Origin of the sequence: Priestia sp. AB (assembly GCF_028369225.1) — a bacterium.
Taxonomy (GTDB): Bacteria; Bacillota; Bacilli; order Bacillales; family Bacillaceae_H; genus Priestia; species Priestia megaterium.
Window position 1 is genome coordinate 227,412 of sequence record NZ_JAQMYN010000004.1, and the last position, 55,232, is coordinate 282,643.

Here is a 55,232-nt window from a genome sequence, read left to right on the forward strand (position 1 = left end):
ACAGCCGATTTCGTTAAAAGTAACCTTGACACACGAAGGCGTTCGTCAGTGTAAAGGCGTTCCGTGGCTTGAAAATCATGTGAGGGTGGCGCGTGATGGGAATGGCTATATCGATACAATAACTGATGGAAATGAAATAAACTACATGGCTTCTTTTTTCTATACCTTAGGGGCTCATGCTTTTATTGAAGAACCTCAGGAGCTAATTGAAAAAATCTGCTGTCACGCAGAAGAAACGTTAAGGCGCTATAAAAATGAAGTGGGGACAAAAGACGAATAAATGGGAGAAATGAACTCGTATAAATCGCTATAGGCACCGGGGTTGATCGGAGTGCAAGACTTCGCCTTGCACTCCGATCAACCGCTACAAGTCACTAAATAAATGAAATCTACGTTCACTCTACCAATAAAAAGATCCGAACGATTCATCGTTCGGATCTTCCTTCAACCAACTAAACTACTTTTATCCTAGCCTGTTTTAATTTACCCAGCCCACACGTCTTTTGCGTATCGGCCTTTTTCTTCTAGCTGCTGCAGCCATAAGCGAGCGTCTGCTTCACTCACTTGGTGAACGGCAGCATAGCTTTTCATAAGCGTTGCTTCAACGTCAGGTGCCATTTGGCTTCCGTCTCCGCAAATATAGAAGTGCGCTCCTTGATCAAGAAGTTCAATCAATTTCTTACCGTCTTGTTCCATCACGTGCTGAACGTATGTTTTCGGCTGATTTGGCACGCGAGAAAAAGCGGTATGAAGCGTAATGATGCCTTCATTTTGGGCGTTTTCAAGCTCTTCTTGATACAGATAGTCTTCATGAGGTGAACGGCAGCCGAAGTATAAATGCGCTTCTCCAAGCGACTGTCCTTTTTCTTTTAGCTGCTTGCGAGCCTGCACGAAGCCTCTAAACGGCGCGACGCCTGTTCCCGGTCCGACCATGATAAGCGGCGTTGCAGGGTCTTTTGGCAGCGTAAATCCTGACTGCGGTGTGGAAATAAAGCACGTAATCGTATCTCCTTCTTGCAGCTCGGCAAGATAGTTCGACGCAATTCCTTTATATTCTCCATATCCGCTCCACGCTTCTCCTGAGACAACGCTGACCGTGATGCTTGCTTGTTTTTCATCGACACGAGGTGATGAAGAAATTGAGTAATAGCGCGGGCGTATGCTTGGCAGAAGGGCGATAAATTCGCTGAATTCCATTTCACACGCCGGGTATTTTTCAAGCAGTTCAAGCATTGTTAAACGTTTTGCCAGCACTTGTTCTTTGTAGGCTTGCTTTTCAAGCAAGGCTTCAAGCTCTACTTTATGCGGCGGGCAGACCGTTTTAGCAGCCATTGCGCGAAGCTGCGTGCGCGTAACAGGATCTTGAAGCTCCACGTATTGCAGAAGCTCTTCTACGGATACTGTTTTAGCGAGTGGCAAATGAGCTAATTTTTCTTCTTCTGCTTCCAGACGGATTTGCTGTGATGCATCTAGTCCGAACCTTGCTGTTACACGGTTTACTATTCCTTCATAGTTGCGAGGAATAACACCTAAATGATCTCCTTCTTGATAAGAAGCTTCTTTTGGAAGTTCAATTTCAAGGTGTCGCGTGCTTCGTGCACTGCCTGGCTGTTGAAGTTCTTTGCTTGCTACGACGTTTGCTGAAAACGCACCGTGCATTTTCGCAAGCGGCATATCCGCGGCGCTGTCGACAAATTGAAGTGAAAGAGTAGATTTATTATCTTCACTGTTTTCAATGTCGAGGTTAAAGTAGGCTGCTACGTCACTCCACATATGTTCACGCCATTCTTCATATGTGCCTTCAAAGTCGTCGCTTGCATCTGCTTCACCGCGGTCAGCGATGTTTTTTGCCCCTTTAGCGGCAAGCGTTTCATCGATAAAAGCAGGCACTTTTTGATACGTAGTAGCCCAGTTTTTATCGCCGCATCCAAATACGGAGTAGCGAACGCCTTTTACTTCATCAGCAGACGCTTGGTCTAACCAGTCGACAAATTGCTTTGCGTTATCAGGCGGATGTCCGTTATAAGACGCCGTTACAATTAATACAGCTCCTTCGCGCGGAAGATTTCCGGCGTGTGAATCAAGGGTAGCGACCTGCGGTGCGAATCCTTTGCTCATTGCAATATCTGCTAAATCACGCGCCGTTCCTTCAGCTGTTCCCATATTTGAACCGTATAGCACAAGCAGCGGCGTATTATGAGCGTTTTCTGCCTTTTTGCGTACTTTTTTAGCAGACTGTTCAGTGCTAGGTGAAGGAATACCGCCAAGCGGAATTTTTTTCGATTTTGCTTTTACCACAAAGCCTTCAGGTTTTAACGTTAAAGTTTCTTTAATATCCAGCTCGTAGTTTGTATGATCTTCAAAGTCAAAGTGTTTTAGCATCATACCAAGTACCAGCGTTGCTTCATGAAGAGCGAACTGCTGACCGATACACGCACGCTGACCGTTTCCAAACGGTTTAAACGCATGCTGCGGAATCGCACTTGGATTTTCAAAACGCTCTGGACGGAACTCTTCCACATCGTCTCCCCAAATTGTTTTATCACGGTGAAGCTGAGGAATCAGGACCATTAGTTCGTCGCCTTTTTCTAAAGGATACTCTCCTCCAAGCACCGTATCTTCTTTTGCATATAGGGAAAACGCAGGAGCTGTTGGCCATAAGCGCAGCGCTTCGTTTAAGACCATGCCCACATATTTAAGCTGTTTGACTTGTTTGTAGCTTGGAACAGGATCTACTAGAACTCGTGCTGCTTCTTCTGCTGCTTTTTGTAATACATGTGGATTTTTCACTAAGAAATACAGCGCAAATGATAAAAGACCGCTTGTTGTTTCGTGTCCGGCAATTAAGAACGTAATAATTTGATAGCGAATGTTCTCGTCATCAAGCGGCTCACCTGTTTCTGGATCTTTTCCGTTTAGCATATGCGTTAATAGATCATCGCTTTGTTCACCGCTTGCTTTGCGATCTGCAATAATTTTATCTACTAGGTTGTTCATCACCTTAACATCTTCTTGAAACTGGCGCTTATTTTCATCATAAGCTGGGTCATCTGGATTTGCTCGCTGCAGCTTTTTCATCGATTCGTCCAATGCACGGACCATACTTGTAATAAACGGGTGCGGCTGATCTCGGTAAAAGCTGTTAAAGCGATAGTTAAAGCCGCAAAGACCAATGGTATCAAGCGTTAATCGCGTCATATCTTCGGGCACTTCAATGTGCTCATCTGCATTTAGACGCTCCCACTTTTGAATAAGCTGTACGGCGATATCGACCATCATCGCATGATAGCCTTTCATTGCCTGCTGACTGAAGCTTGGAAGTAAGATATTATGCGCTTTTTTCCAATTTTTTTCGTGCGTCCAGCTTGTAAATAACCCGTCTCCTGCAAAATCACGTACAAATTTAAGCGCTTGACTTAAGTTTTTATCAAAGCGTGATTCATCGCATGCTTCTTTAATTAGACGCTGACTTGATAAGTAGCGCGTTACACGACCAGGCGCTTCAAATTTAAAGATTTCCCCTAATTCATCCGCAATTTTCATCAGCGTTTGAAGTGGTTTGTCTGTGTTTAATAACGGTAAGTTTTTAAGCTCTCCAAACGTTTTTGGCTGAGGCATTTCTTTAATTGTCATGTTATCCCTCTTTCATTTGTTAAGTTTCATGATTGTCTGCTAAGTGCTGCCCACAGACTCTCTTCTACACCTGTAAGAAGTTCATCAGTTAAAGATAAGTAGTCATTTTCAATCATTTCATATACTTCCATGAAACTTCCAAATAAAATAGCAATTAGCGCATTTTCAGGAAGATTTCTAATCACACCTTGCTTTTGTCCTTCTCTGAAGAACGTGCAAACAAATTCCACCAGCTTTTGATATGCTAAGCGGCTCTCTTCCGTTAAAAAAGTTCGTTGGCTATGAGTTTTAATAAATCCAAGAGCACGAGGATGGTTTTTAGTAAATGTCACCATACCTTCAAAGATATGATGAAACCCATCTCGGTATCCATCTCTCTCGTTTGCCAGACCGCTTTCAATGCACTGTAAAAACTCGTTTACGTGCTGTTGGAATAATTCATTTACAAGGCTTTCTTTATTTTTAAAGTAGCGATAAATTGTTCCTGCTCCTACTTTGGCATTCTCTGCAATCATTGGCATCGTGGTTGCATCAAATCCTCTTTCTGCAAACAGCAGAAGCGAAGCAGAAAAAATCGCTTTTTGTTTTGTTGGAGTAGATTCCACTTTATCACCTCTTTTCAAAAACGGAATGAACGTTCATTCCGCTACAATTACAAGTATAAAAAATTGCATCTTAATAGTAAAAAGATAACTAGAAAAGTGGACAGAAAAGGTTCTTTCATTCTAATTTTATACCATTTAAAGGTAATTAACAGAGTCTTTCAGAATCTTTAGTGCTTACAGAAAATTAGTCCACTTATCCCCTCTATTAACATAATTTAGTATGACTTATTAAGGAAAGAAGTTTAAAGGAAAAGCAACGTGGAAATAGAAAAGAGTTACACAAGGCGTAAAGGAGGATTAAAAATGAATCAAGCAAGAGTTATAGAATACGAAGAAATGCTTCGCTCAGCCATGCTTTCTAATAACATAGAGCTATTAGAAGAATTACTTTCAGATGAGCTTATTTTTGTGAATCACCTTGGGCAATGGTTGTCAAAAGAAGAAGATATAAATGTTCATCGTTCAAAAAGTCTTGATATAGCGGGCATGGAAGTGTTGGAACAAGAAGTTACACTGTTTCAAGAACTTGCCGTTACCGTTACAAAAGTAGCGTTAAATGGGGCACTGGCAACCGGTGAATCTATTGGAGGTGAATACAGCTATACGCGAGTTTGGAAAGATGTTGAAGGGAAATTAAAGGTTGTTTCTTGTCACTGCAGTTCTAGCGCATAATCAACGTAGTCACAACAAAAAACATCCCTCCTTTCGTTTGCATTCGCCAAGGGGGATGTTTTTTAACTAGTTAAAAGATTTTCTTCCTGTCTCTGTCATCTTTTAAAATCTCCACGGCTTCACGGAACCGCTGTGAGTGAACAATCTCTCTTTCTCGTAAAAATCGTAAGCTGTCGTTTAAATCGGGATCATCTGATATATCAATTAACCATTGATATGTAGCTCTTGCTTTTTCTTCTGCGGCTATGTCTTCATAAAGATCTGCAATCGGATCTCCTTTTGCCTGTATATAAGTAGCTGTAAACGGAACCCCAGCAGCATTATTGTAATAAAGTGCACTATCATGGTTCACATAGTGTTCTGCTAATCCCGCTGCCTTCAGCTGCTCTGGCGTTGCATCTTTTGTTAGCTTATAAATCATCGTAGCAATCATTTCAAGATGAGCAAACTCTTCTGTCCCGATATCGTTTAGCAGTCCAACCACTTTATCGGGAATCGTATAGCGCTGATTCAAATACCGAAGTGCTGCCGCAAGCTCTCCGTCCGCTCCCCCGTATTGTTCCATTAAATATTTGGCAAGCGTTGGATTACACGTGCTTACTTTCACTGGATACTGCAATTTCTTTTCATACACCCACATATAGCTCCCACCTTTATCTGCTTATATTTGCCATGGCCAAGGGCTTGTTCCCCAGCTCCACTTTCCGTCGGTATAGCTGTTTCCATACTGCTGGAGCGGCCCGTACTTTGTTTCAAAATTTCTTTTTAACTGCATAGCCTGCTGCGCGTATTCGTTAAACTGCTGCATAGCCTGCTGGTCATTTGGATGGGTATCTAAATACAGCGTTAATTCTACTAGTGCAAAATCAATCGCCTGTATTTCTTCTAAATCCTGATAGTACTCCGGAGGTAGATTTTTCATTCTTCATCCCTCTTCTTATCTTTGTATGGATTTTCATAGTAGTCCCAAAAAGCCGGCCACAGCGTTCCTTTTTTTAGCGCTTCTTTCGGTGAAAACTGCTGCAGATTCGGCGGCTGAAATCCCATGTATAATTGAGGCGGCGTAGAATAATATTTAACTCCTATCGGCCGGCAAGGATCATAGATACTGTGGAAAGGTTGATAGGTCTTAACCGGTGTAAACATCTTTTTTGGATTGTTATCCATGAAAAGTCCTCCTCTAAAAACACACTCTGTTTTATCCTATTCAGCTTTTATCGAGTTCATGAAGGAATTTATTTCCGACTTAGGAACCAAACTTTTCTTCATAAAAAAGACCTATGTAAAAAACGCTGTAATTGCCCAATCCCTTTAGGCAGCTTTCTCATACTTTATAAAATATTGATTAAAAAACAGAGGTGATTAAAAAATGGACATTAACTACATGGATTTTTATTTGTACCCGACAAGATTTCCTGGACCTCAACTCCCGCCCGGTCCACCTAGACCACCAGGCGGTTTACCTACACCTAGCCCCCAGCAAGCCCCAACTTCCCCTCCGCCGGCATTTATTCCGGCTCAACAAACGGCAACTCCATTTGCCGTTGATCCAGAAGCCATTTCTCTATGTCTATTCCGCAACACGTTCATATGGCTTAGAAACGGCTCTAGCTTCTGGTATTTTCCTATTTTTGTAGGCCCGCGATCGGTTGCAGGATTTAGATGGAATGGACGTTTCTGGACCATTTTCGGTGTGGATACACGACAAATTGTTTCGTTTACGTGTTTTTAAACGTAAAAAAAGCCTTATTTTTCAATAAGGCTTTTTTACTTACTAACTGCGATTACACTATTGTTTTTATCCCAAAACCAATCAGCAGCACTCCGCTGCATCGTTGAAAGGCTTTTTGAAACACCGGTTTTTTAAGCCACCTTTTCACGTAATCTATTACATACACCAAGATTAAAAACCACCCTACTGCTATAAGCGTCAGAATAAAACCGAGTATCAGCAGCTGTTGGTTTGTGTGTGCATCCAAGTTAATAAACTGTGGCATAAACGTAATATAAACTAATACCGTTTTAGGATTAAGAAAATTACTAAGAGCCCCTTGCATATATGATTCTCTATAGCAGCGATTAGATGAAGACTTTACAGTTTTTGTTTCTTCTGAAATGGCCTCTAATGAGAGCGTATTTTTGGTCAGAAATATTCTGATACCTAAGTAAAATAAGTACGCTGCCCCTATGTATTTAATCGTGTTAAACAGATACACCGACTGCGCAATAGCAACAGACAAGCCAAGCACAGCAATTAACGTCCAAAACGTGAGGCCTGTAGCCATGCCGAGTATGGTAAAACGTCCTGCTTTTGCTCCGTGATGAAGCGTATTTTTCATGATAAGAATTGTATCAGCACCAGGTATCATGGACATGACCAATGCCATCAGCATGTAAGCAGCTAAATGATCCACAGCTCTTCTCTCCCTTTTAAGCTATTACTAGCATCCTGTTTTCTTTTCACTTTCAAAGATTTTCATGTATTGTTTTGGTGTTAGCCCAACCTGACTTTTAAAAAATCGAGTCAAATGACTTTGATCACTGAATCCAGTTAAAAAAGATACGTCAATCGGTTTTTTTCCTTGTTCTAGCAGCTTTTTAGCCTGATTGATTCGAATTGTTTCCAAGTAGCTATATGGAGAAATTCCTTTTTGCTTTGTAAAAGAGCGCAGCAGCCGGTATTTGCTCCATCCAATTAGCTGACTTAACTCATCCAGCGTGATCTTGTTTGTATAGCTGTCTTCCAAATAGCTGCAGATTGTTGTGATTTCATGGGACGTGTCAACGGCTGACGAAAGAAAAGAAAGATTTGAATGATCCTGCATGAGTTCTTCTAGCAAATATAAAAATAACTCTTCTTTCTTAAACTCACGTTCACCATTTAAAATTTGCAAATGAAGCTCTTTTAAACTAGAGACAGCATCACTTCTTTGCACCACGCTGCTGTTAAAACGCGGAAGACTTTCACTGCCGTTAATGTCAAAAACAGCTTTTTTCATCACTTCTGGCACCACATTAATACAGCGATAATCAAGCGTTTTGCCGTCTATTTGTTCACAGCTATGGACATCATACGGATTAAACAGCAGCAAATCTCCTGGATTAATGATGTATTCTTTGCCTTGGCAAATTAAATGACGCTGACCTTCTTCAATAAATCCAATCACATAATACTCGTGAAAATGAGCAGGAAACTTTTGCATAATACCTTTAAAACGATAAGCTTCAATATGTAAATCGGCGTCAATGTGCGCCGTGCGAATTTCTTTTACCATCAAAGACCCCTCCTTGTCACATACTAAGCTTTTTAACCATACCATTCACTCAAAAATTTTTCTTGTATGATATTGCAGATGAGACTTTTTTCCATTACTTTTATCCGTTCAGCTAGGGGTGGTACTAATCACTCTTAAGAGTGATTTCTCTTCTTTCCTCTAGTAATTTTCCGCTCAAATGATAAAATATAGACACATTTTATGGACGAAAGAAGGGATACCGTGAAATATAGACAAATTAAATGGCTGATTTTGCTTCTTCCAACTCTGACCATCGCGCTTTGGGAGTATGTTCGTCATGCCTTTTTGCTCCCTTACATCTCAATGGATATGGGAAATGTGCTTTCTCCGCTCCTTGTCTTTTTTGTAACGCTTGTGTTTGTCCGCTATTTATTTTCTATTTTAGAAAAAATGCAAGAGGAACTAAGACAAGAAAAAGAAAAGAAAGCAGCACTTATTGAACGTGAAAAATTAGCTCGTGAACTGCATGACGGCATTGCACAGTCGCTGTTTCTCCTATCTGTTAAAATGAACAAGTTCGGAAGAAAAAATAAATTAGAACAGGATCCTGACTTTATCCGGATGAAACAAACCCTTCAGCATGTCCATGACGATACGCGTCAAGCGATTACGAATTTAAAGCACTCTCCGTCTGACTCTTCCGAAAGCTGGACCGAAAGCATTCATCAATACGTCGATGATTTAACACATACTCATTTACTAGATGTAAACCTAGATTGGAGACTGTCAGAAACAACGCTGTCGAGGAAAGAAAAAAACGAGCTGTTTGCTTGTGTAAAGGAAGCGGCTATGAATGTAATCAAACATGCAAAAACGAATAAAATCTGGATTACAGCCACTGAAACGGCCGGGGGATGGATTTGTGAAATTACAGATTTCGGTACAGGTTTTACGTCCGACTCTCTCAAGTCCGGTCTTGGTTTGCAAATTATGAAAGACCGTGCGAAGGACATGAACTGGGACTTTTCCATTGAGCGAAAACAGAACCAAACCATTGTTAGCATTAAAAAGGGGGTTATGTAAATGCAGCCGTTTCGTATTTTGATTGTAGATGATCATGCTCATGCGAGAGAAGGCATTCGCGATATTTTAGAAGAATATGAAGATTTTACTATTGTTGGCGAAGGAACCAACGGGCAAGAAGCCATTGAACTGACTGAAAAGTTAATGCCTGATATCGTCCTAATGGACATTGGAATGCCTGTGATGGACGGGTTGGAAGCGACAAAACAAATTAAGCTTCAGTTTCCGTACGTTAAAATTGTGGTCATCACGGTTTCAGACGATATTACGGATTTATTTGATGCGCTGAAAAAAGGCGCACAGGGCTATTTGTTAAAAAACCTGCAGTCTGAAGTGTGGTACGACTATTTGCGTGCGTTCGCTTTAGATGAAGTTCCTATGTCAAAAGAAATTGCGTTTCAAATTTTAAAAGAGTTTCCGCAAGAAACATCGATAAAAAAAACCGACACTCCCCTTTCTGCACGAGAGCTTGAAGTACTTCAATTAGTGGCTAAAGGACTGTCGAACCGCGATATCTCCGCGCAGTTATTTATTTCTGAACACACGGTAAAAAGCCATTTGAAAAATATTTTAAGCAAGCTTCATTTAGAAAATCGCGTGCAGCTGACAAGCTATGCGTTTCAAAACGGCTTAATGAACTAACAGCTTTCACGAGCTGTTTTTTTATTAGCAGCTTCCTCTTATAAGTCCCAACAATCACTCTCAGGAGTGATGGCTAATTCTCCCTTTCCTTCTATAATGAAAGCACGTTCGTTAGTAAAAAGGAGGAAAAAATGATGCAGGAAAAGCACGAAGAAACAACAAGTACAACTAAAAAAAGCACGGCGCGTTCTCAAGGCCTATACAAAGCCATATGGCGCTGGCACTTTTATGCGGGCTTAGTGTTTACTCCGTTTCTTCTTATATTAGCTGTTACGGGAGGCGTGTATTTGTTCAAGCCTCAAATTGAAGAAAGACTGTACCACGACTTGTATCATGTTCAAGCTCAATCACAGTCTACATCCCCTTCAGCACAAGTGCAGGCTGTAAAGGAAAAGTATCCAGGGGCTGACGTGTTGACGTATAAGCCCAGTGAGCGCTCCACTCGTTCTTCAGAAGTAGGAATCTCATTAAAAGACCATACATATACGATTTTTGTTAATCCTCACAATGGTCACATTGTAGGAAAACTGGATGATTCGAGTCGCTTAATGAATCAAATTGAAGAATTTCACGGAGAGCTAATGGCAGGAACAGCGGGTGATCGTATCGTAGAACTTGCGGCCTGCTGGGCGATTGTCTTAATTGTAACCGGTGCTTTTTTATGGTGGCCGCGCAAAAAAGACAAAATAAAAGGCGTGCTGATTCCTCGTTTTTCAAAAGGTAAAAACGCGCTTGCACGAGACCTTCATGCGGTACCGGCCTTTTGGATTTCAGCTGCTATGCTTTTTCTCGTACTAACGGGCCTTCCGTGGTCAGGACTGTGGGGCAATGCGTTTCAGCAAATCGCCACAAACGCAGGCGTGGGGTACCCTCCGTCTATTTGGGTAGGCAGTGCCCCTACTTCAACCATACAAACAAAAGATGTAGCGGACGTGCCTTGGGGAGCTGAAATGTTAGAAGTTCCAAGCTCCACAGCTTCGCAATATACAAAAGTATCGCTTGATGACATTGTAGATATTGCAAAAGAACAGCATATGCACGACGGTTATACCATTTCTATTCCGCAAGAACCTCAAGGCGTGTATACGCTCTCTGTTTTTTCACCAAGAGCTCAGGATGAGGCAACCATTCACCTTGATCAATACACCGGCGTTGTGTTAGCTGATTATCGGTACGGCAACTATGGATTTATGGGAAAATTGATTGCACTTGGTATTACGCTTCATAAAGGTACACAGTTTGGATTTATAAATCAGCTTATGGGCCTGATTATTTGTATCGGAATTGCTGGTATCGCCATCAGCGGAGCCTTACTGTGGTGGAAACGAAAACCAGCTAAAAACATAGGCGCTCCTAAAGTTCCTGAAGAAAATGCAATGCGAATTGTGACGTGTATAATCGTGGTGTTTGGTCTCGTCTTTCCTTTAGTCGGACTGTCCTTAGTTATCGTGTGGCTTTTAGATTTCTTTATCATCAAACGAATTCCAGCATTGAAGCGGTTTTTAAACGCATGATGCATGAAACGATGTGAGGTGCAGTAACAATGAACAAATGGAAAATACCCGGATTGGTCATACTCAGTACACTTGTACTTTCCGCGTGCTCTGTAAACGGTAACGCAGACCAGCTCTACAAGCAGCCAAAGCCTCTGTCTGCGCATGTGATGCTTCCTGAAAATATAGAGCCACAGAGCACACAGATGTTAGAAGTGCACGTAATGCAAGAAAATAAAACGGTGGATGATGCCAAAATCGTTCAGTTTAAAGTGTGGAAAAAAGATGCTCCCGGTAAAGTTGAAACAGCAAAGGCACATTATGACGGCAGTATGTATAAAGCAAAAGCAACTTTTAAACAGGATGGTATTTACTATATTAAAACGGATATTAACGCGCGCGGTGAGCACATCCTTCCTACTCAGCAAGTCGCAGTAGGCAAATTATCGAAAGAAGAGTTACGTTCACTGCAGCCAGCTGAAAACGAAACGCACCATCATCACTCTCATCATTAGACATAAGCTCACGTTCAGCAGCTGTACGTGAGCTTATGTTTTCCTTATGAATTCTAGCTATTTCCATTATATGTTTTTACATTTTTTTCTTATTACTTTAATATAAAAGTGATAAACGTTTTATAAAGGAGTTTTACAGATTGAAAAAAATTGTTTCTGGTATTTTAATTTTAGTATTAGCCGTTATTGTTATGATTGAAGGAAATCCGTTAGAGCAGAACTCTTCAACGAATACCTCCTACGATGAAGTAATTACCTTCCCTGCTGATCGTTACCCTGAAACTGCAGCGCACATTCAACATGCAATCGATAAAGGAAAATCGGCTGTTTGTACAATCGACCGAGACGGTGCTGAAGAAAACCGCCGTGAATCTTTAAAAGGCATTCCGACTAAAAGCGGCTACGATCGAGATGAGTTTCCGATGGCCTTTTGTGAAGAAGGCGGAAACGGTGCAGACATTGAATATGTAAAGCCTTCAGACAACCGAGGCGCCGGATCTTGGATCTCACATCAAGTAGACGAGTTTCCAGACGGCACGAAGGTTTTAATTGAAGTGAAGTAAAAAGAATGGTCATCGCGACCGTTCTTTTTTTATGTTGAGAGCCTGTATAAGAAAAAGAATAAAAAAAGAAAAATTGTTCTTGCCTAAAGATACTCTTCACTTTTAAAATAAAAACGTGTGTGTTACATATATGCATCATTGTTTTATAGGAGGAATGAGTTTCTTGGACAATCTATGGCAGCAGCTACTTCCTGCCTCATGGCAATTAACTTTATTTATTTTCTTTTTTGTCTATATCTTGCGCTACAAACAAGAGAATAAATTCAGCATGCAGCTTCACATGCTGCTTAAGTTTCTTTATGCCGTTATTTTGATTTTAAATGCGGTGTTGTTTTTAGTGGAAAGTCAGCGCGATTTTCTTTTTTATGCAACGCTTTTCATGAGTATCCTGACGATTATTTTGATGGAGTTCACGCTTTCTGCAAAAAAACAGAACGAGCTTGATTTTATTTCAGCCGTTTCTTGCTGTGTTCTTCCGATTTTTATTTCTTTACTTGAACTTAGTTAATGAACCAAAGGCCTCTAGTGATCCAGAGGCCTTTTTGATGTTATTGATCTTTGTTGTTACGGTCCATCATATCTTTTGGATCTTCTACAATATCTTCTGGATCACGGTTGTTGTCTTTTTCATCATCTCGATACATCTTGTCATTTTTATCTACGCCAGGTACGTTATTGTTGTTGTTCATATTGTCTAAGCCCGTGTTTACAAACGCCACGTATACTTTGTCGATTTTACTATCTGCTTCTCTTACACGGTCCGCAATTTTTTGTTCAAAATCAGTTGAAACTTCATGATAAGTATCGCCGTTATACGTTACAGTGTTCACCTTGCCATTATCGTTGTTGTCCGCTGCGTCATTTCCAGCTAGGTCTACCGTTACATAGGCATTATTATTATCGCGAAGCACATATGCATCGTCAACTTCCTTCATATCTTCTACATTTTGCGCTGCTTCAACTGACTTGGTCGGCTGATCGGTATTATCCATTGGGATATTATTATCAACCCCGTCGTTTGTAGAAGTGTTGCGTAAGTCATTTTGAGTATTGTCCATTGCGTTATTGTCTTTATTTCCTCCACATGCAGCTAAGCCGGAAAGAAAAAGAACTGAAGAAGCAATGATAAGCCCTTTTTTCATTTTTTCCATCTCCTTAAATATAGTTTGCAGTCGTATTATGCTTAATTTTTGCAAAACTATTCACAGGAAGTAAAAGATTCAAAATCCCTTTTCCATTCTAAGCTTACTAAAAACACACATTGATTCACCGAATTGTTGAAGTAACGAAAATAATTTAACCCATGCATTTCCCCCAAAGGAAATAGCTTTTTATGACATATAAAAAGGTGCTTCGCGTGTTAAACGAAGCACCTTTTATCTCTCATACTATGACTGCGCTAATTCACTTTTTTAAGTTAAACTGATCGTGAGGCAGCTAATTTCTCAATCGGGGCTTGTTCAATGTCTGCTGCTGAAATATTCAGCAACTTTTCTAAAACAGCCGTTATGCCCTCATTTGTTTCATTACTTTTCTTGCAGTCATTAATATGCTGGTTTAATTGCTTTTTATAAGCCTCGGTATGAATGAGCCACTGACTTAAAAGCTCTTTTGTCGCCTTTCTTTCGTCTTCGCTTTTAGCTCCAAATAAGCTCTCCATATCAGGTTCTTGAATAATTAGCTTACTAAAATCTTCGCTTACTGCAAGCCAAAAATAGTTCTTTTCGTATTCGTAATATCTGTGTTCTTTTAATAAAAAGTAGCCAATTTCAAATTCAATGCGATAGAGCTGCTGGTTAACTTTAGGCGCATGAAGGCTTTTAAAGTTAATATGCTCTACATCATCTACATAAACCTCTAAACCGTATTGGGTTTTAATCATCTTAGCATCTACTGTATTCATGGTGTTTACCTCTTTAAGGATATTATGAGAGAACGCGTGCATTCTTTTTTTAGAATGCGCACGTTCTTTATCTTTTACTTAGTTTTGAACAGCATTTTTCCAATCAGCCGCAAATTTTTCAATTCCTTGTTCGGTTAAAGGATGTTTAACAAGCTGCTCGATTACTGAATATGGAATAGTTGCAATATGAGCTCCGGCAAGGGCTACGCGTGTAACGTGGTCCGGATGTCTTACAGAAGCCGCAATGATTTGAGAGTCAATATTTTGAATGCGGAACAACTCGGCAATTTTAGCCACAAGCTGTACGCCGTCTTCTGAAATATCATCAAGGCGACCAAGGAATGGAGATACATATGTTGCACCTGCACGGGCTGCTAAAAGCGCTTGGTTCACAGTGAAAATAAGCGTTACGTTTGTTTTTACACCTTTTTTAGCAAGGTAGCGAGTCGCTTCTAGTCCAGCGAGTGTCATTGGAAGTTTAATCGTAATATTTTGGTCCCCGCCGTTAATTTTGATTAGTTCTTCTGCTTGCGCAATCATGTCTTCTGCTGTTTCGGCATCCGGCGTCACTTCTGCTGAAACGGATTCTACTTCTGGAACAGTTTTTAAAATTTCTTCAATACGATCTTCAAACTTTACGCCTTCTTTTGCAACAAGAGAAGGGTTTGTTGTGACGCCAGATAAAACGCCCAATTTGTATGCTTTTTTAATATCGTCAAGGTTTGCAGTATCAATAAAAAATTTCATTTTTTCATTCCTCCATCAGTTTTTTTTACTATACCCACTATTTCACTTGTTATTTCTTTTCCACAGCATGACCGCCAAACTCGTTTCGAAGCGCGGAAACTACCTTTCCTGTAAAGGTATCATCTTCAAGCGAGCGATAGCGCATCAGTAAAGACATCGCAATAACCGGCGTAGCTGTTTGAAGGTCTAGAGCGGTTTCTACCGTCCATTTCCCTTCACCAGAAGAGTTCATAACTCCTTTGATGCCGTCTAGCTTAGCATCTTTAGAGAACGCATTTTCTGTTAATTCCATTAGCCATGAACGAATAACAGATCCATTGTTCCATACTCTCGCTACTTTTTCGTAATCATAGTCGAACTGGCTTTTTTCAAGAACTTCAAATCCTTCTCCGATTGCAGCCATCATGCCGTATTCAATGCCGTTATGAACCATTTTTAAAAAGTGGCCGCTCCCTGCTTCTCCAGCGTATAAATATCCGTTTTCTACCGCTGTATCGCGGAAAATAGGTTCAACAATTTCCCACGCTTCACGATCTCCGCCAATCATATAGCAAGCTCCGTTACGAGCGCCTTCCATTCCGCCAGATGTTCCAACGTCCATAAAGCGGATTTTGTTTTCTTTTAACTGGTTATAGCGTCGAATAGACTCTTTGTAATGAGAGTTTCCCGCTTCAATAACGATATCTCCTTCAGCTAAAAGAGGCTTCACTTCACTAATAACAGAATCAACAACCGTATGAGGAACCATCAGCCATACAACTCTTGGTGTTTCTAATGACTGAACAAGCTCCTGCAAGCTTGATACTCCTGAAGCACCGTACCCTTTCATTTGCTCCACTGCATTTGAATTTACGTCAAATGCTACAACGTCATGACGCTGATCCAATAAGTTTTGTCCTAAGTTAATCCCCATTTTCCCTAAACCAACTAATCCTACTTTCATGTGAACAGCTCCTTCTATTTATCTTTTTATTTAAGCCTTTAGCAATTCTTTTGCTTGTGCCACTACGTTTTCTTCTGTAAATCCAAACAGCTTCATCACATCAGCTCCGGTTCCTGAAGCACCAAATGTGTCAACAGCTAACACTTTTCCTTTTGGCCCTACAAAACGTTCCCAGCCAAGTGAAATTCCCATTTCCAGAGAGATTCGTTTTGAAACAAATTCAGGCAAGATGCGCTCTTGATACTCTTTTGACTGTTTGTTAAACAGCTCCCAGCTAGGCATTGCTACAACTCGTACGGATATACCTTCACGTTCTAGCTGAGTTTTAGCACTGATCGCTAGTGCTACTTCAGAACCTGTAGCGATGAAAATCAGCTCCGGCTTATCGTTTGTTTCGGTTAATACGTAAGCTCCTTTAGCTAGGTCGTTGATATTTTGTTTTGTTTCTTCAAACACAGGCAAGTTTTGACGGCTAAGCACTAAGGCTACAGGACCTTCCGCTTGCTGAAGCGCATAAGCCCAAGCGCTAGCTGTTTCGTTTGCATCAGACGGACGGATTACGGTAAGCCCTGGAATTGCACGAAGAGAAGCTAAATGTTCAACGGGCTCATGAGTCGGTCCATCTTCTCCTACTGCTATGGAATCATGGGTAAACACATACGTGACCGGCAGCTTTTGAAGTGCAGCTAAACGAATCGCTGGACGCAAGTAATCATTAAAAACAAAGAATGTGCTGACAAACGGCTTCACACCGCCGTGAAGGGCCATTCCATTTCCGGCCGCTCCCATTGCATGTTCACGTACGCCGAAATAAATATTTCGATTTCCGAAATATCCTGGTGCGTAAGGGCCTTCTTCTTTAATGTCCGTCATTGTGGAATGCGATAAATCAGCGCTGCCTCCAAAAATAGAGGGCACAGATTTACTGAAATAATTAATCGCTTCTCCGCTTGCAACACGAGTCGAAATCGCTTTTTCTGATGAGAATGTTAAAATATCATTCACTTCAATTAACGCTTCGCCTGTGATGGCACGCTCTAATTCATCAGCCAGCATAGGGTGTTCTTTTTGGTAAGAAGCAAACAGCTCGTTCCACTCTGCTTCTGCTTTCATTCCTTTTTCTTCTAGCTTTTCAAAATGGGCTTTTACTTCTTCTGGAACATAGAAGTTTTCTTCCGTTTCCCAGCCATAGGCTTGTTTTGTTGCTTTTGCTTCTTCTTCTCCAAGCGGATTGCCGTGCGCTTTATTTGTTCCCGCTACTTTTGGACTTCCGTAGCCAATAATGGTTCTCACTTCGATAAGCGTTGGCTGTTCGGTGCTCTGCTTCGCTTTTTCGATTGCTTTTGTGATTTCATCCACGTCATTTCCATCTTCTACACGTAAATACTGCCAGTTCGCAGATTCCGCTCTTTTTTGAATATTTTCGCTAAACGAAAGATTTAATTCTCCGTCTAACGAAATATCGTTGGAGTCATATAAAGCAATAAGTTTACCAAGCTTCATATGGCCAGCCATGGACATTGCTTCATAAGAAATACCTTCCATCAAGTCACCATCGCCTACTAGTGTATACGTATAGTGATCAATGACAGGAAATTTTGACTGGTTAAACTTTGCCGCTAAATGCGCTTCTGCCATTGCCATTCCGACTGCATTTGCAATTCCTTGACCTAAAGGACCTGTTGTTGCTTCCACGCCGTCCGTATGGCCAAATTCAGGATGACCCGGTGTTTTACTATTTAGCTTGCGGAAGCTTTTTAAATCTTCTATTGATACATTGTATCCGCTTAAATGAAGCATGCTATACAGCAAGCTTGAGCCATGACCGGCTGATAAGATAAAACGATCTCGGTTAAACCAGCTTGAATTTGCCGGATTATGCTGTAAGTGATTCGCCCACAGCGCATAGGTCATCGGAGCAGCTCCCATCGGAAGCCCGGGGTGGCCTGAATTGGCTGCGTTCACCGCATCGATTGACAGGGTGCGAATCGTATTAACTGCAAGTGTGTCTATGTTGGTACTCATGTGTCATCCTTCTTTCGCTTTGTTTGTATTAAACTGGCTGTACTTCGCGTGATCGGCGCGCTGTTTCTTCATCCAGCCACCATTTAAAACCGTCTTTTTCTAAAAGCTCATTTGATGCGTCAGGGCCGTGTGAACCAGCAGCATATTTGTGAAGCGGCACTGTATTTTCCTCAAATGCTTCAAGAAGCGGCTGAACCCATTCCCAAGCTAGCTCTACTTCTTTCCAATGAGCAAAAAATGTAGAATCTCCGGCACATGCATCTGCAATAAGGCGTTCATATGCTTCCGGTGCTCCTTCTTGCTGACCTGAAAAATTAATTTGTACAGGCTCAATATGACCATGATTAAATGGGTTTTTACTGTTCAACTGCAGCGTAATATTTTCATGCGGGTTAATTTCAATGATCAACAGATTTGGAGATGTTGTTTCTCCTTTGTCTAAGTACAACTCTTTTAACGAGTCTTTGAATTCAATAACAATTCGCGTCGCTTTTTCCGCCATTCTTTTCCCTGTACGAATGTAGAAAGGAACGCCTTTCCAAAGCGAATTATCGATATATAGTCTGGCTGCTAAAAACGTGTCCGTCTGCGAAGATGGTGATACGCCCCGCTCATTCACGTAGCTCTCCACTGAAGACCCGTTTATTTTTCCGGCCTCATATTGACCGCGAACAACATCTAGATCCATATCTTCTTTCACAAGCGGACGAAGCGCTTTTAACACATTTATTTTTTCATTTCGAATATCATCAGCGCTAATGCGAGCCGGTAAGTGCATAGCCGTCATCATCAGCATTTGCAGCATATGATTTTGAACCATATCTCGAATGGCTCCTGAATGGTCATAATAGCTTGCTCTTTCCTCTACACCGACCGTTTCACTTGCTGTAATTTGTATATTCGCAATATGCTCGTTATTCCATAATGATTGAAGAATAGGATTAGCGAATTCCAGCGCTTCTAAATTTTGCACCATCGACTTGCCAAGATAGTGGTCAATGCGATAAATCTCTTTTTCTTTAAACGCTTTGCTTAAGTTTTCGTTTAATTGTCGAGCTGACTTTAGATCATGGCCAAACGGTTTTTCAATAATTAACCGTTTCCAACCTTTTGTAGCACCTAAGCCACTGTCTTTAATATGCTCGGCGATCGTACCGAAAAATTCTGGTGCAACGGAGAGATAAAACATTCGGTTGCTTGGAATGTTTAGTTCTGCTTCGCGTGCTTCTACTAGATTTAACAGACTTTTATAGTCTTCAGCATTCGTTGCATCCAATTGGCTGTAGCGAAAAGCTGATAGAAAATGCTGCATAAGAGATGAATCTTTTTCGACGCGACGTGAAAAAGTATGAATAGATTCTTCTACTTTTTTCTGAAAATCTGCATCGGACATCTCCCTTCTGCCTAGTCCTACAACAGAAATTGATTTAGGGATTTTCCCGTCTATAAATAAATTATAGAGTGCAGGATAAATTTTGCGTTTCGCTAAATCACCTGTTGAACCGAATAAAACAAAAGTCATCGCTTCCATATCTCTTCCTCCTGTTAGGAAAAATATAATCTTTAAAAAGTAACTTTTCTTTCACTCGTTACTTTATGTAACATATCTTATTCCTGAAATATTTTTTCGTCAAGATATTAAACTTGTAAAAAATCATTTCAATTTTCTTTTTTTCTTTAAACCTTATAGCAGCTTATCTCGGTTAGTTTAGGGGAAAATAATGAAAATACTTTTCAGTTGAATTTAGAAAATAAAACTGTTTTAATGAATTTGATAGAATTGTATGAAATTAAAAACACACACAATATTTACATATGTGTCAGGTGAAAAATACTAAAAGGTGGAAGTACTATGAAAGCTCAACTAATGAAGATGTTTGAAGACCTATCTGTTTTTCGCATAAAAAAATCGCAAAACACTTTAAAAGAGAAAGGAAGTTTGACCTCTTTCTTTTAAGCTGCACGTACGCCTTTAATGCGTAGCTACAGCAAGAAGTGTAAGCATCATATAGAGGTTAAAGACAGCCAGTAAAACAAGAACGGTATAGACTAATTTTTTACCTGTTTTTCCCAAAAAAAAGTAGACGTTTACTAAACTAAAATACACGCTTGCTGCGCATAAAACGAACGCAACAAATTCCTTGCACTCACTGGGTTTCATTTGAAAATCTGGATTATAGTAAATTTGAAGATCGTTACTAACAGCGAACGGAACAGTCCACCACCTGATTAAAACCCCTATAAACATTAATATTCCGATTACATTTAGTGTAAACTGCAGCGTTCTCTTCTTTTTCACGCTTCTTTTTGCAGATTCTTTAAAGTTTGCCCGCATGCATTTCCCCCCTGCTGTTTTTAACACAGTAACTGATTTGAGCAGACCTATATAAACGTTCCTTCTTTTAATTTTATACACGCTAGGTCTTACAGATGACATGATTGACATAAGAAAAGCTTCTTCCATTCATAAAGGAAGAAGCCTTAAATAATGAGACTATATTGATCAATGCTTTAGTTCACCTCTGTATTCTTTTCTATTACAGCTCTTACTACGATAACTTTCCCATTCCCTTCGCAGAATGCCCATTTTGATGCTGTCAAAATATTCACCGTTTACGATACGTGCTTCTCTAATTCTCGCTTCTTCTTTCATCCCTATTTTTGCAGCTGTTTTCATCATTCTGATGTTGCCTGACCATGTGGACATACCGAGCCTATGTAACGGTGTAGACTCAAATAAAAAATCAATCCACATGCGGTAAGCTTCCGTTCCGTATCCTCCGCTCCAATAGTCTGGGTCGTAAATGACAATTCCGGTTTCCAGCCAGTTTGTATGCTTGTCCACCCAGTAACAACTTACGGTGCCCACTGCTTTTTCATCAATGATGACCGCAAGGAGTCGAGGAACGCATGGAAAAAGCTCATATTCCTTGTCCCATGAGTTCATATATTCTTCTCTGGTCAGTCTTCCTTCTGATATATAGGGAGCATTCCACTTTTTTTGCTTCTTGGTTTTTTTCTTCGTACTTCCAGTAATAAAGTTCATTAACGTCTTCCTGTGTCGCTTCTCTTAACGACACTTTTTCTCCTATTAGTTTCATCATGAGAGGCATCACTCCTTGACTTATAAAATAGCTTATTCTGTAGAAATAAAACGAATATTAATACACGTGTGTATAAGCACACCTTTGCATAACGAATAAAATATAGTAGTTATGATGAAAGGAGTGACTCCTATAAAAAAATATTATTGCTACTACAATTCAGCAGATGGAAAATATTATGTAGAAAGCGATTATTCTGCTAAAAAGCGTTCTCGCAAGAAAAAACCATGCTGTGTAACCATTAATTATTATACAAATATTGCATATGAAGGCGGACAAATTGCTATAAACGGTGGACAAAACGCATCTCAAGGTGGACAAATTGCCAAAAACGGCGGGCAAAATGCTAATCAAGAAGGACAAATCGCAGGAAAGCACGGGCGAAATAAGCTAATTGAATTTAATCTCACTAATGATAATGAAGAGTAATTCCTCCTGTTTTGCCTGTAAAACACCGAGAAGAATGTATATGCTCCCGGTGTTTTTGTTTTTCTTCTATTTATTACTCACGGTTTCCATAACTGCAAAATAGTTATCTTCCCTGTCTGAAAAGTTAAAGACTCGCCCTGAAGGCATAGATACGATTTCTCCCACCGTTACACCTTTAGCAGTTAAGTCGCTGTATAATTCATCCACATTCTCTGTAAAAAACAGCAGCGAAGGAGTCCCAACATTTAATTCTGGCTGCATTTTTGCTATTAGCTGTTTGTCATGAAGGATAATGGTTGTTTCGGCACCCGCTACCGGCGCTAGCTCAATCCACCTCAGGCCTTGTTCATTCTTTTGTTCACACATAACTTGAAATCCCATTTTTTCTGTCCAAAACTTTACCGCTTGATCTTGATCGTTTACATACACCATAATTTGACCGACTTTTTTAATCATTGCTTCCACTCCTTTTTCTCATCGTTTCATCACCTTTTTACTATTTCTTCATTGCTTTTCCATTTCCTGTTTCTTATTTTCTTCCTTCCTAAATAGCGTTGTTTTATTTTCGCTATACGCTTTTTAAAGAAGTGAAATATGAATAACTAACCCATCTACTAACAAAGAAGCGCACGTATGGAGGCGCCAAATCGAGACGCCAAATATATGCACAATAAAGAACGCAAAAAAAGTGCTGCTCTTGTCAAGAGCAGCACTTTTTTAAACTTGCACGCTATTTGATTCTACTAATTTTCCATCTTCCATCCACACAACGCGATCACATAAATCCAGCATTCTTTTATCATGCGTAACCATTACAGCTGATTTGCCCCTTAGCTTTACTTCATCTGCGAGCATTTGCACGACTTTTCTTCCTCGCTCTGAATCCAAGCTTGCCGTCGGTTCATCTGCAAAGATAATTTCAGGGTTATTCATCCACGCTCTTGCAATCGCTGCCCGCTGACGCTCTCCGCCGGATAAACTTTCAGGATAGTGATGCTTTCGATGAGCAAGCCCTAGTTTTTCAAGCAAATCATCCGCTCTTTTTTTCGCTTCTTTATTTCGACTTCCTTCTAGCTCCGTGACAAGAAGAAGCTGATCGCGAACTGTTAAATACGGAATTAAATTAGCTGATTGAAAGATAAAGCCAATTTTCTTCAGGCGAATGCTGTTCATTTGTGATGGAGACATTTTATTAATCTCGTCTCCGTCAATAATCACACGTCCGCTAGACGGTGAAAGCAGCGCGCCTGCAATGGATAAAAAGGTACTTTTTCCAGAACCAGAAGGACCGACAATCGCCACAAGCTCTCCTGCTTTTACACGCAGCGATAGGTCATTTAACACGACTACAGCGTTTTCTCCGTCTCCAAACGACTTGCTAACACTCTCTAAAACTAATTTTTCTTCACTCATTAAACAGCCCTCCCAATCGCTTCAACTGCATCTATTTTTGCTACGCGATACAGCGACAATAATGAACTCAGTACAGAAACAGCTACAAACAGCGCCGAGCAGCCTGCGATTAGCGATAAATCCAAGTAAAATGGCATCGAATCAGGCAAAATGGCAGCTACTCCGTATGTCAATCCAATACTAATAGCGAGACTGCATAAAGTTAACACAACCACTTGAGATAAAATCGTCCGCGCTAAATAACTTGTTTTTGCTCCTATCGCTTTTAACACCCCAAACTGATTCATTTTTTGAAGCGTCATCACGTAGAAAAAAACGGCTAATACAAAAGCTCCAATGATAAACAGAAACGCGACCATCATTAAAAGCGAGCCTTGTTCTTCTTGATAGCCAGGAATTCCTTTTAACGCTTCATCTTTACTAATCACATCAATGTCAGACTCCTTTTTTTGAAGAGCATGTGCTTTTTTATCGTTCATGTTTAACACCACTGCATTAAAGGCATCTGTGCTTTCAATTGTCTTCCACTCTGTAAGATTAATATGAATAACAGGCGCGTGACTAAACGACTGATTTTTTGTAAAACCAACAATTCTAAAGCTTTTTCCTGAAGCCGTATCTTTTATCATATCACCTAGCTTTACTCCTTCTTCTTTTAGCGAAGAGTCCGCCACGGCTTCATGTTTCGCATCGTTCGTAATCATCTTCCCTTCTATTGCGTTCGGAGCTAAAAAGCCGCTTGTGCTTATGGCAAAAAACGAGGCGTCTATTTTTTTCTGTTTTCCTTCATTTATAACGGCTGTCATCATCACACCAAGCGGCTCAGCATTTTTCTTGCCGCTTAGCTGTTGAATATCTTCTGTTTTGTTTATGGATAAAACAGAGCGCGTCAGGCGCTGATCCGCTTCTTTTTGAAGCACAACGTAATTTCCTTTCATTTCTTGAACAGCTGAAGCGTTGTCAGAGGAAAGCCCCTTTGCTAAGCCTGATACAAAAAGCACAAGCCATACAATTAACACCATAATCACGCCAATGAGTAAGTAGCGCAGCTTCGCATGTTTCAATTCACGTAAAGCCAAAAACATGTTTCTTTCATCTCCTTTTTTAATTCTATTTAAAGTATAAAAATAGAAAATGAATGGAAGATGAACGGCTCATTACATTTTCGGAAGATAAACGTGAAAGGTGCTGCCTTTTCCTTTTTCGCTTTCAACGTGAATGGAACCTCCGTGCATTTCGACAATTTGCTTTACAATCGCTAAGCCAAGACCGCTGCTTCCTTCCGTCCGGCTTCTTGCTTTATCTTCTTTATAAAAACGATTAAAAATATGCGGGAGGCTTTCTTTTGATATGCCGATTCCCGTATCTTGAAATTCCACGTGGCAATGCGTGTCTTCCATACTAACGCGAAGAGACAGCGTTCCTCCTTCTTCCGTAAACTTTACGCTGTTTGTAATCAAATTTGTCCACACTTGATGAAGCAGTTTTTGATCACCTGAAATCATCGTTGAAGGAAGATCCATTTCAATGGCCAGCTCTTTTTCACGCCAGCTCCACTCCGTCATAAACAGCACTTGCTTGATTTGAGCTGCAACATCAAACGTACTTTTTTCGATATGCTCACTTTCTTTATCAAGTGAAGCAAGCGTAAGCAGCTGTTTGCTGAGTGACGACATGCGCCGGCTTTCTTCTTCAATAATAGACAGATACTCATTTCTCTGTTCATCTGAAAGATTAGCAGAACGGAGCGTTTTCGAAAATCCTTGAATGGACGCCAGCGGAGACTGAATTTCATGTGACACGTTGGATACAAATTCTTGGCGCATCTCTTCAAGCTGCTCTAAACTTTTAGCCATCTCGGAAAAATGTGAAGCAAGCGCGCCGATTTCGTCTCGGCGCTTTACGTACAGCTCGACGTTGTATTTTCCTTTTGCCACTTGTTTTGTCGCTTCCGTTAGCTTGACAATTGGTTTTACTAAATAACGCGTACTAATAACTACAAATAAAATACTTAATACAATCATCAGCAGTAAAATAACCGAGAAAAAAATGCGCATTTCCCCAAACTGCAGCTGAATATCAGGGCGGATAAACAGCGCTTGCTGCTTGTTACTTTCTCCTTTTAACGGCACGCCGATGGTATTGGCTAACACATTATCAAAAAATCCCGTCACAAACACCTGTGAAGGAAAGTTTGCAATTCCGTGATACATTTTTCCGTCCAGTACTTGTTTGACAGCACTCTTTTCTAAGCGCTGATTTCTAAATTCCCGTCCGTAAAACGTCTCATGACCGCTCCTGTCCACCACATATATTTGATAGCCCAATTTACTGATATGCTGTAAATAAGCTTGTTGATCCACGTCCCTATTATTTTCGTAAAAGCTCCCAATGTCTTTTGCCATACGCGTAAGCTTTTGATCGTTATAAGGTTTTAAGCTGTACTGATAATAAACGTTTGCTAAAATAAACGCTAGGAGACTGCTAAATACCATTACAGCAATGGTTGTCAGGACAATCCGCAAATAGAGCGTCTTCATTTTGCGGTCACCTCAAGCTTATAGCCGACTCCTCGAACCGTCGTAATGACAAAATCATCGGTATGTTCAAACCTTTCGCGCAGCCTTTTCACGTGTACATCGATTGTGCGGTTATCTCCGTTAAAATCCGCTCCCCATATGAGATGAATTAATTCTTCTCTTGTGAAAATTCTTCCTGGATAGCTCGCAAGCTGAGCTAATAATTCAAATTCTTTCATTGGAAGAATTAACATTCGCCCGCTGCAGTGCACTTCATAGCTTTTTCGGTCGATAGAGGTGTTGTTCAGCACGATCATTTTTTCATTTACCACTTCGTACCGGCGAAGCAGTGCTTTGATTCGGAAAATCAATTCTTTTGGTTCAAACGGCTTTGTCACATAGTCATCTGTTCCTGCTAAAAAGCCTTTTTCTTTGTCTTCCAGCTGATCTTTTGCTGTTAATAAAATAATTGGAAAATCATAATAGCTGCGTATTTCTTCGCAAACTTCATATCCGTCTTTATGAGGCATCATAATATCGACAACCGCTAAATGAATGTGCTGCTTAGCAAGCAGACCCGAAGCTTCCTCTCCGTCTTTTGCTTCATGAACCACATAACCTTCAAGCTGCAAATAGTGACGAACTAATTGCCGCATATGCTCATCGTCATCCGCCAGTAAAATGTGAATCATTTCTTCTGCCACTCCTTTTATCAACCATTTAAAATGGCGGCCTTTTGGCCGCCATCACTTATTCTTTCAGTATCTATCTGTTTACTAGTGTAACCAAACGCCGTGGTCCTATTGCGTTTTTATTAGGATAAGGACTTATTGTGAACAGGAGATGAACGGCTTGTTACAAAATCCATTCACCGCGCGCAATCATCTCTACTTTTCCGCCTACTTGAATCTGAAAGGCTTCTCCATCATAACTAGCTTTTACATACAGCAGTGAATGTCTTCCTATTTCGTATCCTTGTTCTACACGTATGTCAATGGCTTGCTGATTAAAATAACGGTATTTAACTAAATATGCTGCTAAACAGCCGTTGGCGCTGCCGGTTGCTGCTAAACAGCCGTTGGCGCTGCCGGTTGCTGCATCTTCTGGCACGCCGTAGTAGTCGGCAAAATCTCGTACGTTTAAGTGGTGATCTTGGTGATAAGTTTCCGGCGAAAAGACCATAATCGCTTTCGCTTCTGTATTTTCTATCAGTTTGAAATATTTTTCTTTGTCTACATTTATTTCTTTAGCTGCTTCTAATGATGTTAACGGGACAAGGATGACCGGCAGACCGGTGGATACTTCTTGAACGGGAAAACGCGTGTCGATATAAACTTCATCAAGGTTTAACACGTCCGCCACTTGCTTTTTATCAAGCACTTTCCCAAACGTCGGCTGACCTTGTGTCATCCATAGTACATCTTTTTGTTCATCATATGTAACGGGCGTAGGACCTGCTTTATAATGAAGAATAAGCTCCTCTGTACCTTTTTCTTCTAGTTCTTCTCGGATAACATAAGCGGTACCGAGCGTCGGATGGCCTGCAAATGGTACTTCTTCATTAGGCGTAAAAATCCGCACGTTATATTCTCCTTTTGCAGAAGCCGACGTAATAAACGTCGTTTCAGAAAAATTAATTTCTTTAGCCATTTGCTGCATCTCTTTGTCTGAAAGTCTTCCTGCGTCTTTAAAAACTGCGAGCTGATTTCCTGTATATTTTCTCTGTGCAAATACATCGACAATGGAATACTGAATACTTTTCATTTATGTGTTCCTTTCTAAAGCAAATTTTCATGTATGAAATAGGCCATTACGTTTTTCTTTAGAGCCTCATATTGCTCTTTATTCGTATCCATAAACGCTTCTTCCCGACTGGACAAAATGTCTGCATAATGGAGAGGCTCGCGAAATTGTTCTTGTGTAAAATCATAGCGCTTTTCATCAAGCTGATTATAGAAATGCCATCCTTCTTTACACGGAGTTTTTAAAATATATCCTCCTTTGATATCTTGAACGACAAGAGCTGTCACGCCGCACTGTCCCTTAGAAGGATTGTCAGCCGTCCACTTCGTGCTTGAATGAATTGACCACGATTGGTGTAGGGCTTTCTTTAAATGATTCACGTTAGAGCACCTCCTTTTTCTTCAAATCTACCATATTCTTCTTTTTCATGAAACTTCTTGTTGAAAAACCCATAGCACAAATATTCTTACTTTAAAAATAATTTAAGGAAGAATAGAAAAATACTAGAAATAATGTATAATAATAGAGTCATTTTAGATGATAGATTATAACCAATGAAAGGTGTTTTAAATGGAAGAACAAGCAGTAGATGAACTCGTTTCTTTTGAAGAAGAGCATAAAGTAGTTCGAACAAATACGTCCTATTATGATTTGAAGTGGGGAAAAACAGCTTATCCAGCTAAAAACAACACGTGGAACTGGGCAGCCTTTTTTCTGACAAGCGCTTGGTTTGCATATCGAAAAATGTATAAGCACTTTTTTATTTTAACGCTTATTGAGGTAATTTGGTTTTCCCTTTTATGCTTTGTAGACATACCAGAGTGGTCCGATGCAATTGTGTTCGGCGGTGCTTCACTTATTACAGGGCTATGTGCCAATCGCTGGTATTATAAGCACGTTAAAAACGTGTTAGCTCGAGCCGAAGCTCAGCCGGAGCAGCGGAAAGAAGCTTATCTGCAAATAAAAGGCGGCACTCACATCGGAATTGCTATTGGTTTAAGCATCTTAGCGCTTGTGATTACTTTTGGAGTCGGAGCGGGATTATCACTTTTACCAACAAAAACGAATATTAAAGATGTAGTTCGCTACGGCGACGAAGCAATTACGCTTGAAACGTACAACGATCATCCAAAATGGACCTACATCAAGCAAGAAGGCCGTCATCACGTTGTACAATTTACCGGCTACGATTATACAGAAAAAGAGCATGTACGCATTGTATTTAACGTTTATTTGGATAAACAAATTTACGAGTGGGACAAAATTTACATCAACGGCAAAAAGTTAAATAAAAAAGATGCGGAAGACTATGAATACTGGATTGAAGACAGTTCAGCATATTAAAAAGGTCAGCAAAAAAGAAAGGATGAGTGCTTGCTCTCCTTTCTTTTTTGTTTTATCTTAAAGCGTCAAAGGCAGCTTAACCGTCACCACTGTCCCGTTCTCATCACTTTCAATCGCAAGCTTACCGTTATGCTCGTTGATGATCGTTTTACAAATAGAAAGCCCTAACCCCATGCCTGTTCCATCTTTTGTTGAGAAAAATGGATTTCCTACTTTATTAATAATGGATAGCGGAATCCCAGAACCGGTATCTTGAATGTCAATAAGAGCCCAATCTTCCCATTCTTTGATAATAAGATTTACTTCCCCGCGTTTCTTTTTCTCCATTGCTTCAATGGCGTTTTTCAAAAGATTCATAAACACTTGTCTCATTTGAGCAGGATCGATTGATACAAGGGGAATGGCTCCTTCTATTCTTACGTTCATTTCGACATTATACAGCGCAGCTTCACTTTTCAAGAAAGCAACGGTATCATGAATAACTTCTACAATCGATACGATTTCTTTTTTAGGCGCTGTTGGCTGCGTGACAAGCAAGAAGTTGTTGATGAGTTCATTCATACGGTCCAGTTCATCAAGAACAATTTTTTGAAAAGGCTCTGCCTGTTCATTTTCATTAAATAAAAATTGAATAAAGCCACGCACCGACTGCATCGGGTTTCGAATTTCATGTGCTAATCCTGCTGCTAGCTGCCCTACGAGCGCCAGTTTATCAAGCTGCAGAATTTTCTCTTCAATTTTCGGCAAAACAGCCGCTTGATTTTTATAAATAATATGAGACAAAATACTAGCCAGCCGGTTTAACCCTTGAATTTCACTTTCGCTAAACTGATAAGGATCCGGATCGACCGCGCATAAGGTACCAAACATTCTCCCGTCTTCTAGCACAATAGGTGTTCCTAAATAAGAACCTACCCGGGCACCATCAATGATGGCTAAATTAGACGTTCTAACATCGCGTTTTGTATTGGGAATAACAAGGGGTTCATCACACGTGACTAAGTTGCATACCGCAAGCTCTAACGGCAGCGTCAGTCCATCCTCTACAAGGCTTCCCCCTTCTTTATTAAAGGCTTTCATAACTGAAAATTGTTCGTCGAAAATCCCTACAAACAGCGTCCTGCTTCCGACTACTTCGCTAGCCATCTGCAATACATCCCAAACGGCTTTTTCATTGATGTTCCTCTCTTCCATTACTTTAGTCACCTACTATTTAAATATAGACTGTTCTATTCTCTTATTCTCATTATAAATTTTAAATCCGAAAACGTATATCAAAATTTTAAGAACTCGTTTATTTCTTCTATTTCATCATTAGGGTTAAGGATAGCCAAGACTTGATGGTCTTCCCATATGCCATTAATATTTACATTTTTTCTAGCGATTCCTTCCCTATGAAAACCTGCTTTTTCTAATACGCGCTGAGAAGGCAAATTACGTGGCATGACGCCGGCTTCAATGCGGTGAAGATGCAGCTCTTCGAACGCATAGCCAACAAGTGCTTTTACGGCTTCTGTTGCGTACCCTTTTCCATTATGATGCTGATCTAGAAAATAGCCGATAAACGCGCTTTGTAAGGATCCGCGCAGCACTTGAAAAAGACTAATAGTGCCAATCAGCTTGTTATTCTCTTTTTGAAAAAGACCAAAATAGTATTCTTCATCGTTTTTCCTATTCTCTTCGTGACGCTGAATTTTTTCTACTTGGCTCTCTAACGTATAAAAAGAATGCTCTCGAATCATAGAAAACTGTTCAAAAAAGCCGCGATTGTCCTTTTGCAACCGAAGGCTGTCATGCGCATCGCTGACAGTTAACGGGCGTAAATAAATAGCCTGACCCTCTATCATACTATGTCTCTCCTCTACTTCAAGAAATGTATGTAAAAAAAAGAAGGCTTTTTTAAAAACCTTCCATTTTCTCACATATTAAACTTTTCTTGTTTGAATGTAAAGTTCTAAATCACTGCTTTTCTTCGTTGTGATATGTTCTGCTATGATTTTAGCTAGCACCATATTATACACCGTTCCGTTATCTCCATATCCGCTTAGAAAGTAACAGTTAGGCATTTCGTCATATATTCCGATGAGGGGAAGGCCGTCATGAGTGCCTCCGTAATAAGCACTTATGTAATAATCAGCCTCGACTTGAAGATGAGGAAAAAGCTTATTGAACTCTTTTAAAAGTTTGTCTCTTTTATGAACGAGTTTAGCATCACGTTCTTGCGGCACAATCGTGCTTTCATCAAGACCGCCTATAATGACTCGATTATCGGAAGTTGTTCTCATGTAAATATACGGTCGAGCGGTTTCCCAAATTAAATTTCGATTTTTCCATCCTGTAAACTCCTTTACAGGAGTCGTAACGATAGCATAGGAACTTGTGAGTACAGCTTTTTTCTCTCTCTTAAATTCTTGATTTTCATAGCCTCCTGCCATAATGACATATTTAGCTTTGATTTGTGATTTATTTTTAGTGAAAAATACAGCTTCATCTTTTTCTAACTTTTGACCGACAATTTCTGTTTCTTCAAAGATCCGAACCCCATGCTGTTTTCCGTACTCTAACAGACCGAGTGTAAAGCTGTAAGGATTTAGCTCTGCATCATTTTTAATAAGCATTGCCATTCGTTTTTTAAATCCATAGTCTTTTTTTATTTGTTCTTCTGATAAGATTTCAGCTTTAAATCCATGCTTTTGCATATAAGAGTAGTCTTTATTTATCTTCGTGATATCTTCTTCATAACTTGCGTAATACAAGCTGTCTCTTCTTATAAATTCTGCATTAATCGGAAGTTTTTTAGCTGCTTCCTCAATATCTGTAATAGCCTGTTCACACAGCTTATAATGACGGACTGTTTTTTCTTCTCCAAACGTGTTGACTAATTCGTAAAACAATTTATCTCCTAAATATTGAATAAGAGAGGTATTTACAATTGTACTTCCATGCCCTGCTTTACGTTTATCAACAACCACAACATCAAGCCCCTGCTCACATAAATAGTAAGCACATTGTGCACCTGAACTTCCTCCTCCAATAATAAGAACATCACACTCAATATCTTCCTCTAGAGATGGGTATACAGGCGGCTTCGCTACAGTTGTTTGCCAATAAGGGTTTCCAGATAACAAATCCATGCAAACGCCTCCTTTCTTCTCTCTATTATGCCCAATATAAGCTGATTTTTGCATGCAGCAGTGTGAAAGTATGTGGGTTAAGCTTTTTGAGGATAGTAAGCAGGTGGTTAAAGAAGCCATTCATTAAAACTAATCTTCTATACAATAGAATTAATCATGACTCTTAATACCATGAGCATATAAAGTGCATAACTAAAGTATTGATAAACACCATGTCGTGATCTTCTGCTTTGGACACAGACCCCCAGTAAGTGCGTAAATATATAACTTCTTCACTACATAAAAAATTCCACGCAAAAACCACCTGGAAACTCACCAGATGGTTTTTTATATTAAGTGGGGTGCACGCTCTGATTAACTGTGGATGGATATAAAGCCTTACGTTCCAAAACAGACTTCTTTATAGAAAAGAATGATGTGAAAAATATTTCTTCTGAGATTTTCCTTTTGCTTGCGTTTAACAGCCGCAGCCAAAGCCATAGCCGCCGTATCCGCCGTAGCCTCCATACGGGTAACCACCGTAACCGTAACCGTAGCCGCCATAGCCATATGGTGATAACAGTGAGCCTGCTACTAGCCCTCCTGCTAATCCTCCTAAAAATGGACCTCCAAAGCCAAAGCCGAACGGTCTGCCAAAGCCAAAGCCAAACGGGCGTCCGAAACCAAACGGTCTGCCAAAGCCAAACGGTCTGCCAATAAACCTTTCATCTGCTTGTTGAAGTTGATGATGATCTTGAGAATACATAGTAGGTAAAAAATGCATTTCTGAATTCATAAGAGAAACCTCCGTTTTTTTGTTTTTGCTTTCACCCATGAATATGCATTTACCTATTCGCTGTCTTGGGCAAATATCTTGGTTATGCTGAAAATAAGGGAAAAGAATTACGAAAAAAAGAAAATTACTAGGTTTATATGAAAATGAGCTTGATTTCTCTTTAGTACCTAATACATACAAAAAGAAGCGGATCCTCACTTAGAATGGTATAGGGAAAGTACTAACGTGTTTATTTCATAGTAAAAAATAAGAAGCCGCAGAAAAAATTCTTCGGCTTCTCCTTCATTATGTACGCAGGCTAAGGAGGAAGTGGTGTTAGCCTGCTTCGTTATAACATGGGGGCTCATATATGAGATCTTGGGATGATTCATCCTATGTAGAAAGTGAAAAAAAGTACTGTGTCCATCTTATTTTCTTATCTTTTTTTATTTTCATTGAAATCATTGGATATTTTTGGAGCACTTTTGCATTTCAGGCATATGTTAAAAATGTACTCAGAACTTGGAGGTGAAATATATGGGCTTCTATGGTGGCTGTGGTTATGGCGGTTACGGTTACGGCGGTGGCGGTGGCGGCTGCGGGTTTGGCAGTGGCTTTGCTTTAATCATCGTATTATTCATTTTATTAATCATCATCGGCTGTGCTTGCTGGGGAGGATTTGGCGGTTGCTAATCATTAGAAATAGTGATGAACAGCTTCATTTCCGCTAATTTTTTTACCAAAAGCTAGCTTTCCACTTTATTATGAAAAAGCAGTGTCCACATAATGGGCACTGTTTTCAAATGTGCTTATGAACCAGGTAATAATAAGACTAGCCATTATAAAAAAATAGACTTTTTTAATCTGCCGTTTCTTGTCTATTTCTTCCCATCATCTTATTTTTCTTGTTCATACTTCCTTTTCTTCTACATATTAATAGATAAAAAGATTAATTAAAAAGAGAGTCACTCTGCAACTCTCTTCCTGCTCTATGTAGATGCTAAACATTAAACAAACGTTTTTTCAAGACAACGCGCTGATCATTGACAGTATAGCCGTTTCTTTCATAAAAAGCCTGTGCAGCTCCTCCAGTCGCCGTCAAGAGATACAAGCTGTTGATATCGTGTCTTTGAAGTTCGTTCTCAAACCGGCTTAAGATAGCTGAACCGTACCCTTTTCCCTGCGCGCTTGCGCTGACGCAAAGCTCGGCCACGTAAAAGGTCATACCGCTGTATGATTTTTTTGCGTGACCTGCAATCATTCCAATCAACTCTCCTTGGTCATAAAATAAATAGCCCATAAATTTAGGTGTGTTCAGTAAATCAGTCAGCCTTTCTCTAGCTGATTTCTCTGTCCACGGCTCATTCCAAGGTTTTTTTGTAAATACATTCATATACAAGTTAATGCACTGCTGCATATTCTCTGCAGTGAGAGGTACTACTTTTCCGATCATTTTTACGCTTCCTTTTTTGTTTAGTTTGAAGGCTTGTTAACAATTCGCTCGTACATTTCCGGCAGGTGCTTAATTTTATAATCAATCGTCTCAAGCTTATGATGGATTTCTTCGATTTCTTTTTGCACTGCTTTTTTATGATCCACCAGCATTTGCAGACTTTTATCAAGCACGGCATTTTCAAGCGTACAGTTTTCAATAAGCGTCCGAATGTCCTTGATTTGCATACCTGTGCTTTTTAAACAGCAGATTAAATCAATCCATTCAATATCTTGTTCTTTAAAAATACGATTCCCTGACGCTGTACGATCTAAAAATGGAAAAAGCCCTTCTTTATCATAATAGCGAATGGTATAAATTGTCACGTTCAATTTTTTTGCCACTTGTGAAATGGTATACGTCATACTGCTTCCTCCTACACCTTAAACTTTTCAGAAAAACATGATGAGTTTGTCTTGACCTCTAGTTATCTCGAGGATTTATTTTTTTATAGCCTTCTTCATTACGCTCTTTATGCTGCAGGTTTTTTGTACAAGCAGCAACATATATTTAAACCCGAAAGGATGAATACGATGAATACTGCTCACATGATGCTTACCATTGTAATTGGCGGTTTTTTTGCCTTTTTGTTAGGTCTTGGCGTTACAAAAATAATTGAGCTGCTGCTAAATTATTTTCTAGCTTAACCACTAGTTACTTATCGTAAAACGCAGGTAACTCCGTTCCATATTCGAACGGAGTTACCTGCTTTATTTTAAGAACTGCAGCTCTTAAGGCACCATGTTGCCAGCGGCTTTATAAATATCGTACCACTCTTCGCGCGTTAACTTGATTTCTGAACCTTTACTTGCATCTTTCATACGCTGAATATTTGTAGTACCAAGCACCACTTGAATATTTGCAGGATGAGTTGTGATCCACGCAACGGCAATCGCTGTATTCGTCACGCTATACTTACTTGCGATGCGATCAATCACTTCGTTTAGCTTTCCAAATTTCTCTTTGTCGCCTAGGAAAGGTCCTTCGAAAAATCCGTTTTGGAATGGCGACCACGCTTGAAGCGTTATATCATTTAAACGGCAATATTCAAGCACGCTGCTGTCGCGGTTCACCGCTTGGTCGATGCCCATATTTAAAGAAATACCAGAGTCTATAATTGGCGTATGTGCAATGCTGAACTGCACTTGGTTTACGACAAGCTTTTGGTTGATATATTTTTCAAGCAGCTGAATTTGCGCTGGGTTGTGGTTCGACACACCGAAGTGACGTACCTTTCCGCTGCTTTGAAGTTCATTAAACGCTTCTGCTACTTCTTCAGGATCCATTAGCGGATCTGGGCGATGAAGTAATAAAAGATCTAAGTAATCTGTTTTCAAACGCTCTAAGCTGCCGTTAACAGAGTCTATGATATGCTTCTTTGAAAAGTCATAGTAATTTTTCGCTGCGTTAATGCCGCATTTACTTTGAATCACCATTTTCTCACGAAGACTTGAATTCATTTGTATAGCGTTTGCAAAATACTCTTCGCATTGTCCCACATAATCAGGACCGTAAATATCAGCATGGTCAAAAAAGTTAATTTCTTCTTCCATCGCTGTGCGGATTAGCTTCTCTGCTTCTTGTAAAGAAAGCTCTGTTAAACGCATATTTCCCATAATCAAATTTGATACGTGTAAGTCAGTATTAGCAATTGTATGATACTTCATATAAAGCCCCTCCTTGAAATGATACTACTACAAGATAAACCATAGAGTTAACTCTAGGTCAAGCAGAAAGAATAAAAGATTTTATAAGCAGCGACGGTAAAACACCCTATCTTTTTTGGTAAAAAGATGAAATACTAGGTTGTGGTGTGATAAAAGTCACTGCCGCTCTGCATTTCATTTAGTAGTATATGTTACGTTCTTTTCTTCCTTTTTATCGAAGCTTATTTCATAGTAATACATCAATTTATCAGGCAAAGGAGCTTATCAAACACTATGCAGAAAACGAAAGCAAAACGATTTGAAATACAGTATTCCGTTCTAAAAGATGAAGCCAAAATCAAAGGAACTTTTGTGATAGAATCTGCTAAAAACCGAGATGACGCATCAAGACTTGCTAAATTAAATGTCTCTACAAAAGAAAGAGTGTTTATTCAATATGTAAAGATTTTAAAAGTCAAACGAGTTTCTACAGATTCGGCGGCAAAGTGACATTGGTTTGCTTCTTCTTTTAGCAAGCCCCTATTTATGCTGAAAGTGTCGTCTTAGAAGATGCTTGTTTCGTTCGTGTGAGTAATAGAACTAATCCAATAATACAAGCTGTGCCTATCCATTGATAGAAACCAAAAGGTTCTTTCAGCCAAACAACGGTTGTAATAACCGCGGCTAAAGGCTCTAAACTTCCAAGCAAACTCGTTTCTTTAGGTAAAAGACTTTGCAGGCTTTCTACATAAAACCAAAAAGCAAGCATCGTGCCAAAAATAATGACAAATAAAATATATCCGCAGGTTATTGGTGATAAGCTTGACGCTTCCCAAGGAGGATGAATAAAGCTCATTACGCTTCCCCCAATTACCATTGACCAGCCAACGATGACAAGCGAACTGTACTTTTTGATCAGCGGCACGGCATACAGCGTATAAAATGCTGCTGCTCCACCTGACAGCACTCCCCAAACAACGGCAGATACAGGAACAGACAGCTGAGAAATAGAGCCGTTTGTTAATAAAAAAAAGCAGCCCCCCAGTGCCAGCAAAACAGTGATGACGTCTTGTCGCGTAAATATAGACTGCTTGCGCAAAAGCAAATAAATGATAATCATCACCGGTGATAAATACTGCAGCAGCGTAGCTACTGCTGCATTTCCATGCTTAATAGAAGCCATATACGTATACTGAACGGCGAGCATACCAAATATGGCAAAAACGACGAGCTGAAGAGCTGCCTTTCGGTTCTTCCATACTCCAAATACGTGAGAATGATTATTTTTTATACATGAAATCATTAGCAGCAAAAAACCCGCAATGAGCAGCCGTACTGAAACAAGCCAGTCTACACTGATTTCAAATTCTTGAAAAAGCTTTTGAGCAACCGTCCCTCCCATCCCCCAACATATAGCTCCAGTTGTTACAAAGAAGAACCCTTTTTTCCGGCTGAGATTGTTCATCTTCCATCCCTCACTTTTATTATAAGAATAGTGTTATAATAAGTGAAAAACGAGGCAGAAAATACGTATATTGCATTAAAAAATATAAATATATTGAGGTGATCATGTATGCCAGCAGCCCAATTTAAAATTGATGAAAACTTAAAAGAGCTAACGACCCATCGCACCGTTGAGCTACCAGTAGCATGTTATCAAACGACAATCAGTGATCACATAAACGGCTACATCCCTCTTCACTGGCATGATGAGCTTCAATTTGTATTAGTTATAAAAGGAGATGCGTCTTTTCAAATAAATGAAAAAACAGTGACTGTAAAACAAGGCTACGGACTGTTTATTAACAGCGGATGTCTTCATATGACTGAAGATATAAACAAATCCGGCTGCGTGTACATTTGTTTAAATGTTTCTCCTCATTTTCTTGTGCCGCAAGAGCTTTTTACAAATTACGTTTATCCCTACATTCATGCAACGAATCTATCACATTTATTCATCAGTCCAAAGCAATCCTGGGGAAATAACGTGTTAGAGTCTATACATAAGATACACACATGGATTCATAAGCAGCCGCACCACTATGAAATAGAGATTGCCTCTGAACTCAGCATACTGTGGAAAAATTTAATTCTTAACGGGTTGCAGCTGAAATACAATGAAAAAGAAATGATCAAAAATCAGCGGATGAAGCAAATGCTCAATTGGATTCATTTGCACTTTGCTGAAAAGATTACGCTCGATGATATTGCCAAAGCCGGACAATTGAGCCGTTCTGAATGCTGTCGATATTTTAAGAAAATGTTAAAAAAATCGCCTTTGACCTATGTATTAAACTATCGAATTCAGCAAAGCTTAGTTATGCTGCAGCAAGCAGAAGCAAATGTGACGGACGTCGCTTATCAAGTAGGGTTTAATAGTACAAGCTATTTTATTAATCAGTTTCGAAAAGAAATGAAGATGACTCCGCTCATGTATCGAAAAAAGAAGCTGCACATTTCATCACATCACTAAAAAACGGCGGGGCAATCACCCCGCCGTTTTTTATCAACTCTTTTTACTCGTTGATTTTGCATCAGAAATCTTTCCTAAGAAAAACCCGTCTACTTCTGCTATTTTCCCTCTCCAAAAGATCTTTCCTTTAGAAGGAGTAGATTTACTGTCTCCACAGTAAATCTTTGTATTTTTCAAATGAATAAAATGGGCTTCTGCTTCTCCGTTTGATTCGCTCGCTTCGCTTGCTAAAGAGAATTGTTCGCTTAGCGCCTGAGCCACTTCGCTGCCTTCTTCAAACGTTTCGCTTAAGTAATCAAAGTATTCTTTTGCTGAAATCATGGTACCGGAAATCACAGCGCCGTTTACATTTAATGAAATATCAAGTGAAAAGCCATGTTTATTAGAAGCTTTCACAAAGTATTCAAGCGTATTGTCTTTAGTTGAAAAAGAAGGGCCTGTACTCATGTCTTTCTTTCCTCCTTTACGCCTTAGGCTGTTGTGTCGTCTTCACTAGAAAGAGATGTTGCGTCATCATCTTCTTCATCCGTGTTTTTCTTTGCTTTTGTATTTTTTGATTTTTTAGCTGTTGACTTTTTTGGCTTCGCTTCCTTTTTTTCTTCTTCGTTTTCATCTTCGTCGTCTTCTTCTGTTTTTACTTTTTTATTTTTTTTGTTTGAGCGAGAATCTTCCTCTTCTTCCTCGCTGTCTTCGTCACTTTCACTTTCACTTTCACTTTCTTCTTCCTCTTCTTGCTCAGCTTCTTTTTTATCCTTTTTACGAGGCTTAGATGTTTCTTCTTCGTTTTCATCGTCCTGCTCGTTTTCTTCGTTTTCATCGTTCTCTTCTTCGTCGGAATCTGTATCTTCCGTTTCTTGGTCTTGATTTTTATTGAGGCTAAGCTCAACAAGCATGTTCATTTTTTCTTCAAGCTGTGATAAGCGATCTTGAAGAGTTTGATTTTCTTCTTTTAACTCGTCGTACTCTTGAACGTTATCGTCTTCTGTTTCGCTACTAGAAGAATTTACGTTTTCTTCATCATCTTTTGATTTATCTTTATCTTTATCTTTATCTTTTTTAAACAAGCTTCCCGCAGATGTTTTCAGGCTGGCCACACTGCTTTTTGATTTTTCTTTTACCTTTGTTCCTAAATCAGATGCTTTGCTTTTTAATTCGTCTGTATCAATGCGGTCAAGGAGACTTTTTCGATTTTCAGGAGTCGATACATATCCAATCGTTGCACCGATGATGCCTCCTGCTACCGCTCGTTTGATTGGCCCGCTGCTTGTTGTTTTGCTTGCTTTTGAACCGTTCTTTTCTTTTGAACCGTTTTCCGTATTTTTATTTTCCTTGTTTTCTGCCTGTGTGTTATCTAATTTTGTTTCAGTTGCCATTGTAAATCCCTCCATTTTTTAAGTAGCATACAGTTTTTAACGTTTCGTTTCTATTTTTTCTTCAAGCGTTTTTAACCGCTCATGCAGCATTTTATTTTCTTCTTCGAGCGCTTTGTTATTGGCTCCTTTTGAACTGAGATAGGGATCATTTTCCCACCAGTCCATGCCGATTTCTTTTGCTTTATCAACCGAAGCCACAATCAAGCGGATCTTTATCGTTAATAGCTCGACATCTGCAATTCCTACGGTGATGTCCCCCGCTATGACGACTCCTTTATCCAAAATCTTTTCGAGCACATCTACAATCGTACTTGACTGCATATTATGTTCGACTGCCATACTGTTCCTCCTAATGACCGCTTAAAGCAGGCTGCCTAGCGGTCCAAGATCAATATTTAAATCTTCTGCGTCCAGACCGAACACCTCTTTCAACTCGTCCATTTTTTCTTCTAAGTTCATTAGTGCAATTCCTAAGTTTTCAATTTGTTCGTCCGTCAACGTTCCACCCTCCACCCGCCTCATGGCATGACGTTCAACGATTTGCCTCAATAGCTCAATAACTGTCATCACAAGCTGCGCTAAGCCTTGTTCAGCTTGATCAGGATCCAAGTGGATTCGTCCATTTGCTTGGCTGACCGGTTGCATCCATTAATTCCTCCTTTTCTTTATCAAATTGTTCAGAAGTGATTGGTTTGCGATTTCCTTCTTTTGCTTGCACCAGCGTTTCAACCGAAGAAATAAGCACCCGCAAATCCAAATACACTAAATCGACGCCGGCTATGGAAATGATTAAATCTCCTTTAATGGCGACTCCTTTATCTAAAATGACATCTAAAATATCAATAAGAGCAATATCTTTATTCTCCATGGATTGTTTAAGAGACATAATGTTAATTCCTCACTTTACGCAAAGCTCGAGAAATGATAGGGCGGCCATGGTCCCGTCACTTCAAATTTCCAGCCTTTATTTTCAAGCTTTTGCTGAAGCTCTTCTATTTCGGTTACAAACTTAGTGATCTGCAAAGACGGGAGAAGAAACACGCTGTTCCACGCCATCTGTTCAGCTGCGCCCGTTACGTCCTTGCTCCAATTCTTTTTAACAGAGTCATAAAGCGATAATTCTTTAAGCTTGTCATGTATCTCTTCACACACTTTATTTTTGTGAAGTTCTAATTCTCTTTCAATCAGCTGATCTATTTTTTTCTTTTCAAAAAACTGTCTTCCTGGTGATAAGTGACTAATTTCTTCTTTTTTCGCTTTCACGCTTTCATTCGTTTCGCTGATTCCTTTTTTAAGCTCCGTATCATCACAGTAAATCTTCACGTTCCACTCTTCATTTCCTTGAAGCAGCGTCAGTGAATTCTCTATCTTTTCTTTGTTAATCTCAATAGCTGCCTGCAGACTTTCTTCACCTTTATAAATGGTACAAAATTTTAATGGAATGATCGTAAATTCTTCGTACAAAGCGGCTACCGTCTCGTGATGATGAAATGCTTTTTCCTGCAGCCAGCTCATATCCTGCTCCATTTTTTCTTGAATCACTTTTTCTGAATAGGTTTCAGCATCCAGTTTAGAAACTACAGCCGTCACCTGATCAAATGCAATTGGGTACAGTGAATGTTCTCCGTCAAACCCTTTATAAGATGGAAACGGCTCTATGGCTGCTGCTTCTTTTGTTGGAATTAAACCGTATAAATACAGTAATTCTCCCATCTAGGATTCCTCATTTCTTTTTTTTGTTAGCTCTTCCCATTGTTCAATTTCTCTGCGTTTCGCAATTTCGTACCTCATTAATAATTCATCTTCTTTTTCTTGAAACGCTTCTTCCGGAATTTCACCAAGCTCAAACATCATTTGAAGCTGAATGAGTTTTTGCTGAATCGTCGGAAGGTCGTATAGCTGTTTATCAGCTTCTTCCTGTACTTTTTCGCCGATTTTCACTACAAGATTAATAGGGGCGGTTACTAATTTGTGAAGCACGTTATTTCTCTTCTACTTTTAGGCGAATGTTCACAAAATTATAAGCAGGCCAAGGACCGCTGTAATGAAAATCGGCTTTGTCTTTCCAGTTTTCATGCGCTTCATTCACTTTTTCATCAAACTTCGCTTCATCTTCTCGGTTAATTAAGAAAGACGAGTTTAAAAGCATCGTTTCGCCCGTTGGCTCATTTGCTTTTGCTGCTTCCGCTGCTTCTTCAAGCGGTGAAAACACATCTGTCTTGACTTCTTTTTGCAGGGAAGTAAACATCTTTTGAGCCATTCCCCCAAGTTGAATACGCTCATAATAACCGGCTGCTTCTGATTTTCCTTTTACGGAGGCTGATACTTTTTCAAGTTCAGGATTTTCGTTTACTTTTTTCTCAAGCCATTCTTTTTTTCCGATTACTTTTAACCCGACTTCAATTTTTCCTTTGATTGCTGGAAACAGCTTTTCAAACTGCGGATAAAGGTTTTCCAAAAGAACTTTTACATCTTCTTTGGATTTGAATACATTCCCAAAGCTGATTGGAATAACCGTATCGTTTTTGTCCATAATTGCTGCTACTGCGTTTTGATGCATTAATAAATTTTGGCGATTGGGATGATAAATTTTCATCGGCACTTCAGCTGCTACCATAGCTGCGTCTTTGTAGCGAATCAAAAATGTTTCAGCTTTTGTTCCTTCTACTTCCACAGCGCCAAATTCTTCGTCTTTATCCGTTTGAATGGCGCTAAAAATATAAATACCTGTTTCGTTTGTTTCACTCATGTTTTCAAGCTCCTTTACTTTTCTTCCGTGTCTATATTCTTACACTCTTCTAAAATGATTTTTTCGGCTTTGCTTTTTGGATTTTCTTCATCCAAACATTTGGTGAGCGGATGATGCAAAATATCCATACATAACGTTTGAAAATCTTCGTCATTTCCATCGATAGCAATGTCTTGCTGCGTGGCGAGAGTAGCGATCATAAGCGAAGCCCGAAGGCTAAGTCCGCTGCTGTTTTCGTCTCCAGAGCGGTTTCGCACGTTTGCTACGAGCGTTACAATTGTGCGCGCTTCGTCTTCTTCTACGTCCGTTTTCTCCGTTAAAATCGCTGTCTCTCTGTCGATGTCTTTATAATCAATAAACATGGTAATTAACCTATCAAGAAGCGCATCTTGCGTATCGTATACGCCGGCATACTCAGCTGGATTGCTTGTGAAGATGACGCGAAAATCAGGGTGCACGCGCACAAAAGGATCGGTCATTTTCACTCCATACAGCGGAAGCACGCCTTCTTCTAATATTGATAGAAAGATATTATTCGTTGCAGGCTTAGACCGAGTAAATTCGTCGTAAATCAGCGTATAGCCATTTTTTACAGCTTCAAGCAATCGGCCATCCTGCCAGTTTTCACTCACTTGTTCATCTTTTTTATAGACAGAACGAACATACTGATCGATTACTTTTTTGCTCGTGTATCCCGTAAAATCGCCAATTAAATCTTTATTGTTGAGCTCGTGATTCCCGTGCATCAGCATTACAGGACGCTTTCTCTTTTTAGCAAGCGCTCGCGCTAAAGAGGTTTTGCCTCCGCCGGCAGGACCTGTAAAATGAATGGAATAGCCGGACTTCAAATAGCTCAGCGCTCTTGAAAGAACCTCTTTTGTCTCGTCATCTTGTATAAAAGCTCCACTGCCTTTTTTCCTTTTGTCTGTTAAGACGGTCATTTTTACGTTCCTCCTGCCATCTTATCGTTTATGCTTCAATGCCAATGGCGCTTCTATATCTGACGTCGAGTCGTTTGAATGAAATGACTTCTTTTTCTTTATTTAAAAAGCACTCGTACGTTCCGAGCATTTCATCTTTGGCGTATTTTTTCATATATTCTCGTTCTTCAATGACTTCAACAATAACTCTCCAGCCTTCATCTTCAGTAGCTTCCACCGAGGTAATTTTATGAGGAGGAGCTACGTGTTCACCGAAAAAGTCGTTCACGGCTTGCATAATTTTTTTAATTTCCATTTTTAGTAGCCTCCAATAGTTAGATCTAAAAGCTGGAACCACCCTCAAAAAAGGAAGGTTCCATATCACTTCATATTAAATACTAAAACGCGGCTGTCCTTCACTTGAATTTGAACGTTCAGGAAGACCGTTTTCTTCTACGTCATCACGCAGAAGCCCTACTGCTTCTGCGTAGCGTAACCATGTATCAACACTGGCAATAACCACTCGTGCTTCAATCGTTAAAATCTCAATTCCTACAACAGAAACTCTTGCAAAAGCATCAATAACAATTCCTTTATCTAAAATACGGTCAATGACTTCTGCTAAACTTGAACTATTAGTACTTTTTTGAATAGACATATCTCATTTCTCCTTTCGCTCATGAGCCCATTGTTTTTAAATCTGTAGATGATTTAATATCATTGGAACTTTTAATCTTAGTAGAGCTTTTAATATCCGTTGCTTTTTTAATCTGATTTGCGCCTTTTATTTTCCGCTTATTTTTTGACTTCTCTTTATCGTCTGAAGAAGAAACTTTTTCTTGAAAGTTTTCTCCAGCTTCTTTCACATCGCTAAGCTTATCTTTTACTGATAGTAAGACGTCTTGGAGCTTTTCTTTTGCGTCTTCCCCTTTGCCGTGTACCTTTTGGGCATTTTTTTCTTTTGTTTCCTGCAGTTTTTCTGATGCTTCATTTGCTTTTTCCTGCAGTTTCCCTTCAGTTTTTTCGACAAATTTTTCTTTCGCTTTTTCTTTAACCTTTTCTTCTACCTTTTCCTTAACAGGTTCAGGTGTATGATCGATGATCTTTTTTCCTGCTTTTAAGACTGCTTTCTCCACATCTTTTTTATCCATGAAATTCCCCTTAAGGACGGATATCTTACTTCTTCGCGTCCATGAGTTTGTTTAGCATCTCTTCAATGCGCTGCAGCTGGTCGTTCATATTTTTATTTTCTTCTTTTAGCTCTTCGTACTGAGACGTTTCCATTTCTGCGCTTTGGCTGACTTCTTCCTGCGCATTTCCCTGTTCATTTGATGCATCTTCTTTTTTCTTTTTAGGTGCCAGCAGCTTGCTTAAATTGTCTTTTTCAAGATAGCCTGTAGCCGTCTGTCTTAATGCTCCCATCGCTTGCTGCGTTAGAATATCCTGTGCGTTTCTTCTTAACTCTTGTCCTGTCGCACGTACAATTTCTGATTGTCCTAAGCGGCTGAGTACTTTTTTACTCGTTTGAGGACTTGAAAGAAGTCCAATTCCCGCTCCTACTACGCCTCCTAAAATAGCAAGATTTAAAGAGTTTTGCGTTTTTTCTTCCTGCTGCTGATTTTGTTGTTTTTCATTTTGATCAGTTGTTGTCATGTTCCATCCTCTTTTCTCTTATTATTATTTATTTAATGAATCTTCTAATGATTAAAAGACTTAAAAGCTAAGCCCTGCTCCTCGCTCCTCTGTTCGGCCAGGCAGCCCTTCTTCCTCTACTTTGTCGGTTAATAACCCGACGGCTTCTGCATAGCGAAGCCACGTATCAACACTTGCAATAACGACTCGTGCTTCAATCGTTAAAATTTCAATTCCTACGAGTGATACTCGGGCAAAAGCATCGATGACAATCCCTTTGTCGAGAATTCGATCAATCACTTCTGCTAAACTAGAACTATCTGTACTTTTTTGAATACTCATTTTAGCAGCTCCTTTCGAAATTTAGCTAAATGAATGATGCTACTAATCAACCTTCTTAACTTTTTAAGTAAACATACTTTTGAAATATACTTTTTAGCTCTCTTTCAAACATGAATAATTTGCTAAAAAGTAATTCCTGAAAATAAATTAGAAAATTATTCTACTACGTATAATAATTAACAGTTAATTATTGGATGAAATTTGCGCTTAAATCCTTCTGTTAAAGCTTTCATCAAGATTTCACCCCCAAAATAAAACAATAAATACATTATTGTTACAATAATATTACATTATAATTTAAGGCATATTATTATTCGATACACCATGATACATTTTGATATTTTTAACTATTATGGAATATTATTGTTAGATTAGTGTATTTAAATCAGTGCATAAAAAAATCTGCCGCACTGCGACAGATTTCTCCTACATATCATACGTTCTATAAAATCATTCCGGTTAAAGGAGCTTTCGGGTTTCCATCATGATCTGAGTCTTCTTTGTCTACTAAAACAAGCAAGCTGCCTTCTTTGACTGAATGATTATATTGTTCGGCCTGCTGTTTTGGAATTCCCATACTTACTAAAATACCAGACAGACCTCCTACGCTCGCACCAGCTGCCGCACCTGTTAATGTAGCTACAATCGGACCAGCCGCCACAATTGGACCTATTCCTGGTATGGCAAGAGCCCCGGCACCTGCTAATATTCCGGTCAAGCTCCCTAGCGTACCTCCGGTAAGTGCTCCAGTTGCTGCCCCTTCTGCTTTTGTATTCGTTTCTTTCTGAACTTTTTTGGTCTTTTTATGTTTGCCGATGATAGATATTTCTTCTGATGCGTATCCTTCTTTTTTCAAACTCTCTACAGCTTGAATTGCTTCTTGTTCCGTTTCGTATACCCCCACAACATTCTTTGCTTTTGCTTCCATACTATCTCCTCCTCATTAATGTTGTGTGTACCCGGGAGTATGGCTTTGAAACGTTTTAGAGGATAAGAGGTCTTCTCTATTCTTAAATAAATAGCCCTAAATCACTTTTTATTTAGTGACGTTTTTATTTAAAAATGAATGAACTCGCTCTTTTTTTAACCATATTCCTCCACAAGCAATGAAGCATGCAACCGTACTAAAAGCCAACGCGTAGCTCCGGAGCCAATCTACAAGGAGCCCAAACCAAATTGGTGCGAGCACGATGGCAAATTGATTGAGCGTTAACGCAATGCTTACCGTTAAACCAATAAAACGATCATCCGCTTTTTCTGCTATTAGCACGATAAACAAACTAAACCAGCCAATTGCAAAAAAACCGAGGCTAAAACAAACTGCAGTTAGTAGCCAAAAAGGCAAAGTAAATCCAATATAAGAGATAGCTATTATTAGTCCTGCAGCTATCCAAACCGTCACTTGCAAAGGAGTTCTTCGATTTCCGTTATACACATAATCACTTACCCAAGCTAAAACAATTCTCCCCACCATTCCGCCTAACAGTGTGATGCTCAGCATGATGCCAGCTGAAGCAAAATCCATCTTTATGGCTTTCGTTAAATAGCTCATAAAGTGCGCAACGATAATCATTTGAAGAGAAATCATTGAAACACCTACAAAAAACAGCGGATAGAGCGTTTTATCTTGAGAAATGCGCTTGATTTTTTGATGAAGTGTAAATGTTTCCTTTTTTTCTGACGATGATGATTGCTCTCGGTAGAATACAAAAAAAAGAAGGCCTCCTCCGATAGCTGCCGCTGCCTGTACGAGAACAGCCCCATGCCATCCGTATTGATAAAACAGCAGCGGTAATGCTGCTGAAGCGACAGCGCCTCCAATCGGTATCCCCGTTTGCCGAATCCCCATGGCAAGGCCTCTATGATGAGAAGGAAACCACTTCACCACTGCTTTGCTTCCTCCTGGCTGTGCTGTTCCATACCACACGCCTGCTGCGAGAAGTACGCCTGTTAGATACAAATAATGATCAGCGCTATAGGCAAAAAGCATGCTTATCCCCAGCAAAATAGATCCTCCTCCTACAAGCCACCTTTCTCCATATTGATCCATCCAGTTCCCAAAAAGCAGCATGGAAAAAATCGGGCCAATTTGAACAGATGATACGAGCAGTCCTGTTTGAAACTGCGATAAATCATATAGTCTTTGCCAAAACGCTGCCACCGGTCCTACCCCGTACGTGACAAATGTTGCACATGCCTGAGAAAGAGTGGCAACAAATAAAATCATCCACTTATAAGAAGCTTTTTGTCTGCTCATTTTCTCTCCTCCACCTCTACTTTCAGTGTAGAGAAGGAATAGTATCATGTAAAATAAGTAATAAAGATAAAAGTCATCAATAAAAATGATAGCTGAAGGAGGAGATTTTATGGATATAAAAGATTTACTTGTTTTTACAACGGTAGCAGAAGAAAAAAATATTTCAAAGGCAGCCAAAATCTTAAGCTACGTGCAGTCGAATGTGACGATGCGAATTCAACAGCTAGAAGCTGAACTCGGCACACAGCTATTTGAACGAAGCGGTAAAGGCGTAACGTTAACTTCTAGCGGAGAGCTGTTGCATCGTTACGCTGAAGAAATTCTTCGTTTAACCAATGAAGCCGCGGCAACTGTGCAAAGCAGTGCGCACACACCGATAGGGCCTTTAAAAATAGGTGCAACTGAATCTACTGCGGCTCTTCGGCTACCGCCTTTGCTTTCTACTTATTGCACTGCCTACCCGGATGTAGACTTCATTTTAGAAACACATACAACCGATGTTCTTATTCACCTGGTTTTGACTCGAAAACTTGAAGGCGCATTTGTTGCAGGCAGCTGTGAACATCCTGATCTAAACTCTTTGTTTACTCAAGATGAAGAGCTTGTACTTGTGAGCCGCCACCCTCTTCCTTCTCTTTACAGCCTAAACGATATGAATTTATTAGCATTCAGCAGCGGATGCGCATATCGACATACGTTAGAAATGCTGTTGACAAAAGAAGGCGTGTTTCCAAAACGAATATTAGAATTTGGTACGATTGAAGCGATTATTGGGTGTGTAAAAGCTGGTATGGGCGTAGCTGTAATGATGAAATCCATTGTATCTAATCACGACCATTCATTAACGTTAACTCCGCTGCCAGAACCGTATAGAAAGGTTCCCACTTTTTTTATTACGCGAAAAGATGCCTTTGTATCGGCGGCTTTACGTGAATTTTCTTCTCTTCTTACCAAACAGCTTTACATTACAAAACCCTAAGAAAATAGGCGTTCTTAGGGTTTTGACTTAAGCCGCTGCCGGATTCTTTTTCACAAACTTCATGAACAATAAGCGAACTAGAGGTCCCATGATGAGAAGCTGAAGCGGGTAGGCTACGATAAAGTTTTTCATCACGATCCATGCATAGCTTGAAAGAAGCGACTCTCCGCCTAAACCTTTCGTAAGCGACATTGTAATTAATCCGTATACAGACATGGAAAGCACCATTCCGATCACCATACATGATGACAAAATCAACACGACTTTTAACTGTTTAGACTTATCAAGCGGCAGTGAAAATGCTACTTTTTTTGCTACGGGACCAACGAAAAAAGTTTCGACAGCCATTGCGACTACAAACGTGATAACCAAGTTCATAATACCTTCTGCAAGAGTGATATGCCCGATGACGTCATTCATTAACATGTTATACACCGTCATCACAAGCACCATCCCTCCGCACATCATCATTCCAAAATACATATTCTCTTTTTTAGTTGTTGGCACATTCTTCATCCTTTTCATCTTTTTTACTTGGCTTAGTATAGCTTTTTATCTTCCTTCTTCGTAAGTGAACATTTTGTGAACATTTGTAAGCGGCTGCTCCTCTTTTTGTAGAGGGATGAGTATGACAAACCACTCTAGTCTGTATCTTTGAAACGTAAACAAAAACCCCCGCTTTATGGACTAAAGCAGGGGTTCATTTTATAGAGATTCCGTGTGCGACCCGGGCGGGATCGGCGTTTGGGTGCGGAATACTTTCTCCCATTTCGAGACGACGATACAGGCGATCGCGTGGCCTGGAACGTTGACTCCTGTTCTGGCCATATCCATGATGCGGTCTACTCCTGCAATAATTGCCACTCCTTCAGCCGGCAGACCTACTGCGTTGGCTGTTGCTAAAAGAACAACAAGTGAACCTGACGGGACAGCCGCAATTCCTTTACTTGTCATCACGAGTATAAGCATCATAAATAATTGCTGAGTTAATGGCATATCGATGTTAAAAGCCTGTGCTAAAAAGACGCATGAAACGGATAAATACAGTGTGGAGCCATCACAGTTTAATGACAGGCCCGACGGAATAACGAACGACACAACTCGTTTAGGGCATCCGTACTTTTCCATCCGCTCCATCAGCTGTGGCAGCACCGTTTCCGTACTTGTTGTTGAAAACGCAATAAGAAACAAGTCCCAAATCATTTTGAATACTTCAAAGTAGTTGAATTTGAACAAAAACCCAACAAGCGGAAATAAAACAAATAAAATAATAAAAAGACCTAAAAAGACGGTTCCAATTAGCTTTAGCATTGGAAGCAGAAGTGCAATGCCGTATTGACCTACAGATGCAGCCATTAGCGCTAGTACACCAAGAGGCGCTGTGACCATAACAATTTGCGTTAATTTAAACATAATTTTAGCCGTAGATTCAAAAAACTTCATTGCAGGTTCGGATGCTTTACCGACTCCTGAAGCGGCAACACCGAATAAAATAGCAAAGAAAATCACGGCCAGCAAATCATTTTTTGCCATCACATCTACGATATTCGTTGGAATGATGTTTAAAATCATTTGTTTAAAGTCTACGACTTTGTCGGTGTACTGAGACAATTCACCGATATCTTTTTTAACAAGATGAGAAAGATCGAGGCCTACTCCGGGCTTTAGCAAATTCACTAACAACAGACCGATTCCTAATACGATGGTAGTAATGATTTCAAACCAAATAATCGTCTTTAACCCTAGACTCCCCATTTGTTTCATACTGCCGCTTCCCGCAGCACCTATGACGATGGTTGAAAAGACAATCGGCACCACAATCATTTTAATGAGCCGGATAAACCCGTCCCCTACCGGTCTTAAAGCCATCCCAAAGTCCGGAAAAAAGTGCCCGATAACAGCTCCGATTACTAATGCAATTAAAATTTGAAACGCTAAAAACTTTTTCACATTTCTACCTCCCTTTCGCCTTCATGAAACAGACATCCATTCCATTAATATCCAAATACTCAGACACTTTAAGTAAGTTCGGGACATTTAGCTAGATTCCTTCTGAAATAGACAAATTGGTCTATATATTTCGCTTTATCAGTTAAAACACATAGAAAAAAGCCAGAGTGAAGTTGTTCTTCATCCTGGCCTTTTTAATTCTTATGCTTTTTTAACAAACTGAGATTTTAAGCTCATCGCTCCAAATCCGTCAATTTTGCAGTCGATGTTATGATCGCCTTCTACTAAACGAATGCTTTTTACTTTCGTTCCGATTTTTACAACCGATGAGCTTCCTTTTACTTTTAAGTCTTTGATGACAGTAACTGAATCTCCGTCTTTTAAAAGGTTCCCGTTTGCATCTTTTACAGTCAGCTGTTCTTCCGTGCTTTCTGTTTTTTCATCTTGTCCCCATTCATGCCCACACTCCGGGCAGACGAACAGGTTTCCATCTTCATATGTATACTGTGATTGACAGCTTGGGCAATTAGGTACATTCATTTTCTTTTCCTCCAGCAGCAGCTCGTAACCAATGGTACGATCACGAGATTACATTTTTTATCTGTTTTATACTGTCACAATTTCATGAGATTAACAAGCTTTTCTATTTCCTTGCTGCTGATGTTTTCTTTTCCAAATAAGTGAGCCGATAAACAGAACAAAACCCGCTCCAAAGACAAGAAGCTGATCTAAATAAAAGTCACCTGTTTTTACATACCGTATAATAAATAATCCTCCAAACATGAGCATCAGCATACATGAAAACCGAATGAGGTATGAATTGATTTCCATCTTTCATTCCTCCTTTTTGTAAGACTTTTTTGTTATGAAAAAAACGCGAACCATATGCCGAATGTAACCGCATATAACGGTAAAATGACGGCTAGTTTTTGCTTCCACCCTTTAAAAAAAGAAGAATTACGAGGCGCAAACCAAAGCTCTAACGTGCCGTATAATAAAAGTGCTCCCGCTGCTAGTATCGCAATCACAGTCTCTCCTAAGTCCATACACACTTCTCACTTCATTCTACGCACCTGAAACTAAGCGCAGTGTATATAGCAGCGTATATAGTAAGTCTCATCATTATAAAAAAGCTTATAATCGTGATGCATACGAACTTTGAATACTTTTTCATTCATACATTTATTACCATTATATCATAATAAAAGCATTTTTGAGATTTTTTATATATGTAAATTATTGTATAACAAAAAGTAGATACAGAGAAAAAAGGGGAGAATTTTTTGAAGAGAACTCAGCTTATTTTTGTTATTACACTGCTTATTGAAACTGGATTAACCTATGCGTGCGCATCATTTTTGTCTATCCGCTTTATTGAGCTTATGTTTTTTAGCGGACTTTTGTGTTCAGTTTTGACTTTTTGGTTTTCAAGCAGCGGAAGCAACAGCGCTCATTCTCACTATAAAACTCATTCCATGAGGTTAATGTCTGGGGCTAATATTGAACACAACCGTTTCGTCTGCGCTGGACGGCTTATTTTTTTGCTTCTTTAAGCTTTACGGGAGTGGGCCTGATTTTTTTCGTTCTGCTGCTGACGGACGTTATTCCTCTAGTAAGCTAAAAAACCTGCTCTTCACAAAGAGCAGGAACTTAAGAGAACAGCTTGAGAAGCAGGCATTTTCGCTTTACTTTATTCGCAACAGCTTGAGTCACATGATCTTTTAAAGGCCGAGTCAATATTCGTTTCAGCGGATGTTTTAGCATCCGTTTGCTCACGGGAACTTTAAAGATAACGCTGAGAACCACTGTTGCTAAAACCGAGAGCAGTAAGACCGCAAAAGGCTTTTTTTGAAACCATCTCGAGAAGATAAGCATCATTACGTAAATAAGTGCTGACCACCCCAAATGCCAGCCGTGCCTAAATGTAATTCCCTTACACCTAAGCCCAATCCATTCTACAAACGAAGCTGTACACACCCATTTTGTAATATATTTCACCTGCTTAGCGAGTGTAGACGGATAAGTAGCTAAGAACGACAAAATCATGAGGGGCGTAATGAACATAAGGTGTAAAACACGCAGTACTTTTAATGAAAGATGAGAAGATTTAAAATCCCAAAGCAATTTATTATTACATAAAAAGTAGTAGAGAATATTAAAAAAGCTCACGTATAAAACCCCAGCATACAGCTCGCGTATTTTGTTCCACGTTTTCTTATGGATATTTTGAAAAATCAGCCATAGAAGGATAGAAATATGCACCTTTGTTCACCTCTCTAACGTCGTTTTTAGAATCTCTGCTATTGTATTTTCGTTTCTTCCTGCTTCTTTTCAATTTTTCGAATCCATCCAATCAGCATTCGGTTAAGATACGATTTTAACGTTACGCTAGTAAAAGTGTGATACCACATCCAGCCTGTTTTCCACTCAATGAGCTTCGTTCGTTTTTCAGCCCATAATTCTATAAAAAACATTGGAATCGTAAAAAGCACAATTTTATATAAAACTTTTAACCCTTTATCGTAATACGTAGCTTGATTAATCATGACGGATATCATAGGATACAGCAAAAAGTCGAACAACACGTTAATTCTAAACTGTTTTTTCAATAAGCGAGTTGGATATCGAAGAAGGCCGTGAGTTACAATAAATTTATCAATAATGCCATTTGTTAAGGCGTTAAATACATAGGCCAGCAGCCAGTCTTTAATCGGTGGTTTTCTAAATAAAAAAGGGAGAATTCCCAGGGCGATAAGTAGCATTACACGTAAAAATTTCACTTCAAACTTTTTATTTCTCATCACCTTTTCTCTCCTTTCACCAAGTGTTGTTAGCCTACCCTCATGTCAATTGGCAGCTTGAGACGGCTGTTCTCACCACTCTCAATTATTGCTTATATTAATTTATAAAGATACGCAGCAGCGTCTAATGTAAATTCCCCGTACATAACCCCTAAGTTCACGTTATTCATACATACGTAAATGTTTGTGTTAGTTTTAAGTTCTTTGAAGAGATTTATACATGTGGTTGAGACATGAAAAAAGCCCAACTCTAATCAGTACGGGCTTCTTCCTCCACCTATTGTGTTTTTTTAAACGTTACCATCCAGCTACAAATCCATCCGTTCGTGATTCACTTCCTCCGCATAGCACGCCGCTTTCAGGATCTCTCCAAATAATCTGTCCGCGCCCAAATGCCATTGAATCAACAGCTACTTCAATTTTATGTCCTTTTCGTTCAAGCGCTTGTGCTACGTGTGAGGGAAAAGCTGGCTCCACAAGCACCGTTTTATCTTTTTTCCACTGCCATCTTGGCGCGTCTAAAGCGGCTTGAGGATGAAGCTGAAAGTCAATCGTATTCATGACAACTTGCATATGTCCCTGCGGCTGCATAAAACCTCCCATCACGCCAAACGGTCCTACGGGCTGATTATTTTTAGTGAGAAAGCCTGGAATAATGGTATGAAACGTTTTTTTATTAGGAGCAAGGCAGTTATCGTGATCAGGGTCCATTGAAAAATTGTGGCCGCGGTTTTGCAAGGCAATTCCCGTTTCTGGCACAACGATTCCAGAACCAAAGCCCATATAATTACTTTGAATAAATGAAACCATGTTTCCTGCTTCATCAGCCGTTGCTAAATACACCGTTCCGCTTCTGACAGGTTCTCCCGCTTCAGGCTGAAGAGCATGTTCTTTTATAAGACTGCGGCGATAGCTTGCATATGTATCAGACAGCAGCTCACTAACAGACACGCTCATTTTTGCTTCTTCCGTAATGTATTTTTCCCCATCCGCAAACGCAAGCTTTATCGCTTCTATTTGTTTATGATACGTATCCACGGCATCTTTTTCTTGAAGCTCAAAGCCTTTGACGATATTTAATGCCATTAACGCAATAAGCCCCTGACCGTTCGGAGGAATTTCCCATACATCATATCCACGGTAGTGAGCGGAAATCGGGTTCACCCACTCAGGCTCATAAGCAGCCAAATCTTCCTTGGATAGAAAGCCGCTATATTTTTTGCTGAATGCATCAATACGATCCGCAAGCTCGCCTTTATAAAACGCTTCTGCATCTGTTTCGCCAATGAGCTGAAGCGTATGGGCATGATGGATGGATGACCACATTTCTCCTGCTTTTGGTGCTCGTCCATTTGGGGCAAACGTTTGAAACCATGACTCAAATTCTTCGCTTGTATGTACTCGTTTGAACGTATCGTACGCTTGTTTCCATTGTTTCGCGAGAGTAGGGGCTAGCGGAAATCCTTCTTTGGCGTACTGAATGGCAGGCTGCAGTACTTGAGAAAGAGGCAGTTTGCCAAATCGCTTCGATAAAGCAGCCCAAGATGCCGGAGCCCCGGGAACAGTAACGGGAATCATTCCGTCCTTAGGAATATCTCTGTATCCTTTTTCCTTTAGCGCATCAATGGAAATAGACTGCGGAGAAGGTCCGCTAGCGTTTAGTCCGTACAGCTGATCATTTGTCCAAACAAGCGCAAACGCGTCTCCTCCGATTCCATTAGATGCGGGCTCTAATACAGTAAGGCTCGCTGCTGTCGCGATTGCTGCATCAATGGCATTGCCGCCTTTTTTTAAAATATCAAGGCCTGCCTGCGCTGCGAGCGGCTGAGATGTAGATACCATTCCTTTTTTTGCATAAACGGGAACTCGGTAAGATGGATATGGATGATAATGCGGGTCATAGGTCATAAAAGCGCCCCTTTTTTAGAAATTTAAATTTTCTAAATAATATAACTTCTTTATTTTACCATATTCATAACACATCGGCTTTTTTTATCTTAGAATGACATGACGTCTTTTACCTAAAATTGGTATACTGATAGAGTACAAGAATCGCCAAGGAGGATGATGTATGAAAAAAGTAAAAGCTGCCCTTCCACTCGCTGTTTCTTTAGCACT

The 55,232-nt window shown here is 39.8% G+C and carries 70 protein-coding genes and 1 pseudogene (2 of these 71 cut by a window edge); 17 read left to right on the plus strand and 54 right to left on the minus strand.

What is annotated here, in order from left to right:
• On the plus strand, window positions 1–280 hold the final stretch of the coding sequence (locus POF52_RS14260) for a helix-turn-helix transcriptional regulator (RefSeq protein ID WP_271993218.1). Its footprint begins 680 nt before the window's first position; 280 of the gene's 960 nt are visible here — the last part of the coding sequence; its start codon lies beyond the left edge, outside the window; it ends in the stop codon at window positions 278–280.
• Between the two features lie 203 nt (window positions 281–483).
• Here the strand turns inward: POF52_RS14260 and POF52_RS14265 are convergent, their stop codons facing one another.
• Window positions 484–3,633, minus strand: a complete 3,150-nt coding sequence (locus POF52_RS14265; protein ID WP_271993219.1) for a bifunctional cytochrome P450/NADPH--P450 reductase — start codon at window positions 3,631–3,633, stop codon at window positions 484–486.
• Between the two features lie 26 nt (window positions 3,634–3,659).
• The gene (locus POF52_RS14270) at window positions 3,660–4,238 is read right to left on the minus strand and encodes a TetR/AcrR family transcriptional regulator (RefSeq protein WP_271993220.1); all 579 of its coding nucleotides are present in this window, start codon (window positions 4,236–4,238) and stop codon (window positions 3,660–3,662) included.
• A gap of 303 nt (window positions 4,239–4,541) precedes the next feature.
• Here POF52_RS14270 and POF52_RS14275 point away from each other — a divergent pair, with 303 nt between their 5' ends.
• Window positions 4,542–4,910, plus strand: coding sequence for a nuclear transport factor 2 family protein (locus POF52_RS14275; protein ID WP_271993221.1), 369 nt, complete (start codon window positions 4,542–4,544; stop codon window positions 4,908–4,910).
• Window positions 4,911–4,980: 70 nt separating this feature from the next.
• On the opposite strand, the gene cotJC is transcribed toward POF52_RS14275, so the two are convergent.
• From cotJC to POF52_RS14290, 3 genes are read right to left on the minus strand one after another with little or no spacing between them, the layout of a single operon-like run.
• Entirely contained in the window at window positions 4,981–5,550 is a 570-nt protein-coding gene (cotJC, locus tag POF52_RS14280; protein ID WP_013083974.1) for a spore coat protein CotJC, read from the minus strand.
• A 21-nt stretch (window positions 5,551–5,571) separates the two neighbouring features.
• A complete protein-coding gene (locus POF52_RS14285; RefSeq protein WP_013083975.1) occupies window positions 5,572–5,832 on the minus strand; it encodes a spore coat protein CotJB in 261 nt (86 codons plus the stop codon).
• On the minus strand, window positions 5,829–6,077 hold the full coding sequence (locus tag POF52_RS14290) for a spore coat associated protein CotJA (RefSeq protein WP_013057939.1): 249 nt from the start codon (window positions 6,075–6,077) through the stop codon (window positions 5,829–5,831). The genes POF52_RS14285 and POF52_RS14290 overlap by 4 nt, the downstream gene beginning before the upstream one ends.
• A gap of 202 nt (window positions 6,078–6,279) precedes the next feature.
• Between POF52_RS14290 and POF52_RS14295 the strand changes: the two genes are divergently transcribed.
• Complete coding sequence (locus tag POF52_RS14295) at window positions 6,280–6,642, plus strand: transporter (RefSeq protein WP_271993224.1); 363 nt, start codon at window positions 6,280–6,282, stop codon at window positions 6,640–6,642.
• A gap of 52 nt (window positions 6,643–6,694) precedes the next feature.
• Here POF52_RS14295 and POF52_RS14300 read toward each other — a convergent pair whose 3' ends face one another.
• Window positions 6,695–7,324 carry a LysE family translocator gene (locus POF52_RS14300; protein ID WP_176584247.1) on the minus strand — a complete coding sequence of 210 codons (630 nt, stop codon included), beginning with the start codon at window positions 7,322–7,324 and terminating at the stop codon, window positions 6,695–6,697.
• Between the two features lie 27 nt (window positions 7,325–7,351).
• Window positions 7,352–8,185 (minus strand): AraC family transcriptional regulator, encoded by an 834-nt coding sequence (locus tag POF52_RS14305; RefSeq protein WP_271993225.1) that lies wholly within the window; start codon window positions 8,183–8,185, stop codon window positions 7,352–7,354.
• Between the two features lie 222 nt (window positions 8,186–8,407).
• Between POF52_RS14305 and POF52_RS14310 the strand changes: the two genes are divergently transcribed.
• The 6 genes from POF52_RS14310 to POF52_RS14335 all read left to right on the plus strand — a co-directional run bounded on the left by POF52_RS14310 (window position 8,408) and on the right by POF52_RS14335 (window position 12,950).
• Window positions 8,408–9,229 (plus strand): sensor histidine kinase, encoded by an 822-nt coding sequence (locus POF52_RS14310; protein WP_074895082.1) that lies wholly within the window; start codon window positions 8,408–8,410, stop codon window positions 9,227–9,229.
• Window positions 9,230–9,871: a response regulator gene (locus POF52_RS14315; RefSeq protein WP_176584250.1), complete on the plus strand. Its 642-nt coding sequence runs from the start codon at window positions 9,230–9,232 to the stop codon at window positions 9,869–9,871.
• A gap of 131 nt (window positions 9,872–10,002) precedes the next feature.
• The gene (locus tag POF52_RS14320) at window positions 10,003–11,385 is read left to right on the plus strand and encodes a PepSY-associated TM helix domain-containing protein (RefSeq protein ID WP_271993228.1); all 1,383 of its coding nucleotides are present in this window, start codon (window positions 10,003–10,005) and stop codon (window positions 11,383–11,385) included.
• Window positions 11,386–11,414: 29 nt separating this feature from the next.
• A complete protein-coding gene (locus POF52_RS14325) occupies window positions 11,415–11,879 on the plus strand; it encodes a FixH family protein (protein WP_271993230.1) in 465 nt (154 codons plus the stop codon).
• Window positions 11,880–12,019: 140 nt separating this feature from the next.
• On the plus strand, window positions 12,020–12,442 hold the full coding sequence (locus tag POF52_RS14330; RefSeq protein ID WP_013083984.1) for a NucA/NucB deoxyribonuclease domain-containing protein: 423 nt from the start codon (window positions 12,020–12,022) through the stop codon (window positions 12,440–12,442).
• Between the two features lie 154 nt (window positions 12,443–12,596).
• A complete protein-coding gene (locus POF52_RS14335; protein WP_234943443.1) occupies window positions 12,597–12,950 on the plus strand; it encodes a DUF1516 family protein in 354 nt (117 codons plus the stop codon).
• 40 nt (window positions 12,951–12,990) lie between these two features.
• Here the strand turns inward: POF52_RS14335 and POF52_RS14340 are convergent, their stop codons facing one another.
• The 8 genes and pseudogenes from POF52_RS14340 to POF52_RS14375 all read right to left on the minus strand — a co-directional run bounded on the left by POF52_RS14340 (window position 12,991) and on the right by POF52_RS14375 (window position 21,164).
• The gene (locus POF52_RS14340; RefSeq protein ID WP_028409296.1) at window positions 12,991–13,584 is read right to left on the minus strand and encodes a hypothetical protein; all 594 of its coding nucleotides are present in this window, start codon (window positions 13,582–13,584) and stop codon (window positions 12,991–12,993) included.
• A 275-nt stretch (window positions 13,585–13,859) separates the two neighbouring features.
• Window positions 13,860–14,345 (minus strand): hypothetical protein, encoded by a 486-nt coding sequence (locus POF52_RS14345; protein WP_271993231.1) that lies wholly within the window; start codon window positions 14,343–14,345, stop codon window positions 13,860–13,862.
• Window positions 14,346–14,423: 78 nt separating this feature from the next.
• On the minus strand, window positions 14,424–15,092 hold the full coding sequence (gene fsa / locus POF52_RS14350; RefSeq protein ID WP_013083988.1) for a fructose-6-phosphate aldolase: 669 nt from the start codon (window positions 15,090–15,092) through the stop codon (window positions 14,424–14,426).
• A gap of 49 nt (window positions 15,093–15,141) precedes the next feature.
• The gene (gnd, locus tag POF52_RS14355; protein WP_271993232.1) at window positions 15,142–16,035 is read right to left on the minus strand and encodes a phosphogluconate dehydrogenase (NAD(+)-dependent, decarboxylating); all 894 of its coding nucleotides are present in this window, start codon (window positions 16,033–16,035) and stop codon (window positions 15,142–15,144) included.
• Window positions 16,036–16,065: 30 nt separating this feature from the next.
• Window positions 16,066–18,060, minus strand: a complete 1,995-nt coding sequence (gene tkt, locus POF52_RS14360) for a transketolase (RefSeq protein ID WP_271993233.1) — start codon at window positions 18,058–18,060, stop codon at window positions 16,066–16,068.
• A 28-nt stretch (window positions 18,061–18,088) separates the two neighbouring features.
• Complete coding sequence (zwf, locus tag POF52_RS14365) at window positions 18,089–19,591, minus strand: glucose-6-phosphate dehydrogenase (protein ID WP_271993234.1); 1,503 nt, start codon at window positions 19,589–19,591, stop codon at window positions 18,089–18,091.
• A 441-nt stretch (window positions 19,592–20,032) separates the two neighbouring features.
• Window positions 20,033–20,395, minus strand: coding sequence for a hypothetical protein (locus POF52_RS14370; protein ID WP_271993235.1), 363 nt, complete (start codon window positions 20,393–20,395; stop codon window positions 20,033–20,035).
• 168 nt (window positions 20,396–20,563) lie between these two features.
• Window positions 20,564–21,164, minus strand: a pseudogene (locus POF52_RS14375) (GNAT family N-acetyltransferase).
• A gap of 123 nt (window positions 21,165–21,287) precedes the next feature.
• Between POF52_RS14375 and POF52_RS14380 the strand changes: the two are divergent.
• Window positions 21,288–21,593, plus strand: coding sequence for a hypothetical protein (locus POF52_RS14380; protein ID WP_271993236.1), 306 nt, complete (start codon window positions 21,288–21,290; stop codon window positions 21,591–21,593).
• A gap of 66 nt (window positions 21,594–21,659) precedes the next feature.
• Here the strand turns inward: POF52_RS14380 and POF52_RS14385 are convergent, their stop codons facing one another.
• The 7 genes from POF52_RS14385 to POF52_RS14415 all read right to left on the minus strand — a co-directional run bounded on the left by POF52_RS14385 (window position 21,660) and on the right by POF52_RS14415 (window position 27,648).
• Window positions 21,660–22,049 carry a VOC family protein gene (locus POF52_RS14385; protein WP_013083995.1) on the minus strand — a complete coding sequence of 130 codons (390 nt, stop codon included), beginning with the start codon at window positions 22,047–22,049 and terminating at the stop codon, window positions 21,660–21,662.
• A 261-nt stretch (window positions 22,050–22,310) separates the two neighbouring features.
• Window positions 22,311–23,006: an ABC transporter ATP-binding protein gene (locus POF52_RS14390; protein ID WP_271993237.1), complete on the minus strand. Its 696-nt coding sequence runs from the start codon at window positions 23,004–23,006 to the stop codon at window positions 22,311–22,313.
• A complete protein-coding gene (locus POF52_RS14395; RefSeq protein ID WP_271993238.1) occupies window positions 23,006–24,091 on the minus strand; it encodes an ABC transporter permease in 1,086 nt (361 codons plus the stop codon). The genes POF52_RS14390 and POF52_RS14395 overlap by 1 nt, the downstream gene beginning before the upstream one ends.
• A 72-nt stretch (window positions 24,092–24,163) precedes the next feature.
• Window positions 24,164–25,546, minus strand: a complete 1,383-nt coding sequence (locus POF52_RS14400) for a sensor histidine kinase (protein WP_271993239.1) — start codon at window positions 25,544–25,546, stop codon at window positions 24,164–24,166.
• Window positions 25,543–26,217, minus strand: coding sequence for a response regulator transcription factor (locus POF52_RS14405; protein WP_271993240.1), 675 nt, complete (start codon window positions 26,215–26,217; stop codon window positions 25,543–25,545). Before POF52_RS14405 ends, POF52_RS14400 begins: the two co-directional genes overlap by 4 nt.
• Window positions 26,218–26,380: 163 nt before the next feature.
• Window positions 26,381–27,289 carry a PhzF family phenazine biosynthesis protein gene (locus tag POF52_RS14410; protein ID WP_271993241.1) on the minus strand — a complete coding sequence of 303 codons (909 nt, stop codon included), beginning with the start codon at window positions 27,287–27,289 and terminating at the stop codon, window positions 26,381–26,383.
• Window positions 27,290–27,303: 14 nt separating this feature from the next.
• Window positions 27,304–27,648 (minus strand): YunG family protein, encoded by a 345-nt coding sequence (locus POF52_RS14415; protein ID WP_216875438.1) that lies wholly within the window; start codon window positions 27,646–27,648, stop codon window positions 27,304–27,306.
• A 190-nt stretch (window positions 27,649–27,838) separates the two neighbouring features.
• Here POF52_RS14415 and POF52_RS14420 point away from each other — a divergent pair, with 190 nt between their 5' ends.
• Entirely contained in the window at window positions 27,839–28,612 is a 774-nt protein-coding gene (locus POF52_RS14420; RefSeq protein WP_271993242.1) for a DUF2628 domain-containing protein, read from the plus strand.
• 57 nt (window positions 28,613–28,669) lie between these two features.
• Here the strand turns inward: POF52_RS14420 and POF52_RS14425 are convergent, their stop codons facing one another.
• The 4 genes from POF52_RS14425 to POF52_RS14440 form a co-directional block, all read right to left on the minus strand.
• Window positions 28,670–29,806 (minus strand): GAF domain-containing sensor histidine kinase, encoded by a 1,137-nt coding sequence (locus POF52_RS14425; RefSeq protein WP_013084003.1) that lies wholly within the window; start codon window positions 29,804–29,806, stop codon window positions 28,670–28,672.
• Between the two features lie 80 nt (window positions 29,807–29,886).
• Window positions 29,887–30,459, minus strand: coding sequence for a GNAT family N-acetyltransferase (locus POF52_RS14430; protein WP_074895106.1), 573 nt, complete (start codon window positions 30,457–30,459; stop codon window positions 29,887–29,889).
• Window positions 30,460–30,537: 78 nt separating this feature from the next.
• On the minus strand, window positions 30,538–31,746 hold the full coding sequence (locus tag POF52_RS14435; RefSeq protein WP_271993243.1) for an NAD(P)/FAD-dependent oxidoreductase: 1,209 nt from the start codon (window positions 31,744–31,746) through the stop codon (window positions 30,538–30,540).
• 457 nt (window positions 31,747–32,203) lie between these two features.
• Complete coding sequence (locus POF52_RS14440) at window positions 32,204–32,521, minus strand: hypothetical protein (protein ID WP_202988894.1); 318 nt, start codon at window positions 32,519–32,521, stop codon at window positions 32,204–32,206.
• A gap of 516 nt (window positions 32,522–33,037) precedes the next feature.
• Between POF52_RS14440 and POF52_RS14445 the strand changes: the two genes are divergently transcribed.
• Window positions 33,038–33,193: a YjcZ family sporulation protein gene (locus tag POF52_RS14445; RefSeq protein WP_271993244.1), complete on the plus strand. Its 156-nt coding sequence runs from the start codon at window positions 33,038–33,040 to the stop codon at window positions 33,191–33,193.
• Window positions 33,194–33,500: 307 nt separating this feature from the next.
• On the opposite strand, the gene POF52_RS14450 is transcribed toward POF52_RS14445, so the two are convergent.
• From POF52_RS14450 to POF52_RS14460, 3 genes are all read right to left on the minus strand, one after another.
• Window positions 33,501–33,953, minus strand: a complete 453-nt coding sequence (locus POF52_RS14450) for a GNAT family N-acetyltransferase (RefSeq protein ID WP_176584268.1) — start codon at window positions 33,951–33,953, stop codon at window positions 33,501–33,503.
• 20 nt (window positions 33,954–33,973) lie between these two features.
• Window positions 33,974–34,357 carry a MerR family transcriptional regulator gene (locus POF52_RS14455; protein WP_013084008.1) on the minus strand — a complete coding sequence of 128 codons (384 nt, stop codon included), beginning with the start codon at window positions 34,355–34,357 and terminating at the stop codon, window positions 33,974–33,976.
• Window positions 34,358–34,723: 366 nt separating this feature from the next.
• A complete protein-coding gene (locus POF52_RS14460) occupies window positions 34,724–35,659 on the minus strand; it encodes an aldo/keto reductase (protein WP_034650444.1) in 936 nt (311 codons plus the stop codon).
• Window positions 35,660–35,932: 273 nt separating this feature from the next.
• Here POF52_RS14460 and POF52_RS14465 point away from each other — a divergent pair, with 273 nt between their 5' ends.
• On the plus strand, window positions 35,933–36,148 hold the full coding sequence (locus POF52_RS14465; RefSeq protein WP_013057984.1) for a hypothetical protein: 216 nt from the start codon (window positions 35,933–35,935) through the stop codon (window positions 36,146–36,148).
• A 34-nt stretch (window positions 36,149–36,182) separates the two neighbouring features.
• On the opposite strand, the gene POF52_RS14470 is transcribed toward POF52_RS14465, so the two are convergent.
• A complete protein-coding gene (locus tag POF52_RS14470; RefSeq protein WP_013084012.1) occupies window positions 36,183–37,103 on the minus strand; it encodes an EamA family transporter in 921 nt (306 codons plus the stop codon).
• A 108-nt stretch (window positions 37,104–37,211) separates the two neighbouring features.
• Here POF52_RS14470 and POF52_RS14475 point away from each other — a divergent pair, with 108 nt between their 5' ends.
• Window positions 37,212–38,111 carry an AraC family transcriptional regulator gene (locus tag POF52_RS14475; RefSeq protein WP_271993245.1) on the plus strand — a complete coding sequence of 300 codons (900 nt, stop codon included), beginning with the start codon at window positions 37,212–37,214 and terminating at the stop codon, window positions 38,109–38,111.
• 33 nt (window positions 38,112–38,144) lie between these two features.
• On the opposite strand, the gene gvpU is transcribed toward POF52_RS14475, so the two are convergent.
• From gvpU to POF52_RS14555, 16 genes are all read right to left on the minus strand, one after another.
• Window positions 38,145–38,558 (minus strand): gas vesicle accessory protein GvpU, encoded by a 414-nt coding sequence (gene gvpU, locus POF52_RS14480; protein WP_271993246.1) that lies wholly within the window; start codon window positions 38,556–38,558, stop codon window positions 38,145–38,147.
• Between the two features lie 23 nt (window positions 38,559–38,581).
• Entirely contained in the window at window positions 38,582–39,484 is a 903-nt protein-coding gene (gene gvpT / locus POF52_RS14485) for a YtxH domain-containing protein (RefSeq protein ID WP_271993247.1), read from the minus strand.
• Between the two features lie 36 nt (window positions 39,485–39,520).
• Complete coding sequence (gene gvpJ, locus POF52_RS14490) at window positions 39,521–39,823, minus strand: gas vesicle protein (protein WP_013057989.1); 303 nt, start codon at window positions 39,821–39,823, stop codon at window positions 39,521–39,523.
• A gap of 21 nt (window positions 39,824–39,844) precedes the next feature.
• Complete coding sequence (locus POF52_RS14495) at window positions 39,845–40,129, minus strand: gas vesicle protein K (protein ID WP_013057990.1); 285 nt, start codon at window positions 40,127–40,129, stop codon at window positions 39,845–39,847.
• Window positions 40,083–40,370 (minus strand): gas vesicle protein, encoded by a 288-nt coding sequence (locus tag POF52_RS14500; protein WP_271993248.1) that lies wholly within the window; start codon window positions 40,368–40,370, stop codon window positions 40,083–40,085. The genes POF52_RS14495 and POF52_RS14500 overlap by 47 nt, the downstream gene beginning before the upstream one ends.
• A gap of 17 nt (window positions 40,371–40,387) precedes the next feature.
• Entirely contained in the window at window positions 40,388–41,197 is an 810-nt protein-coding gene (locus tag POF52_RS14505) for a GvpL/GvpF family gas vesicle protein (protein ID WP_013084015.1), read from the minus strand.
• Window positions 41,198–41,464: a gas vesicle protein GvpG gene (locus POF52_RS14510; RefSeq protein WP_013084016.1), complete on the minus strand. Its 267-nt coding sequence runs from the start codon at window positions 41,462–41,464 to the stop codon at window positions 41,198–41,200. It abuts the gene before it with no gap.
• 1 nt (window position 41,465) lies between these two features.
• On the minus strand, window positions 41,466–42,233 hold the full coding sequence (locus POF52_RS14515; protein WP_271993249.1) for a GvpL/GvpF family gas vesicle protein: 768 nt from the start codon (window positions 42,231–42,233) through the stop codon (window positions 41,466–41,468).
• Between the two features lie 14 nt (window positions 42,234–42,247).
• Entirely contained in the window at window positions 42,248–43,174 is a 927-nt protein-coding gene (gene gvpN, locus POF52_RS14520; RefSeq protein WP_013084018.1) for a gas vesicle protein GvpN, read from the minus strand.
• Window positions 43,175–43,202: 28 nt separating this feature from the next.
• A complete protein-coding gene (gene gvpO, locus POF52_RS14525; protein WP_013057996.1) occupies window positions 43,203–43,469 on the minus strand; it encodes a gas vesicle protein GvpO in 267 nt (88 codons plus the stop codon).
• A gap of 75 nt (window positions 43,470–43,544) precedes the next feature.
• Window positions 43,545–43,811, minus strand: coding sequence for a gas vesicle structural protein GvpA (gene gvpJ, locus POF52_RS14530; RefSeq protein WP_013057997.1), 267 nt, complete (start codon window positions 43,809–43,811; stop codon window positions 43,545–43,547).
• A 19-nt stretch (window positions 43,812–43,830) separates the two neighbouring features.
• The gene (gvpQ, locus tag POF52_RS14535; RefSeq protein WP_271993250.1) at window positions 43,831–44,304 is read right to left on the minus strand and encodes a gas vesicle protein GvpQ; all 474 of its coding nucleotides are present in this window, start codon (window positions 44,302–44,304) and stop codon (window positions 43,831–43,833) included.
• A 25-nt stretch (window positions 44,305–44,329) separates the two neighbouring features.
• Complete coding sequence (gene gvpT, locus POF52_RS14540; RefSeq protein ID WP_013084020.1) at window positions 44,330–44,806, minus strand: GvpT/GvpP family gas vesicle accessory protein; 477 nt, start codon at window positions 44,804–44,806, stop codon at window positions 44,330–44,332.
• 60 nt (window positions 44,807–44,866) lie between these two features.
• A complete protein-coding gene (gene gvpA / locus POF52_RS14545) occupies window positions 44,867–45,127 on the minus strand; it encodes a gas vesicle structural protein GvpA (RefSeq protein ID WP_013058000.1) in 261 nt (86 codons plus the stop codon).
• 442 nt (window positions 45,128–45,569) lie between these two features.
• Window positions 45,570–46,055, minus strand: coding sequence for a general stress protein (locus tag POF52_RS14550; RefSeq protein ID WP_271993251.1), 486 nt, complete (start codon window positions 46,053–46,055; stop codon window positions 45,570–45,572).
• A gap of 108 nt (window positions 46,056–46,163) precedes the next feature.
• The gene (locus tag POF52_RS14555; protein ID WP_271993252.1) at window positions 46,164–47,384 is read right to left on the minus strand and encodes an MFS transporter; all 1,221 of its coding nucleotides are present in this window, start codon (window positions 47,382–47,384) and stop codon (window positions 46,164–46,166) included.
• Window positions 47,385–47,493: 109 nt separating this feature from the next.
• Between POF52_RS14555 and POF52_RS14560 the strand changes: the two genes are divergently transcribed.
• The gene (locus tag POF52_RS14560) at window positions 47,494–48,363 is read left to right on the plus strand and encodes a LysR family transcriptional regulator (RefSeq protein ID WP_271993253.1); all 870 of its coding nucleotides are present in this window, start codon (window positions 47,494–47,496) and stop codon (window positions 48,361–48,363) included.
• A 27-nt stretch (window positions 48,364–48,390) separates the two neighbouring features.
• Here POF52_RS14560 and POF52_RS14565 read toward each other — a convergent pair whose 3' ends face one another.
• The 5 genes from POF52_RS14565 to POF52_RS14585 form a co-directional block, all read right to left on the minus strand.
• A complete protein-coding gene (locus POF52_RS14565; protein WP_271993254.1) occupies window positions 48,391–48,870 on the minus strand; it encodes a DUF2798 domain-containing protein in 480 nt (159 codons plus the stop codon).
• 198 nt (window positions 48,871–49,068) lie between these two features.
• Complete coding sequence (gene gltP / locus POF52_RS14570; protein ID WP_016764917.1) at window positions 49,069–50,313, minus strand: glutamate-aspartate/proton symporter GltP; 1,245 nt, start codon at window positions 50,311–50,313, stop codon at window positions 49,069–49,071.
• Window positions 50,314–50,514: 201 nt separating this feature from the next.
• Window positions 50,515–50,853 (minus strand): zinc ribbon domain-containing protein YjdM, encoded by a 339-nt coding sequence (locus POF52_RS14575; RefSeq protein WP_016764918.1) that lies wholly within the window; start codon window positions 50,851–50,853, stop codon window positions 50,515–50,517.
• A gap of 90 nt (window positions 50,854–50,943) precedes the next feature.
• The gene (locus POF52_RS14580; protein WP_014459191.1) at window positions 50,944–51,144 is read right to left on the minus strand and encodes a hypothetical protein; all 201 of its coding nucleotides are present in this window, start codon (window positions 51,142–51,144) and stop codon (window positions 50,944–50,946) included.
• A gap of 32 nt (window positions 51,145–51,176) precedes the next feature.
• Window positions 51,177–51,341 (minus strand): hypothetical protein, encoded by a 165-nt coding sequence (locus POF52_RS14585; RefSeq protein WP_271993255.1) that lies wholly within the window; start codon window positions 51,339–51,341, stop codon window positions 51,177–51,179.
• Window positions 51,342–51,596: 255 nt separating this feature from the next.
• Between POF52_RS14585 and POF52_RS14590 the strand changes: the two genes are divergently transcribed.
• The gene (locus POF52_RS14590) at window positions 51,597–51,866 is read left to right on the plus strand and encodes a hypothetical protein (protein WP_271993256.1); all 270 of its coding nucleotides are present in this window, start codon (window positions 51,597–51,599) and stop codon (window positions 51,864–51,866) included.
• Between the two features lie 97 nt (window positions 51,867–51,963).
• On the opposite strand, the gene POF52_RS14595 is transcribed toward POF52_RS14590, so the two are convergent.
• The 3 genes from POF52_RS14595 to ggt form a co-directional block, all read right to left on the minus strand.
• Window positions 51,964–52,575, minus strand: coding sequence for a CBO0543 family protein (locus POF52_RS14595; RefSeq protein ID WP_016764920.1), 612 nt, complete (start codon window positions 52,573–52,575; stop codon window positions 51,964–51,966).
• Window positions 52,576–52,613: 38 nt separating this feature from the next.
• Window positions 52,614–53,114, minus strand: coding sequence for a CBO0543 family protein (locus POF52_RS14600; protein WP_016764921.1), 501 nt, complete (start codon window positions 53,112–53,114; stop codon window positions 52,614–52,616).
• A 297-nt stretch (window positions 53,115–53,411) separates the two neighbouring features.
• Window positions 53,412–55,022 (minus strand): gamma-glutamyltransferase, encoded by a 1,611-nt coding sequence (gene ggt / locus POF52_RS14605; protein ID WP_271993257.1) that lies wholly within the window; start codon window positions 55,020–55,022, stop codon window positions 53,412–53,414.
• 163 nt (window positions 55,023–55,185) lie between these two features.
• Here ggt and POF52_RS14610 point away from each other — a divergent pair, with 163 nt between their 5' ends.
• Window positions 55,186–55,232, plus strand: partial view of an alpha/beta fold hydrolase gene (locus POF52_RS14610; protein WP_271993258.1) — the 5' portion only. It continues 1,342 nt past the right edge of the window; 47 of the gene's 1,389 nt are visible here — the first part of the coding sequence; the start codon lies at window positions 55,186–55,188; the stop codon falls past the right edge of the window.

Coding starts and splice junctions, on each gene's coding strand:
- gvpQ (WP_271993250.1), bottom strand. CDS start 44,304: ATGGATAAAAAAGATGTGGAGAAAGCAGTCTTAAAAGCAGGAAAAAAG.
- POF52_RS14580 (WP_014459191.1), bottom strand. CDS start 51,144: ATGGAAATCAATTCATACCTCATTCGGTTTTCATGTATGCTGATGCTC.
- POF52_RS14275 (WP_271993221.1), top strand. CDS start 4,542: ATGAATCAAGCAAGAGTTATAGAATACGAAGAAATGCTTCGCTCAGCC.
- gvpJ (WP_013057997.1), bottom strand. CDS start 43,811: ATGTCTATTCAAAAAAGTACTAATAGTTCAAGTTTAGCAGAAGTCATT.
- gvpN (WP_013084018.1), bottom strand. CDS start 43,174: ATGACCGTCTTAACAGACAAAAGGAAAAAAGGCAGTGGAGCTTTTATA.
- fsa (WP_013083988.1), bottom strand. CDS start 15,092: ATGAAATTTTTTATTGATACTGCAAACCTTGACGATATTAAAAAAGCA.
- gvpT (WP_271993247.1), bottom strand. CDS start 39,484: ATGGCAACTGAAACAAAATTAGATAACACACAGGCAGAAAACAAGGAA.
- gvpJ (WP_013057989.1), bottom strand. CDS start 39,823: ATGGCAGTCGAACATAATATGCAGTCAAGTACGATTGTAGATGTGCTC.
- POF52_RS14405 (WP_271993240.1), bottom strand. CDS start 26,217: ATGATTCACATTTTACTGGCGGATGACGATGAGCATATGCGGCAATTA.
- POF52_RS14430 (WP_074895106.1), bottom strand. CDS start 30,459: ATGATAGAGGGTCAGGCTATTTATTTACGCCCGTTAACTGTCAGCGAT.
- POF52_RS14345 (WP_271993231.1), bottom strand. CDS start 14,345: ATGAATACAGTAGATGCTAAGATGATTAAAACCCAATACGGTTTAGAG.
- ggt (WP_271993257.1), bottom strand. CDS start 55,022: ATGACCTATGACCCGCATTATCATCCATATCCATCTTACCGAGTTCCC.
- gvpO (WP_013057996.1), bottom strand. CDS start 43,469: ATGGAAATTAAAAAAATTATGCAAGCCGTGAACGACTTTTTCGGTGAA.
- POF52_RS14460 (WP_034650444.1), bottom strand. CDS start 35,659: ATGAAGTATCATACAATTGCTAATACTGACTTACACGTATCAAATTTG.
- POF52_RS14325 (WP_271993230.1), top strand. CDS start 11,415: ATGAACAAATGGAAAATACCCGGATTGGTCATACTCAGTACACTTGTA.
- POF52_RS14505 (WP_013084015.1), bottom strand. CDS start 41,197: ATGGGAGAATTACTGTATTTATACGGTTTAATTCCAACAAAAGAAGCA.
- POF52_RS14390 (WP_271993237.1), bottom strand. CDS start 23,006: ATGAGTGAAGAAAAATTAGTTTTAGAGAGTGTTAGCAAGTCGTTTGGA.
- POF52_RS14465 (WP_013057984.1), top strand. CDS start 35,933: ATGCAGAAAACGAAAGCAAAACGATTTGAAATACAGTATTCCGTTCTA.
- POF52_RS14440 (WP_202988894.1), bottom strand. CDS start 32,521: ATGAATTCAGAAATGCATTTTTTACCTACTATGTATTCTCAAGATCAT.
- POF52_RS14550 (WP_271993251.1), bottom strand. CDS start 46,055: ATGGAAGCAAAAGCAAAGAATGTTGTGGGGGTATACGAAACGGAACAA.
- POF52_RS14290 (WP_013057939.1), bottom strand. CDS start 6,077: ATGGATAACAATCCAAAAAAGATGTTTACACCGGTTAAGACCTATCAA.
- POF52_RS14500 (WP_271993248.1), bottom strand. CDS start 40,370: ATGTCTCTTAAACAATCCATGGAGAATAAAGATATTGCTCTTATTGAT.
- POF52_RS14555 (WP_271993252.1), bottom strand. CDS start 47,384: ATGAGCAGACAAAAAGCTTCTTATAAGTGGATGATTTTATTTGTTGCC.
- POF52_RS14315 (WP_176584250.1), top strand. CDS start 9,230: ATGCAGCCGTTTCGTATTTTGATTGTAGATGATCATGCTCATGCGAGA.
- POF52_RS14400 (WP_271993239.1), bottom strand. CDS start 25,546: ATGAAGACGCTCTATTTGCGGATTGTCCTGACAACCATTGCTGTAATG.
- POF52_RS14285 (WP_013083975.1), bottom strand. CDS start 5,832: ATGAAAAATCTACCTCCGGAGTACTATCAGGATTTAGAAGAAATACAG.
- POF52_RS14420 (WP_271993242.1), top strand. CDS start 27,839: ATGGAAGAACAAGCAGTAGATGAACTCGTTTCTTTTGAAGAAGAGCAT.
- POF52_RS14295 (WP_271993224.1), top strand. CDS start 6,280: ATGGACATTAACTACATGGATTTTTATTTGTACCCGACAAGATTTCCT.
- gnd (WP_271993232.1), bottom strand. CDS start 16,035: ATGAAAGTAGGATTAGTTGGTTTAGGGAAAATGGGGATTAACTTAGGA.
- POF52_RS14475 (WP_271993245.1), top strand. CDS start 37,212: ATGCCAGCAGCCCAATTTAAAATTGATGAAAACTTAAAAGAGCTAACG.
- POF52_RS14265 (WP_271993219.1), bottom strand. CDS start 3,633: ATGACAATTAAAGAAATGCCTCAGCCAAAAACGTTTGGAGAGCTTAAA.
- POF52_RS14560 (WP_271993253.1), top strand. CDS start 47,494: ATGGATATAAAAGATTTACTTGTTTTTACAACGGTAGCAGAAGAAAAA.
- POF52_RS14320 (WP_271993228.1), top strand. CDS start 10,003: ATGATGCAGGAAAAGCACGAAGAAACAACAAGTACAACTAAAAAAAGC.
- POF52_RS14435 (WP_271993243.1), bottom strand. CDS start 31,746: ATGGATTTGTTATCTGGAAACCCTTATTGGCAAACAACTGTAGCGAAG.
- POF52_RS14385 (WP_013083995.1), bottom strand. CDS start 22,049: ATGATTAAAAAAGTCGGTCAAATTATGGTGTATGTAAACGATCAAGAT.
- POF52_RS14450 (WP_176584268.1), bottom strand. CDS start 33,953: ATGATCGGAAAAGTAGTACCTCTCACTGCAGAGAATATGCAGCAGTGC.
- POF52_RS14445 (WP_271993244.1), top strand. CDS start 33,038: ATGGGCTTCTATGGTGGCTGTGGTTATGGCGGTTACGGTTACGGCGGT.
- tkt (WP_271993233.1), bottom strand. CDS start 18,060: ATGAGTACCAACATAGACACACTTGCAGTTAATACGATTCGCACCCTG.
- POF52_RS14600 (WP_016764921.1), bottom strand. CDS start 53,114: ATGAGAAATAAAAAGTTTGAAGTGAAATTTTTACGTGTAATGCTACTT.
- cotJC (WP_013083974.1), bottom strand. CDS start 5,550: ATGTGGGTGTATGAAAAGAAATTGCAGTATCCAGTGAAAGTAAGCACG.
- POF52_RS14425 (WP_013084003.1), bottom strand. CDS start 29,806: ATGGAAGAGAGGAACATCAATGAAAAAGCCGTTTGGGATGTATTGCAG.
- zwf (WP_271993234.1), bottom strand. CDS start 19,591: ATGGAAGCGATGACTTTTGTTTTATTCGGTTCAACAGGTGATTTAGCG.
- POF52_RS14515 (WP_271993249.1), bottom strand. CDS start 42,233: ATGAGTGAAACAAACGAAACAGGTATTTATATTTTTAGCGCCATTCAA.
- POF52_RS14410 (WP_271993241.1), bottom strand. CDS start 27,289: ATGAAAAGTATTCAGTATTCCATTGTCGATGTATTTGCACAGAGAAAA.
- gvpU (WP_271993246.1), bottom strand. CDS start 38,558: ATGAGTACAGGCCCTTCTTTTTCAACTAAAGACAATACGCTTGAATAC.
- POF52_RS14470 (WP_013084012.1), bottom strand. CDS start 37,103: ATGAACAATCTCAGCCGGAAAAAAGGGTTCTTCTTTGTAACAACTGGA.
- POF52_RS14335 (WP_234943443.1), top strand. CDS start 12,597: ATGAGTTTCTTGGACAATCTATGGCAGCAGCTACTTCCTGCCTCATGG.
- POF52_RS14575 (WP_016764918.1), bottom strand. CDS start 50,853: ATGAATGTACCTAATTGCCCAAGCTGTCAATCACAGTATACATATGAA.
- POF52_RS14305 (WP_271993225.1), bottom strand. CDS start 8,185: ATGGTAAAAGAAATTCGCACGGCGCACATTGACGCCGATTTACATATT.
- POF52_RS14455 (WP_013084008.1), bottom strand. CDS start 34,357: ATGACGTATACCATTTCACAAGTGGCAAAAAAATTGAACGTGACAATT.
- gvpA (WP_013058000.1), bottom strand. CDS start 45,127: ATGAGTATTCAAAAAAGTACAGATAGTTCTAGTTTAGCAGAAGTGATT.
- POF52_RS14395 (WP_271993238.1), bottom strand. CDS start 24,091: ATGTTTTTGGCTTTACGTGAATTGAAACATGCGAAGCTGCGCTACTTA.
- POF52_RS14340 (WP_028409296.1), bottom strand. CDS start 13,584: ATGAAAAAAGGGCTTATCATTGCTTCTTCAGTTCTTTTTCTTTCCGGC.
- POF52_RS14370 (WP_271993235.1), bottom strand. CDS start 20,395: ATGCGGGCAAACTTTAAAGAATCTGCAAAAAGAAGCGTGAAAAAGAAG.
- gvpT (WP_013084020.1), bottom strand. CDS start 44,806: ATGACAACAACTGATCAAAATGAAAAACAACAAAATCAGCAGCAGGAA.
- POF52_RS14495 (WP_013057990.1), bottom strand. CDS start 40,129: ATGCAACCGGTCAGCCAAGCAAATGGACGAATCCACTTGGATCCTGAT.